Annotated in this window: 65 protein-coding genes (1 of these 65 cut by a window edge); 29 read left to right on the plus strand and 36 right to left on the minus strand. The window is 71.8% G+C overall.

Annotation, left to right across the window (positions count from 1 at the left end; translation table 11 throughout):
* The 3 genes from AC1DQF_RS06270 to AC1DQF_RS06280 form a co-directional block, all read left to right on the plus strand.
* The coding region (locus AC1DQF_RS06270; RefSeq protein WP_477524349.1) for a phenylalanine--tRNA ligase beta subunit-related protein at positions 1-304 on the plus strand (304 nt) is incomplete at its 5' end.
* The gene (locus AC1DQF_RS06275) at positions 301-582 is read left to right on the plus strand and encodes a hypothetical protein (protein ID WP_477524350.1); all 282 of its coding nucleotides are present in this window, start codon (positions 301-303) and stop codon (positions 580-582) included. The genes AC1DQF_RS06270 and AC1DQF_RS06275, both read left to right, overlap by 4 nt.
* Positions 579-1,790 (plus strand): trans-sulfuration enzyme family protein, encoded by a 1,212-nt coding sequence (locus AC1DQF_RS06280; RefSeq protein ID WP_477524351.1) that lies wholly within the window; start codon positions 579-581, stop codon positions 1,788-1,790. Before AC1DQF_RS06275 ends, AC1DQF_RS06280 begins: the two co-directional genes overlap by 4 nt.
* A 77-nt stretch (positions 1,791-1,867) precedes the next feature.
* On the opposite strand, the gene AC1DQF_RS06285 is transcribed toward AC1DQF_RS06280, so the two are convergent.
* Complete coding sequence (locus AC1DQF_RS06285) at positions 1,868-2,656, minus strand: endonuclease/exonuclease/phosphatase family protein (RefSeq protein ID WP_477524352.1); 789 nt, start codon at positions 2,654-2,656, stop codon at positions 1,868-1,870.
* Positions 2,657-2,941: 285 nt separating this feature from the next.
* On the opposite strand from AC1DQF_RS06285, the gene AC1DQF_RS06290 reads away from it, so the two are divergent.
* The gene (locus AC1DQF_RS06290) at positions 2,942-3,121 is read left to right on the plus strand and encodes a hypothetical protein (protein ID WP_477524353.1); all 180 of its coding nucleotides are present in this window, start codon (positions 2,942-2,944) and stop codon (positions 3,119-3,121) included.
* A gap of 276 nt (positions 3,122-3,397) precedes the next feature.
* Here the strand turns inward: AC1DQF_RS06290 and AC1DQF_RS06295 are convergent, their stop codons facing one another.
* A complete protein-coding gene (locus tag AC1DQF_RS06295; RefSeq protein WP_477524354.1) occupies positions 3,398-3,850 on the minus strand; it encodes a hypothetical protein in 453 nt (150 codons plus the stop codon).
* Positions 3,851-4,126: 276 nt separating this feature from the next.
* On the opposite strand from AC1DQF_RS06295, the gene AC1DQF_RS06300 reads away from it, so the two are divergent.
* Both AC1DQF_RS06300 and AC1DQF_RS06305 read left to right on the plus strand, forming a co-directional pair.
* Entirely contained in the window at positions 4,127-5,254 is a 1,128-nt protein-coding gene (locus AC1DQF_RS06300; RefSeq protein WP_477524355.1) for a DUF4062 domain-containing protein, read from the plus strand.
* Between the two features lie 293 nt (positions 5,255-5,547).
* Entirely contained in the window at positions 5,548-6,099 is a 552-nt protein-coding gene (locus tag AC1DQF_RS06305) for a hypothetical protein (RefSeq protein ID WP_477524356.1), read from the plus strand.
* A gap of 310 nt (positions 6,100-6,409) precedes the next feature.
* On the opposite strand, the gene AC1DQF_RS06310 is transcribed toward AC1DQF_RS06305, so the two are convergent.
* From AC1DQF_RS06310 to AC1DQF_RS06320, 3 genes are all read right to left on the minus strand, one after another.
* A complete protein-coding gene (locus AC1DQF_RS06310) occupies positions 6,410-7,312 on the minus strand; it encodes a hypothetical protein (RefSeq protein WP_477524357.1) in 903 nt (300 codons plus the stop codon).
* Positions 7,313-7,708: 396 nt separating this feature from the next.
* A complete protein-coding gene (locus tag AC1DQF_RS06315) occupies positions 7,709-8,524 on the minus strand; it encodes an ABC-2 transporter permease (RefSeq protein ID WP_477524358.1) in 816 nt (271 codons plus the stop codon).
* Complete coding sequence (locus tag AC1DQF_RS06320) at positions 8,521-9,420, minus strand: ABC transporter ATP-binding protein (RefSeq protein ID WP_477524359.1); 900 nt, start codon at positions 9,418-9,420, stop codon at positions 8,521-8,523. The genes AC1DQF_RS06315 and AC1DQF_RS06320 overlap by 4 nt, the downstream gene beginning before the upstream one ends.
* A gap of 133 nt (positions 9,421-9,553) precedes the next feature.
* On the opposite strand from AC1DQF_RS06320, the gene AC1DQF_RS06325 reads away from it, so the two are divergent.
* Entirely contained in the window at positions 9,554-10,699 is a 1,146-nt protein-coding gene (locus AC1DQF_RS06325) for a sensor histidine kinase (RefSeq protein WP_477524360.1), read from the plus strand.
* Positions 10,696-11,352 carry a response regulator gene (locus AC1DQF_RS06330; protein WP_477524361.1) on the plus strand — a complete coding sequence of 219 codons (657 nt, stop codon included), beginning with the start codon at positions 10,696-10,698 and terminating at the stop codon, positions 11,350-11,352. Before AC1DQF_RS06325 ends, AC1DQF_RS06330 begins: the two co-directional genes overlap by 4 nt.
* 20 nt (positions 11,353-11,372) lie before the next feature.
* Here the strand turns inward: AC1DQF_RS06330 and AC1DQF_RS06335 are convergent, their stop codons facing one another.
* The 4 genes from AC1DQF_RS06335 to AC1DQF_RS06350 all read right to left on the minus strand — a co-directional run bounded on the left by AC1DQF_RS06335 (position 11,373) and on the right by AC1DQF_RS06350 (position 14,193).
* Entirely contained in the window at positions 11,373-11,798 is a 426-nt protein-coding gene (locus AC1DQF_RS06335) for a VOC family protein (protein ID WP_477524362.1), read from the minus strand.
* A 45-nt stretch (positions 11,799-11,843) separates the two neighbouring features.
* Complete coding sequence (locus AC1DQF_RS06340; protein ID WP_477524363.1) at positions 11,844-12,311, minus strand: SRPBCC domain-containing protein; 468 nt, start codon at positions 12,309-12,311, stop codon at positions 11,844-11,846.
* 86 nt (positions 12,312-12,397) lie between these two features.
* Complete coding sequence (locus AC1DQF_RS06345) at positions 12,398-13,060, minus strand: FMN reductase (RefSeq protein WP_477524364.1); 663 nt, start codon at positions 13,058-13,060, stop codon at positions 12,398-12,400.
* A complete protein-coding gene (locus AC1DQF_RS06350) occupies positions 13,057-14,193 on the minus strand; it encodes an LLM class flavin-dependent oxidoreductase (RefSeq protein ID WP_477524365.1) in 1,137 nt (378 codons plus the stop codon). Before AC1DQF_RS06350 ends, AC1DQF_RS06345 begins: the two co-directional genes overlap by 4 nt.
* 97 nt (positions 14,194-14,290) lie before the next feature.
* Here AC1DQF_RS06350 and AC1DQF_RS06355 point away from each other — a divergent pair, with 97 nt between their 5' ends.
* On the plus strand, positions 14,291-14,860 hold the full coding sequence (locus AC1DQF_RS06355; protein WP_477524366.1) for a 4'-phosphopantetheinyl transferase family protein: 570 nt from the start codon (positions 14,291-14,293) through the stop codon (positions 14,858-14,860).
* Here the strand turns inward: AC1DQF_RS06355 and AC1DQF_RS06360 are convergent.
* Both AC1DQF_RS06360 and AC1DQF_RS06365 read right to left on the minus strand, forming a co-directional pair.
* Positions 14,787-16,067, minus strand: coding sequence for a M1 family metallopeptidase (locus AC1DQF_RS06360; RefSeq protein WP_477524367.1), 1,281 nt, complete (start codon positions 16,065-16,067; stop codon positions 14,787-14,789). The two genes, AC1DQF_RS06355 and AC1DQF_RS06360, sit on opposite strands and share 74 nt — an antisense overlap.
* Positions 16,064-19,936: a Pls/PosA family non-ribosomal peptide synthetase gene (locus AC1DQF_RS06365; RefSeq protein WP_477524368.1), complete on the minus strand. Its 3,873-nt coding sequence runs from the start codon at positions 19,934-19,936 to the stop codon at positions 16,064-16,066. The genes AC1DQF_RS06360 and AC1DQF_RS06365 overlap by 4 nt, the downstream gene beginning before the upstream one ends.
* 126 nt (positions 19,937-20,062) lie before the next feature.
* Between AC1DQF_RS06365 and AC1DQF_RS06370 the strand changes: the two genes are divergently transcribed.
* The 6 genes from AC1DQF_RS06370 (at position 20,063) to AC1DQF_RS06395 (ending at position 24,266) form a co-directional block, all read left to right on the plus strand.
* A complete protein-coding gene (locus AC1DQF_RS06370; RefSeq protein WP_056926168.1) occupies positions 20,063-20,353 on the plus strand; it encodes a metal-sensitive transcriptional regulator in 291 nt (96 codons plus the stop codon).
* Positions 20,354-20,364: 11 nt separating this feature from the next.
* Positions 20,365-20,595: a heavy-metal-associated domain-containing protein gene (locus AC1DQF_RS06375; protein WP_477524369.1), complete on the plus strand. Its 231-nt coding sequence runs from the start codon at positions 20,365-20,367 to the stop codon at positions 20,593-20,595.
* Positions 20,592-22,817 carry a heavy metal translocating P-type ATPase gene (locus AC1DQF_RS06380; protein ID WP_477524370.1) on the plus strand — a complete coding sequence of 742 codons (2,226 nt, stop codon included), beginning with the start codon at positions 20,592-20,594 and terminating at the stop codon, positions 22,815-22,817. Before AC1DQF_RS06375 ends, AC1DQF_RS06380 begins: the two co-directional genes overlap by 4 nt.
* On the plus strand, positions 22,817-23,287 hold the full coding sequence (locus AC1DQF_RS06385; protein WP_477524371.1) for a DUF4396 domain-containing protein: 471 nt from the start codon (positions 22,817-22,819) through the stop codon (positions 23,285-23,287). The genes AC1DQF_RS06380 and AC1DQF_RS06385 overlap by 1 nt, the downstream gene beginning before the upstream one ends.
* A 38-nt stretch (positions 23,288-23,325) precedes the next feature.
* Positions 23,326-23,457, plus strand: a complete 132-nt coding sequence (locus AC1DQF_RS06390) for a hypothetical protein (protein WP_477524372.1) — start codon at positions 23,326-23,328, stop codon at positions 23,455-23,457.
* 89 nt (positions 23,458-23,546) lie between these two features.
* On the plus strand, positions 23,547-24,266 hold the full coding sequence (locus tag AC1DQF_RS06395) for an EcsC family protein (RefSeq protein WP_477524373.1): 720 nt from the start codon (positions 23,547-23,549) through the stop codon (positions 24,264-24,266).
* A gap of 65 nt (positions 24,267-24,331) precedes the next feature.
* Here AC1DQF_RS06395 and AC1DQF_RS06400 read toward each other — a convergent pair whose 3' ends face one another.
* The 3 genes from AC1DQF_RS06400 to AC1DQF_RS06410 are packed head-to-tail and all read right to left on the minus strand — an operon-like array spanning position 24,332 to position 25,729.
* The gene (locus tag AC1DQF_RS06400) at positions 24,332-24,760 is read right to left on the minus strand and encodes a hypothetical protein (protein ID WP_477524374.1); all 429 of its coding nucleotides are present in this window, start codon (positions 24,758-24,760) and stop codon (positions 24,332-24,334) included.
* Positions 24,747-25,103, minus strand: coding sequence for a hypothetical protein (locus AC1DQF_RS06405; RefSeq protein WP_477524375.1), 357 nt, complete (start codon positions 25,101-25,103; stop codon positions 24,747-24,749). Before AC1DQF_RS06405 ends, AC1DQF_RS06400 begins: the two co-directional genes overlap by 14 nt.
* A gap of 29 nt (positions 25,104-25,132) precedes the next feature.
* On the minus strand, positions 25,133-25,729 hold the full coding sequence (locus AC1DQF_RS06410) for a maleylpyruvate isomerase family mycothiol-dependent enzyme (RefSeq protein ID WP_477524376.1): 597 nt from the start codon (positions 25,727-25,729) through the stop codon (positions 25,133-25,135).
* Between the two features lie 80 nt (positions 25,730-25,809).
* Between AC1DQF_RS06410 and AC1DQF_RS06415 the strand changes: the two genes are divergently transcribed.
* Together AC1DQF_RS06415 and AC1DQF_RS06420 are read left to right on the plus strand one after the other, a co-directional pair.
* Entirely contained in the window at positions 25,810-26,256 is a 447-nt protein-coding gene (locus AC1DQF_RS06415) for a MarR family winged helix-turn-helix transcriptional regulator (RefSeq protein WP_477524377.1), read from the plus strand.
* A 45-nt stretch (positions 26,257-26,301) separates the two neighbouring features.
* On the plus strand, positions 26,302-27,351 hold the full coding sequence (locus AC1DQF_RS06420; protein ID WP_477524378.1) for a DNA polymerase IV: 1,050 nt from the start codon (positions 26,302-26,304) through the stop codon (positions 27,349-27,351).
* 19 nt (positions 27,352-27,370) lie between these two features.
* Here the strand turns inward: AC1DQF_RS06420 and AC1DQF_RS06425 are convergent, their stop codons facing one another.
* A complete protein-coding gene (locus AC1DQF_RS06425) occupies positions 27,371-28,564 on the minus strand; it encodes a RimK family alpha-L-glutamate ligase (protein ID WP_477524379.1) in 1,194 nt (397 codons plus the stop codon).
* Between the two features lie 76 nt (positions 28,565-28,640).
* Between AC1DQF_RS06425 and AC1DQF_RS06430 the strand changes: the two genes are divergently transcribed.
* Positions 28,641-29,114 (plus strand): ATP-dependent zinc protease family protein, encoded by a 474-nt coding sequence (locus AC1DQF_RS06430; protein ID WP_477524380.1) that lies wholly within the window; start codon positions 28,641-28,643, stop codon positions 29,112-29,114.
* 15 nt (positions 29,115-29,129) lie between these two features.
* Here AC1DQF_RS06430 and AC1DQF_RS06435 read toward each other — a convergent pair whose 3' ends face one another.
* Positions 29,130-29,768 (minus strand): NAD(P)-dependent oxidoreductase, encoded by a 639-nt coding sequence (locus tag AC1DQF_RS06435; protein WP_477524381.1) that lies wholly within the window; start codon positions 29,766-29,768, stop codon positions 29,130-29,132.
* A gap of 134 nt (positions 29,769-29,902) precedes the next feature.
* Between AC1DQF_RS06435 and AC1DQF_RS06440 the strand changes: the two genes are divergently transcribed.
* Entirely contained in the window at positions 29,903-30,856 is a 954-nt protein-coding gene (locus AC1DQF_RS06440; RefSeq protein WP_477524382.1) for a succinylglutamate desuccinylase/aspartoacylase family protein, read from the plus strand.
* A gap of 74 nt (positions 30,857-30,930) precedes the next feature.
* Here the strand turns inward: AC1DQF_RS06440 and AC1DQF_RS06445 are convergent, their stop codons facing one another.
* Positions 30,931-31,704: a hypothetical protein gene (locus tag AC1DQF_RS06445; RefSeq protein ID WP_477524383.1), complete on the minus strand. Its 774-nt coding sequence runs from the start codon at positions 31,702-31,704 to the stop codon at positions 30,931-30,933.
* 11 nt (positions 31,705-31,715) lie between these two features.
* Entirely contained in the window at positions 31,716-32,075 is a 360-nt protein-coding gene (locus tag AC1DQF_RS06450; RefSeq protein WP_477524384.1) for a hypothetical protein, read from the minus strand.
* Between the two features lie 157 nt (positions 32,076-32,232).
* On the opposite strand from AC1DQF_RS06450, the gene AC1DQF_RS06455 reads away from it, so the two are divergent.
* On the plus strand, positions 32,233-32,553 hold the full coding sequence (locus AC1DQF_RS06455) for a GNAT family N-acetyltransferase (RefSeq protein WP_477524385.1): 321 nt from the start codon (positions 32,233-32,235) through the stop codon (positions 32,551-32,553).
* Positions 32,554-32,613: 60 nt separating this feature from the next.
* Here the strand turns inward: AC1DQF_RS06455 and AC1DQF_RS06460 are convergent, their stop codons facing one another.
* The gene (locus AC1DQF_RS06460; protein ID WP_477524386.1) at positions 32,614-33,189 is read right to left on the minus strand and encodes a mycothiol transferase; all 576 of its coding nucleotides are present in this window, start codon (positions 33,187-33,189) and stop codon (positions 32,614-32,616) included.
* 62 nt (positions 33,190-33,251) lie between these two features.
* Here AC1DQF_RS06460 and AC1DQF_RS06465 point away from each other — a divergent pair, with 62 nt between their 5' ends.
* Positions 33,252-34,196 (plus strand): helix-turn-helix transcriptional regulator, encoded by a 945-nt coding sequence (locus tag AC1DQF_RS06465; RefSeq protein WP_477524387.1) that lies wholly within the window; start codon positions 33,252-33,254, stop codon positions 34,194-34,196.
* A gap of 7 nt (positions 34,197-34,203) precedes the next feature.
* Here AC1DQF_RS06465 and AC1DQF_RS06470 read toward each other — a convergent pair whose 3' ends face one another.
* The 7 genes from AC1DQF_RS06470 to AC1DQF_RS06500 all read right to left on the minus strand — a co-directional run bounded on the left by AC1DQF_RS06470 (position 34,204) and on the right by AC1DQF_RS06500 (position 37,562).
* Positions 34,204-34,605 carry a tetratricopeptide repeat protein gene (locus AC1DQF_RS06470; RefSeq protein WP_477524388.1) on the minus strand — a complete coding sequence of 134 codons (402 nt, stop codon included), beginning with the start codon at positions 34,603-34,605 and terminating at the stop codon, positions 34,204-34,206.
* Positions 34,606-34,678: 73 nt separating this feature from the next.
* The gene (locus AC1DQF_RS06475; protein WP_477524389.1) at positions 34,679-35,059 is read right to left on the minus strand and encodes a DUF1304 domain-containing protein; all 381 of its coding nucleotides are present in this window, start codon (positions 35,057-35,059) and stop codon (positions 34,679-34,681) included.
* A gap of 42 nt (positions 35,060-35,101) precedes the next feature.
* Complete coding sequence (locus AC1DQF_RS06480) at positions 35,102-35,458, minus strand: hypothetical protein (RefSeq protein WP_477524390.1); 357 nt, start codon at positions 35,456-35,458, stop codon at positions 35,102-35,104.
* A gap of 65 nt (positions 35,459-35,523) precedes the next feature.
* Entirely contained in the window at positions 35,524-35,817 is a 294-nt protein-coding gene (locus AC1DQF_RS06485) for a hypothetical protein (protein WP_477524391.1), read from the minus strand.
* A 36-nt stretch (positions 35,818-35,853) separates the two neighbouring features.
* A complete protein-coding gene (locus AC1DQF_RS06490; RefSeq protein WP_477524392.1) occupies positions 35,854-36,147 on the minus strand; it encodes a Dabb family protein in 294 nt (97 codons plus the stop codon).
* Positions 36,148-36,162: 15 nt separating this feature from the next.
* Entirely contained in the window at positions 36,163-37,128 is a 966-nt protein-coding gene (locus AC1DQF_RS06495) for an SDR family NAD(P)-dependent oxidoreductase (RefSeq protein WP_477524393.1), read from the minus strand.
* Positions 37,125-37,562: an SRPBCC family protein gene (locus tag AC1DQF_RS06500; RefSeq protein WP_477524394.1), complete on the minus strand. Its 438-nt coding sequence runs from the start codon at positions 37,560-37,562 to the stop codon at positions 37,125-37,127. Before AC1DQF_RS06500 ends, AC1DQF_RS06495 begins: the two co-directional genes overlap by 4 nt.
* A gap of 65 nt (positions 37,563-37,627) precedes the next feature.
* On the opposite strand from AC1DQF_RS06500, the gene AC1DQF_RS06505 reads away from it, so the two are divergent.
* Both AC1DQF_RS06505 and AC1DQF_RS06510 read left to right on the plus strand, forming a co-directional pair.
* Positions 37,628-38,539 (plus strand): DNA/RNA non-specific endonuclease, encoded by a 912-nt coding sequence (locus AC1DQF_RS06505; protein WP_477524395.1) that lies wholly within the window; start codon positions 37,628-37,630, stop codon positions 38,537-38,539.
* Between the two features lie 114 nt (positions 38,540-38,653).
* A complete protein-coding gene (locus tag AC1DQF_RS06510) occupies positions 38,654-39,178 on the plus strand; it encodes a DUF2231 domain-containing protein (RefSeq protein WP_477524396.1) in 525 nt (174 codons plus the stop codon).
* Positions 39,179-39,208: 30 nt separating this feature from the next.
* Here the strand turns inward: AC1DQF_RS06510 and AC1DQF_RS06515 are convergent, their stop codons facing one another.
* Entirely contained in the window at positions 39,209-40,219 is a 1,011-nt protein-coding gene (locus tag AC1DQF_RS06515) for an aldo/keto reductase family protein (RefSeq protein ID WP_477524397.1), read from the minus strand.
* A 19-nt stretch (positions 40,220-40,238) separates the two neighbouring features.
* Between AC1DQF_RS06515 and AC1DQF_RS06520 the strand changes: the two genes are divergently transcribed.
* Positions 40,239-40,859, plus strand: coding sequence for a class I SAM-dependent methyltransferase (locus AC1DQF_RS06520; RefSeq protein ID WP_477524398.1), 621 nt, complete (start codon positions 40,239-40,241; stop codon positions 40,857-40,859).
* Positions 40,860-40,892: 33 nt separating this feature from the next.
* On the opposite strand, the gene AC1DQF_RS06525 is transcribed toward AC1DQF_RS06520, so the two are convergent.
* Positions 40,893-42,143 carry an HNH endonuclease signature motif containing protein gene (locus tag AC1DQF_RS06525; protein ID WP_477524399.1) on the minus strand — a complete coding sequence of 417 codons (1,251 nt, stop codon included), beginning with the start codon at positions 42,141-42,143 and terminating at the stop codon, positions 40,893-40,895.
* A gap of 156 nt (positions 42,144-42,299) precedes the next feature.
* On the minus strand, positions 42,300-42,707 hold the full coding sequence (locus AC1DQF_RS06530; RefSeq protein ID WP_477524400.1) for a nuclear transport factor 2 family protein: 408 nt from the start codon (positions 42,705-42,707) through the stop codon (positions 42,300-42,302).
* Between the two features lie 112 nt (positions 42,708-42,819).
* Here AC1DQF_RS06530 and AC1DQF_RS06535 point away from each other — a divergent pair, with 112 nt between their 5' ends.
* Complete coding sequence (locus AC1DQF_RS06535) at positions 42,820-43,521, plus strand: AMIN-like domain-containing (lipo)protein (protein WP_477524401.1); 702 nt, start codon at positions 42,820-42,822, stop codon at positions 43,519-43,521.
* Positions 43,522-43,615: 94 nt separating this feature from the next.
* Positions 43,616-44,152, plus strand: coding sequence for an N-acetyltransferase family protein (locus AC1DQF_RS06540; RefSeq protein WP_477524402.1), 537 nt, complete (start codon positions 43,616-43,618; stop codon positions 44,150-44,152).
* Positions 44,153-44,176: 24 nt separating this feature from the next.
* On the opposite strand, the gene AC1DQF_RS06545 is transcribed toward AC1DQF_RS06540, so the two are convergent.
* Positions 44,177-45,109: a quinone oxidoreductase family protein gene (locus AC1DQF_RS06545; protein ID WP_477524403.1), complete on the minus strand. Its 933-nt coding sequence runs from the start codon at positions 45,107-45,109 to the stop codon at positions 44,177-44,179.
* 52 nt (positions 45,110-45,161) lie between these two features.
* Between AC1DQF_RS06545 and AC1DQF_RS06550 the strand changes: the two genes are divergently transcribed.
* A complete protein-coding gene (locus tag AC1DQF_RS06550) occupies positions 45,162-45,695 on the plus strand; it encodes a GNAT family N-acetyltransferase (protein WP_477524404.1) in 534 nt (177 codons plus the stop codon).
* 33 nt (positions 45,696-45,728) lie between these two features.
* Here the strand turns inward: AC1DQF_RS06550 and AC1DQF_RS06555 are convergent, their stop codons facing one another.
* Together AC1DQF_RS06555 and AC1DQF_RS06560 are read right to left on the minus strand one after the other, a co-directional pair.
* Complete coding sequence (locus AC1DQF_RS06555) at positions 45,729-47,192, minus strand: peptide MFS transporter (protein WP_477524405.1); 1,464 nt, start codon at positions 47,190-47,192, stop codon at positions 45,729-45,731.
* Positions 47,193-47,257: 65 nt separating this feature from the next.
* Positions 47,258-47,716 carry an MOSC domain-containing protein gene (locus AC1DQF_RS06560; RefSeq protein WP_477524406.1) on the minus strand — a complete coding sequence of 153 codons (459 nt, stop codon included), beginning with the start codon at positions 47,714-47,716 and terminating at the stop codon, positions 47,258-47,260.
* Between the two features lie 39 nt (positions 47,717-47,755).
* Here AC1DQF_RS06560 and AC1DQF_RS06565 point away from each other — a divergent pair, with 39 nt between their 5' ends.
* On the plus strand, positions 47,756-48,442 hold the full coding sequence (locus AC1DQF_RS06565; protein WP_477524407.1) for an SDR family NAD(P)-dependent oxidoreductase: 687 nt from the start codon (positions 47,756-47,758) through the stop codon (positions 48,440-48,442).
* Between the two features lie 9 nt (positions 48,443-48,451).
* Here the strand turns inward: AC1DQF_RS06565 and AC1DQF_RS06570 are convergent, their stop codons facing one another.
* Both AC1DQF_RS06570 and AC1DQF_RS06575 read right to left on the minus strand, forming a co-directional pair.
* Positions 48,452-49,669 (minus strand): RNA polymerase sigma factor, encoded by a 1,218-nt coding sequence (locus tag AC1DQF_RS06570; RefSeq protein WP_477524408.1) that lies wholly within the window; start codon positions 49,667-49,669, stop codon positions 48,452-48,454.
* 7 nt (positions 49,670-49,676) lie between these two features.
* A complete protein-coding gene (locus AC1DQF_RS06575; RefSeq protein ID WP_477524409.1) occupies positions 49,677-50,030 on the minus strand; it encodes a YciI family protein in 354 nt (117 codons plus the stop codon).
* 148 nt (positions 50,031-50,178) lie between these two features.
* On the opposite strand from AC1DQF_RS06575, the gene AC1DQF_RS06580 reads away from it, so the two are divergent.
* Positions 50,179-51,273 (plus strand): WD40/YVTN/BNR-like repeat-containing protein, encoded by a 1,095-nt coding sequence (locus AC1DQF_RS06580; RefSeq protein WP_477524410.1) that lies wholly within the window; start codon positions 50,179-50,181, stop codon positions 51,271-51,273.
* 46 nt (positions 51,274-51,319) lie between these two features.
* On the opposite strand, the gene AC1DQF_RS06585 is transcribed toward AC1DQF_RS06580, so the two are convergent.
* Positions 51,320-52,756, minus strand: coding sequence for a hypothetical protein (locus AC1DQF_RS06585; protein WP_477524411.1), 1,437 nt, complete (start codon positions 52,754-52,756; stop codon positions 51,320-51,322).
* Between the two features lie 120 nt (positions 52,757-52,876).
* Positions 52,877-53,122, minus strand: the final stretch of a protein-coding gene (locus tag AC1DQF_RS06590; protein WP_477524412.1) for a serine/threonine-protein kinase. 738 nt of this gene lie beyond the right edge of the window; only the last 246 of its 984 coding nucleotides appear in the window; its start codon lies off the right edge, out of view; the stop codon is at positions 52,877-52,879.

Genomic DNA, 53,122 nt, shown 5'->3' on the forward strand with positions numbered 1-53,122 from the left:
GTTCGACACCGTCACCGACGGCCAGCCGGTCGTCGAGCACCCCGAGCCCGGCGAGGTCGTGTGGTGCGACGACGCCGGCATCACGTGCCGGCGCTGGAACTGGCGACAGGGCCGCCGCACCCAGCTCAGCGCGGACACCACGTCCGCGTTGTTCATCCTCGACGCCCTTGCGCCGATGACCGACGACACCCTCACCGCCGCAGGTGACGACCTCACTGCCCACCTGAGCCAGCTCGGCGCCGACGTACGACTCGCACGCCGCCTCATCACCCCCGCCAGCACCCGTGCACAGGAGCACCAGTGATCTGCTGCCAGTTCATCTTCAAGCCCGGCAGCTACGACGACGACTTTCACCGCCTCGACGGGGAGATCGACGACTACGCCCGCAGCCTGCCCGGGTTCGACCGCGTCGAGAAGTGGCTCTCCCCCGAGGGAGACGTCGTCAACGCGATGGACTACTTCGCCGACCGCAAGTCCGTCGCGATGCTCGGCCGGTTCCCCCAGCACCGCGCGGCCAAGGGACACACCCAGGAAGCCGGCCGCGCCGTGCTGACCGCAGCCGACAGGGAGGACCCCTCATGACTCGTCCCGACAAGCACGACTTCGCCACTCTCACCGGGAACTCCTGGTCCGTGCACGGCGGCAACCACGCAGACGAGACCACCGGCGCCATCCGCACCCCCATCGTGATGGCCAACTCCTACCGGCTACCCGAGGACCCCAGCGACATCGACGTCCCCGACTACCAAGGACTCGTCTACACCCGCGAGCACGGCGCCAACCAGCGCGGACTGGAGGAGAAACTCGCCAAGCTCGACCACGGCGAAGCCGCCGCCGTGTTCGGCACCGGCATGGCCGCCCTGCACGCCGCGTTCTTCACCATCCTCAACCCTGGCGACCACGCCATCGTGTCCAACGTCGTCTACATGCGCGTCGCCGGACTGTTCACCGACGTCTTCCCAACGAAGCTCGGCATCGACGTCGACTTCGTCGACATCACCGACCTCGACGCCGTCCGGGCCGCGGTCCGACCGACCACCAAGCTCGTCCACACCGAGGTCATCGCCAACCCCGACCTCCGCGTCGCCGACGTGCCTGCCCTCGCGGCCATCGCCCACGACGCGGGCGCGGTGCTGACCATCGACTCCACGTTCACCCCGCCGCCGATGATGCGTCCCCTCGACCACGGAGCCGACCTCGTCATCCACTCCCTCACCAAGTACTACAACGGCCACGGCGACGCCATGGGCGGCGTCGTCATCGGTACCCGCGACCTCGTCGAGGAGACCCGCACCGGAGCGATGTGGCACGCCGGCGGGGCCATCTCCCCGTTCAACGCCTGGCTCATCATGCGCGGCTCCACCACCCTTCCGCTCCGCCTCGAGCGGCAGTGCGCCAACGCCCAGGCCATCGCCGAGTTCCTCCACGGAGACCCCCGCGTGGTCCACGTCGCCTATCCCGGCCTACCCAGTCACGAGCAGCATGCCGCCGCCGTCGCGCAGCTGAACGGCGGGTTCGGTGGTGTCGTCTCGTTCGCCATCGGCGGTACCCACGCCGACCGGCTCACGTTCGTCAACGACCTGCGCGTCATCACCTCCGCGGTCTCCCTCGGGCACGACGAGACCCTCATCGCGTACGAGGAGTACCCCGAAGGCCCCGCGAAGGCCTTCGCGCAACCGTTCCGCGACCAGGGCCTCGTCCGCCTCGCCATCGGCCTCGAAGCGAGAGAAGACCTCATCGCCGACCTCGACGCCTCGCTCACGACCGCATTCGGCAGGCCGGCCGGCTAAGACAAGTACGTCCGCACTTCGGGGGATCCGGTAGCTCCGATACGCGCCGACAGGCGGCGGATAGACGCAACTGCGTCTCAGGCAGGTCGTCCGGCGACGTGAGCGTGGTGTTGACCCGATCCCGGTACATCCAAGCCCCGGAACGTCACTAGGACGCCCCCGTGATCGCTCAACTTGGCACCGTCCACGACGCTGTTCCATCCGTCAACGTCGGACGTAAAGTCTCTGCCTTGCCCCGGTCCCGCGCAAACATGATCGATGGGCGGATGCTGCAATGTCTCAGCGTCGAATCGATCGGTGGTGGTGAGGCAGACGAGATTTGCCCTCGTCAGTTCGGTGTTGAGTAGCGCTCGGCAAGCCTTGGTGCCGTAGTAGTGCTTGCCGCCGAGGTCTTGATTGAGATCGCCCGCAACAATGAGCGTCGCGTCAGGAAAGCGCTCCCGAAGAGACGCCCATTCTCGACCCTGACCCGGCACGACCCTGGGATACTCCTCCCAGCCCTTCGCAGGACTGTCCTTGTCTGGGCCGACGTCACCGTTCCACGGCAGCACAGTCCCGTAGACGATGACCTCGCCGGCGTCGCCGGCATCGAGCCGAACCACAACACACCGTCGCGGATCGGAAGTCGGAAGCCGTTCGATCAGTGGGAGCGACGTCCAGATGGTTGTCCATCTGCCGCCGGGTGCTGAGTAGCGCTGGTCCGAGTGGACARGTTCGTGGCTCGCGGAAAGGTCGAGGTCGTCGTGGGTCTCGGTGAGAACCCACACCTGCGCCTCCTTGGACGCCAATAGGTCGCGCCTGCGCTGGTTCTTCTCCATACCTCGCGCGTACTGGACGTTCCAGGTGCCAACTCGAAGCTCACTCACCGATGCTCGCTCATCACCGGAGCAGGGTAGTCACAAGCGCATACACGCACGCGGCGGAATGACTCACCGCGCCGCGGCGCTCCTCGGCTCACATTAGGAGCTCGGAGTTGAGGGCACCGCTCAWCATGAATAGCGGCCGTAGGTCGATCACAACGCCGGGGAAGTCGTCTTCACGCTTGGCGTGGCACCTGAAAGCGTACGATATGGAGCTCACGCTGATCTGCACAACTTCCTGCAGCCGCTTGGTCATAGGTAGAACTTCCGGTCGCGGGTAGCGTGCGGTGCATGAGCGAGCAGCCGGTGTGCCCAAACTGCGGTGATCCCATGCAACTGCTGGAGACGGGCCTCACGAAGCGTCCTGGGCAGCCGGACTACGTGGACTTGAAATACGTGTGCACCAACCCAGACTGCCCAAGCAAGGACGCCGACATGGCCAAGACCGTCGGTCCGGACGGGACGCAGTGATGCCCGGCTTGAGTAGCGGGGAGATCGGGGTGCCGGACGAGCCGCAGTGGGCAAGTGAGTTCGAGCAGAGCTCGAGTGGGCTGGTTTGCAAGCGCTGCCACTCGTCGGTGCCCCAACTGGGCTCCCACCCGGCGAAGCACGTCGAGTGGTGCAAGGCCGTCGAGCAAGTTGTAGGACGGGTTCGCGGCGAGCGCTGACGACGACCGCGCCGCGACCACGCCGACCTGGTCTGGCAGATTGACCGAGCAAGGCGTCGACTCTCGGCCTAGCCATACCTCACGCGCCCTTCGGCTGCAGGTGCTCGTGCACGAAAGCCGCGACCTTGTCGGCGTGCCCGTACTCTCCACCCCGCAGCGAGACGACCGTTCCGTCCAGCAACGTGACACGCCAAGTGCGAACGAGCCAGTCCAACTCTCCCCACTGCGGCATGTCCTCGATTTCAGCCGCCTCGAGCGTGTCGACAGGCGATCCGTATGCCGCCGCTTCCGCGTGCTCGCCGTCAGTGATCCGGGCATGCACCAGCCTCGTTCCCTCGCGCAGGAGGGTGTTGAAATTTCCATCCGCGTCTACCCATGAGACGCCGGGCAAATCGGCCGCTAGTTCGAGGGGCGTCGTCAGGACTGAGGCCAGCGCGATGGCTACTAGCCTGCGTGGCACCTGCTCGGCTCCGGTGTCGTTGACGCGCGAGGCGTTCATAAGGGCCCGGGCGTCGGCGTGAGTCAGTTCCATGCCGTCAGACTCTAGAGAGCAGCACCGACAACCCAAGGCAGGCGCAAAGCGGCCCCCGGACGCCACGGGAAGAGCGACCGTGGCTGCGATGGGCGTAGGGGAGCGGCGCGGCTCCTGGACTACCCTTGCGCAAGCGGCCGCTGGACGCCGACGCGGTGCCGCAAGCGCATCGCGAGCTCGCTGACTCCTTGCATCCCCGCCTAACCCTCACGCGAGACCGCGGCGATGTGACGCGCGGCGCCACCGCCTGTCGGCGCCGTCCTGCATGCTTGTGGCATGCGGGTATTCATCAGTAGCGTTCGACGCGGGCTTGAGCGAGAGCGAGACGCGCTGCCGGGCCTCATCACTGCTATCGGACACGAGGCGCTCCGGTTCGAGGACTTCGGAGCACGTGCCGAAGCATCCCGAGAAGCGTGCCTCGCCGGCGTCGCATCTGCCGATGTGTATCTGCTCATCCTCGGGCCGGTATACGGGCACCGCTTCCCGGAGACCAATCAGTCTCCTACACACGACGAGTGGGTAGCTGCCACAACGAAAGGCATGCCCCGACTCGTCTTCCGCAAGACCGGGGTTGACTTCGAGGAGGACCAGGAGGAGTTTGCGCGTCTTGTCGGGAGCTACTCGGACGGAGTCTTCTACGACCAGTTCGAGACTCCAGAAGACCTGCAAACGAAAGTCGCGGCAGCAGTCCTACGTCAGGCAAACGCCCCATCCCCGCTGGCCTTTGAACCGCTCTCGCAGGCACCCTCGATCAGTTGGCATGACGAATGGAGCGATCGTCGGGCAAGTGGGAACCACGAGCCGGCGTTCATCGAGCTCCACGTAGCTCCGATCGAGTCCAGCCGCATATCGGCCCGCCGCCTGAAGCAGGCGTCTGGCCAGATGATCAACGGTCTGAGGCAGAGCGGCGCTGTCTCGGCCGCGGCAGGACTCGACGTCTCCGAGGAACCTGAGGCGACAGTCGTTGAAGTTCCACCCCCGGACCGACAAGGCGGGGGCTGGGGTCAACCCCGGCCCGGAACCCTTTCGGGAGTTCGGCTGTCGGCGGACGGTCAAATCTCCCTGTGGGCGACTCTGCCCAGCGACGGTATGGGAGCGATGGTCGATCCGGCGCACCTGACAAGCCAAGTGAGCGAGATGCTCCGCTGCATCGGCGTCATGAACGTGCACGTGCCCGGCAGCTCCGCTATCGCGATCGGAATCGGAGGATCGACACTGCTCGTGTCGCTGGCGACGGTCAGCGGGGTGAGTCGCACAAGCGCATCGATGGGCATGGGTCGGGACGGCCCAATCCGCGTTCTGCCCGACGAGAGCGTGTCTGAGTCCGCGTTCGGTGGTGGAGCAAACGAGGTCGCCCACATGCTCGCCAGCGCTCTCGTTGACGAGTTTCGTCGTCGTCGTTGACGCTGAATCGAGTGTCGGCGGTCGAGCACGAAGCGGCATCCATGGACTGCTCTCGGCGTGCAAACGGCCGTGTCGACAGCCCTCTCGATCCAGAGTCGTGGGTTCCAGCTCGGGGTCCTCGTAGATATGGTGCACAAATCTGCGCACGCCTCGTCCGTCAGGTTCCTCAGCGGCTAGCCGTACCGGCATGCGGCTCCCCCGTTTCGTGACACCCGCGGCGGATTGACGCGGTTCGCCAGCAGCTCTGGTGTGCCTGCAGGGCACTGGAGGAGCGCACCTCAATACTGGTCTGCATGGACTCGAACACGTGGGGCGACCTCGCAACCTGGGTGACAGCCATTGTCACGCTGGGGGCGCTCGTCGCGGCCATCGCTGCCGTGCGCCGTTCTGGCAAGCTGCTACAAATCGAGCAGGACCGCGACCAGGCTCGCGACAAGCGCGACGCTGAGCTACGAGAAGCCGCGGAGCGAGCCGAACAGGCCGATCTGGTGGCGGCGTGGCCAGAAGACGTGGAGGACTTCGGGCCCCTCTCGGTGCGGTTGACCAATGGGTCCAGCCTGCCGGTCTACGACGTCGAGCTGGAGTTCGTCGGGCCGTCCGGCGTAGAGACGGAGAAGGCGGGGCTGCTTCCACCAGGGACGCAGCTGCACGACTGGCCGCAGGGGATGCACGACGGGGAGGGGACACTCGCGGACTTCCGGGTGGCGCTGAGGTTCCGCGACACGGCGGGACGGGTGTGGCGTCGCAACGAGTACCGGGGTGCTGAGGCGGACCGGTATCACCGTGTATCCGCAGTCCATAACCACGACCGCAAGAGTGGGCACACCTACGATCACCACAACTAAGCAACCCCAGCATCCGAACGACCAGCGCGGGTGACCTTCTAGAGGGCTGTCTTTGCGCTCTTCGGCGCTTACGCCGACTTGGCCTCGACCAGTTCGCACTCATCGATCCATCGCGGCGGAATGGGTCACCCTCGTGACTAGACCTGGGCCTCGATCTTCCAATCCTATGTGGCCGCCGAGTGATCGCAGCAAGAATTGGGTTCCCGGGAACGCAGACGCCGCACGATGGAAGTTCGGGCACCGCGGTTACATGCCGCACGTTCAAGCCGGAGTCAAAGACGTCGATTTAGTCCTGCATGCGAAGGCGCTTTCAGCCCGAAACCTGCGTGAAGCTTGAATTGGTTAGCGACCGCACCGGTTCTGGACCCAACTGCGCTTCAAGAAGCTCTACCAGCCTTCCTGCTTGGTGCGCACGCGAAGGGTGGCGCAACTTGCTGAAATCCTTACCCGTGACCACCTCTCCTTGACGGAGACGACTAACCAACTCGAACAGCGTCTCCATGGCTTTCGCCACAACAGGCGCGTTGCGACGCATTTGTTCTTCATCGCTCAAGAGCTGCCTGAATACGTCGATCATGTAAGAGTAGTAGTCAAGAACATCCTGACTTTCACTCGCATGCAAATGTTCTGGGGCATCGGCAGCAAAGCGCGAATCAAGGTTCACCATACGTAAGTGAATGTCCTGGACGATCTCGAGAAGGGCCGCCTCTCTTTGACCTGCTTCTCCGGTGTTGCCGAGGGCTATGCGATCGAGAGCGTTGCTCAACGGGGAATCTGGTTCCTCGTTCGATTCCGAGATCGCTTGAAGCATGGCACCCAGCGATTTCTTTGCCTCCTCCGCGCCGTCGAGCGCAAGTTCGTAGAAGATCGCTCGTTGCGGGGCTACATCGAAAGGAATCGTCTGACCCTTCTCGATCATGTGGACGACCGGCAACTTCGCCGCGTGGCGTACCGCGAGTTCATAGAACACGTTAGGGTTATGTCCCGTCATGTCGGCAACGACCATGGGCGCGGAAATCAGCAATTCTATAATTTGCTTTGAAATCGTGCCAGGATCGTGGATATCGTCCGCTCGCTTAACCACGTACCCTCTGGCCTCAAGCGCGGGCTTAACGATATAGCGCAACAATTGATCAGCCTTCTTGCGCTCAGGAGAGTCGTCGGCGCCGATCGGCGAGATGACGAAACAGACTTGCCCGGAGTCGCTAGACACTAAATCTCCTTGTGCTGGTAACGGGTCGCGAGGTTAACATCCGCGTTTGAGTTCGCCTCTGAATCGGATGGTGGCGTGTCTGGCGCCTGACTCCCGCAACGCGTCGGCCGCTACTGCGTGGGGACAGACGACTCGAACCAAGCGACTGCTTGTACGTCAATCTGGGCGAACTGCCCTACCCCCAGCCGACAACGAGGCTGTCGAGAGATCCCGAGTCGACGCGACGAGAGTGATTCACCAGACCTGTACGCCATGCGGCAGTGACGTCGCTCAGACATACCCGATCTGGGGACCTTGGCACCCGCAGGGTGACCGCTTCGCACGCTGCGCCAACCCACCACGAAACGGCGTTATCCGGAACGCACGAGTTCCGGATGCCGCCGCAAGTGTGCGCGACTACTTGACCTCGGAGCGCCGCAGGAACAGCAGCCCGACGGCGAGGGGGAAGACGATCCAGATCATCGTGGTCGAGGCGAGCATCGCCCACTCCTCACCGGTGTTCGTGGCGCCGTCGAAGAGCTCCACCTGCGTGTAGTTCCAGTCGATCCACGGCTGCAGGTCCAGGAACCACTCCCGCAGCAACGCGAGCAGCCCGAGGACGCCGGGCAGCACGAATGAGACCACGAAGTACGCGACGATCGCCGCGGCCGAGGCCCTCAGCACCACGCCGAGCGTGAAGCCGATCGCCATGCCGACCAGGTTGCCGAGCACGATCTGGGGTGCGGAGGACAGCGACACGTTCCAGACGGTGTCGACGCCGGCGAGCGCGGAGCCGGCCACGTTGCCGACGGCGCCCACCGCGAAGACGACGGCCATCGAGCCGAGGCCGACCAGGGCGGCCGCGATGGCCTTGGCGCCGATCACTCGTCCGCGGCTCGGCACGAGCGTGAACGTCGTGAGTCCGCTGCGCTGGCTCCACTCACCCGTGACGGCCAGGATCGCGATCATCGGCAGGATCACCGACATCGGGAGGCCGATCGCCCTCGCGAAGCTCTCGTAGGTGACGTCGCTGTCGGGAGCGAAGATGATGACCGCCCCGGTCGCGATGACCGACAGGACGCCGATGCTGACGAGCATCCAGAATCCCGAGCGGGTGTCGAACATCTTGCGCAGCTCGACCGTGACCAGCCGAGTGGTCGGGATGGGGCGGGCGGCACGGCGGACCGGTGCGGCCTCCGTGGTGGTGGCCGGTGGGCCGATCGTGGCGGTCATGCCGCAACTCCTTCGCGTTGGGTGTCGGCAGTGAGCGACAGGAACATGTCTTCCAGCCCGGCGCCCTCGGCGGAGCGGAGCTCGGTGAGGGCGATCCCGGCGGTCAGGGCCACGGCCCCGACCCTGGCGGGGTCGGCATCGGTGCGGACCGAGCCGTCCCCGGCGAGCGTGCTGGGGATCCCGGCCTGCTCGAGCGCGTGAGTGAGGTCGGACGGCGACGTCGAGCGGACGAGCGTCCCGGCCGCGGCGAGGAGCTCTTCCTTGGTGCCGGACGCGACGATCCTGCCGTTGCCGATGACGACCAGGTCATCGGCGATGACCTCGATCTCGTGGAGCAGGTGTGAGGACAGCAGCACCGTGCCGCCCCGGCCGGCGAAGCCCGTCAGCAGGTCGCGCATCCACCGGATCCCGGCGGGGTCGAGGCCGTTGGCGGGCTCGTCCAGGATCAGCACCTGGGGATCCCCGAGGAGTGCCGTGGCGATGCCGAGCCGCTGGCGCATGCCGAGCGAGTAGTGGCGCACCCGGCGCTTGGCCTCGGCGGGTGTCAGGCTCACCAGCTCGAGCATCTCGTCGACTCGAGAGCCGGGCAGGCCCATCGTGGCCGCTGCGACCGCGAGGATCTCGCGGCCRGTGCGACCGGCGTGCTGCGCGGAGGCGTCCAGCAGGACGCCCACCTCGAGGCCGGGGTTGGGGAGGTCGGCGAACCGTGCTCCGTTGATGGTCGCGGAGCCGGATGTCGGGACGGTCAGACCGACCATCACGCGCATCGTGGTGGACTTGCCGGCGCCGTTCGGACCGAGGAAACCGGTCACGCGGCCGGGCCGGGCGGTGAAGGAGACGCTGTCGACGGCGGTGAAGCCGGCGTACCTCCGGGTCAGGGAGTCAACTGTGATCATGGGCTCCACCGTGACGGCGGGCGGGGTAGCCGGTCATCGGCCGTGAGGCGCCGAGCCGGTCGTGCCTTCGGCCGAGGGCCGGGTCAGCCTTTCGGCCGGTCCCCCGGCGGCGCTCCATCCCTACGCTGAGGGGGTGAGCAATCCACTGCGGTCCCTCCTGGAGGAACCCCGGCCCTCGGCTCCACCGGTTCGGGTATGGCGGGACTGGGCGCTGCTGGCGGTCGTGACGCTCTCCGGCGTGCTGGAGGGCCTCCTGCGCGAGAACATGCCGCTGCCGGGGCTGTCGGTGGTGATGACGGTCGGACTGGCGCCGCTGCTGCTGTGGCGGCGTACCCACCCGCTCGCGGTGGTCGCGACCGTCTTCGGCGTGACCGCGGTCGTGGACATCGTCCTGGTCGCCTCCGACGCACCGGCGCTCGACGTGTACACGTCGCTCTACGTCCTGCTGCTGCCCTACTCGCTCTTCCGGTGGGGTTCCGGGCGAGAGGCGGTGGCGGGTCTGGTGATCATCCTGGTCCCGGCCACCATGGCGTTCGTCGTCAGCTGGACCGGGGGGGCCGACGCGATCGGCGGGGCCGCTGTCCTGTTGTCCGCCTTCGCCCTGGGCTGGGCGGTGCGTTCCCAGGAGGGCGCCCGGGAGCGAAGACTGGAGCAGGTGAAGTCGGAGGAGCGGGTCCTGCTGGCGCGCGAGCTGCACGACACCGTGGCCCACCACGTCTCTGCCATCGCCGTCCAGGCCCAGGCAGGGCGCGCTCTCGCAGCGTCCGACCCCTCGGCGCCGCTCGAGGCGCTGGAGGTGATCGAGGTGGCGGCATCGCGCACGCTCGCGGAGATGCGGGCGATGGTCCGCGTGCTGCGCAACGAGGCGCCCGTCGACTACGCCCCGCAGCCCGGCATCGCCGACCTCGAGCGGCTGTCCGGCTCCTCGCCCGCCGGGCCGCGCGTGGWGGTCAGGGTCTCGGGTGACCTCGCCGCCCTCCCGGCGGCGATCGACGCCGCTGTCTTCCGGATCGCCCAGGAGGCGGTCACCAATGCCCTGCGGCATGCCCGGAACGCCACCCTGGTCGACGTGCGCGTCGCCGGAGAGGAGTCGACGGTCAGCCTCGTCGTCCGCGACGACGGYGATCCGGGCACGGCCGACCCCGCTCCCGACGCGGGGTTCGGGCTCACCGGGATGGTGGAACGCGCGCTGCTCCTGGGTGGCGCGTGCCGGGCAGGTCCCTGCCCCGGTCGCGGCTGGGCCGTCAGCGCGACACTGCCGCGGCAGGTGTCGGCGTGAGCATCCGGGTGCTGGTCGCCGACGACCAGGATCTCGTGCGCACCGGACTGCGACTGATCCTCGGCACCCTGGACGGCATCGAGGTCGTGGGGGAGGCGCGCGACGGGCAGGAGGCGGTGCGGCTGGCCCGCGAGCTCCGTCCCGACGTGTGCCTGATGGACATCCGGATGCCCGTCCTCGACGGCGTCGAGGCGACCCGTCTGCTGGCCGGACCGGGCGTCGAGGACCCGGTCGCGGTCGTCGTGATCACCACCTTCGACCTCGACGAGTACGTGCACGGTGCGCTGTCGGCCGGCGCCACCGGGTTCCTGCTGAAGGACGCCGGACCCGAGCTGCTCGGCGAGGCGATCCGGGCGGCCACCCGAGGCGACTCGCTCATCTCGCCCAGCATCACCCGCCGGCTGCTGTCGACGTTCGCGGGCACGGGGCGGTCAGCTCCTCCCGCCCAGCCCCTCGACCCGCTCACCGAGCGCGAGGAGCAGGTGCTGCTCACCATCGCGCGGGGGCGCACCAACGCAGAGATCGCCGCCGAGCTCCACATCAGCCTCAGCACGGTGAAGACCCACATCGGCAGCCTCATGGCCAAGCTCGGCGCCCGCAACCGGGTGGAGGTCGCGATGTGGGGGTACGAGACCGGCCGGGTCCGGGAGTAGATGCCGGGAAGCTCGAGCTGTCAGCCCTGGGACTGGGCGGCGATGTTGACGAGCCAGTTGATCCCGAACTTGTCGACGAGCATGCCGAACTCGTCGCCCCAGGGGGCGGGCTCGAGCGGCTGCGGCACCTGGCCACCCTCGGCGAGCCCGGCGAACCAGCCGCGTAGCGCGTCGGCGTCCTCGTTGCCACCGGAGAGGCTGATGGAGATGTTGTTCCCCATCGTGACCTGCACCATCTCCGGCGGCGCGTCGGCGACCATCAGCGTGTAGCCGGCGGGGGTCTCGAGCTGGCCGTGCATGACCTGCGTGGCCAGCGGCCCCTCGGTGCCCATGTCACCGAAGGTCATGACGGTGAGGTCGCCGCCGAGCACCGACCGGTAGAACTCCAGGGCCTCTCGGGCCTTGCCGTCGAGGACGTTGACGTACGGATTCAGCTGACTGGCCATGGTGAGCCCCCTGGTGGGTGGACGGTGTCGTGGACACCCACCAACCTACGAGCCCGTGACCGCCTGGTCGAGGTTCGTGAGGGCGGTCTCCAGGTCGGACTGGGACACCAGCGGGAAGCTGATCTTGCTCAGCAGCTCCTGGTCGGTGACGTTGCTCCAGTCGTAGGTGTGCCGGACCTTCGTCGCCTCGGAACCCTCGGCCTCGAGCTCCCAGACCCACTGCCAGCCGGGGGGCTCCTGGCCGGCGGGGGCGGTCTGCCACGCGAGCAGCTGGTTGGGCGAGTAGCCGGTCACGGTGTTGTCGGTCTGGTAGTCACCGCCCATGTGGTCGCCGGTCATGTCCATGGTGAACACGTCGCCGACCTGCTGGATGCGGTTGGAACCCACGTCGCCCTTGACGAAGCCGGAGCCGTCGATCTGGGCGTGCCGCTCCGGGTTGCTCAGCACGTCGAAGACGGCGGAGGTCGGAGCCTGGATGGTGCGTTCCACGGTGATCCTCTTGTCGTCGCTCATCCGTCGACCATGTCTCGCCGCACCGGCCCGGACAACCGTCCGGGGTCCCTAGGGGTGGTGCGTCCCGTCACCGAGCGTCGGAGCGATCAGCCGGCGTGCCCGCGGAGCAGGTCCGCGAACTCGGTCACCGGGCCGACCGAGGTGCCCGACGTACGTCGTGCGGACGGCGTACGCCGCTCGCCCGCGTCCGGTCCGAAACCGGCGACGTGGTCCGTGGCCACGACGAGCCCGGCCAGCTCCCCCGCGGCGCGGGTGATCCGCGCCGAGAGGTCGGTGGTGCCGCCGAAGTCCTCGGTGGCGGCGAAGACGCCCGTCGGCACGACCACGGCCCGCAGGTAGGCGAACATCGGACGCATCGCATGGTCGAGGACCAGCGAGTGCCGCGCGGTGCCGGCGGTCGCGGCGATCAGCACCGGCATCCCGGTGAGCGCGTCGGGGTCCAGGGCGTCGAAGAACATCTTGAAGAGCCCGCTGTACGACGCCGTGAACACCGGCGTCACCGCGATCATCGCGTCGGCCGACGACACCAGGTCGCGGACCTCGCTGAGGCGGGCGGTCGGGAGGCCGCCGCTGGTCATGTACGCCGCCAGCTCGCCGGCCAGCTCACGCAGCTCGACGTGCTCGAAGCGGGCGGCCTCGCCGCGCGCGCCCACCTGGGCGGCGACGGCGTCGGCGAGCTGGTCGGCCAGGAGCCGGGTGGAGGAGGGGACGCTGAGGCCGGCGGTGACGACGACGACGGTGCGGGTCATGCGGAGGCTCCTTGGACGAGGGTCGCGCGGGCGGGCTCGACGAGGTGGTGCGGGGCGTCGGGCCCGGCGGCGACGAGGGAGGTGTGGGTGGGCGGGTCGCTCGGCACGTGGGCCGGGCGGCGGCGGTCGAACTCGGCCCGCAGGACCGGGACGACCTCGGTGCCGAGGATCTCGAGCTGCTCGAGCACGAGCTCGGTCGGCAGGCCGGCGTGGTCGACGAGGAACAGCTGGCGCTGGTAGTCACCGGCGTAGTCGGCGAAGCCGAGGGTGCGCTCGATGACCTGCTCGGGGGTGCCGACGGTCAGCGGGGTCATCGTGGAGAAGTCCTCCAGCGAGGGGCCGTGGCCGTAGACGGGGGCGTTGTCGAAGTAGGGCCGGAACTGGCGCTTGGCCTCCGCCTCGGTGGTGCCCATGAAGACCTGGCCGCCGAGCCCGACGATCGCCTGGTCCGCGCTGCCGTGGCCGTAGTGCTCGAAGCGCTGGCGGTACAGGCGCACCATCTGCTCGGTGTGCTCCTTGTTCCAGAAGATGTGGTTGTGGAAGAACCCGTCGCCGTAGTAGGCCGCCTGCTCGGCGATCTCGGTGCTGCGGATCGAGCCGTGCCACACGAAGGGCGGCGTGCCGTCCAGCGGCGCCGGGGTGCTGGTGTAGCCCTGCAGCGGGGTGCGGAACTCGCCCTGCCAGTTGACGACCGGCTCGCGCCAGAGGGTCCGCAGCAGGTGGTAGTTCTCGATGGCGAGCTTGATGCCGTCGCGGATGTCCTTGCCGAACCACGGGTAGACCGGGCCGGTGTTGCCGCGGCCCATCATCAGGTCGATGCGGCCACCGGAGAGGTGCTGGAGCATCGAGTAGTCCTCGGCGATCTTGACCGGGTCGTTGGTCGTGATCAGCGTCGTGGACGTGGAGAGCAGCAGCTTCTCGGTCTTGGCGGCGATGAAGCCCAGGTGTGTCGTGGGGCTGCTCGGCACGAAGGGCGGGTTGTGGTGCTCGCCGGTGGCGAAGACGTCGAGCCCGACCTCCTCGGCCTTGAGCGCGGTGCGCGTCATCGACTCGATGCGCTCGGCCTCGCTCGGGGTGCGTCCCGTCGTGGGGTCGGTGGTCACGTCGCCGACGCTGAAGATGCCGAACTGCATGATGCCTCCTGAGCTGGTGCTCCAACCGGTGTGGTTKAAGATTGTACTACCTTAACGACTCCACCCCGCCACCTATTCCGCTGCCATGCTGGGCGGCATGGACGGGGTCGGCACCGCAGCCGTCGAGGTGCGGTGGCACCGCGGACGCACCAACGACGAGGCGCTCGCCGACCACACGCGCGCCGCGACGGGCGGCGACCCGGCCATGGCGATCGAGGTCGGACGCCTGTGTCCGCAGTGCGGCAGCGCGACCCACGGCCGTCCCTGGGTCGCGGTGCCCGGCGGGAGGACCGCCCGGCCGTTCGAGGTCTCGGTGGCCCGGTCCGGACCGCACGTCCTCACGGCGCTGGCCGACCGCCCGGTGGGGGTGGACGTCGAGCACGTCGGCGACGTGGCCCGCGGGTGGGACCCCGCCCTGGTGCTGGCCCCCGGCGAGCGGGCCGACTCCGCCGAGGCGCAGGCCCGCAGCTGGGCGCGCAAGGAGGCCGTCCTCAAGGCCCGCGGCACCGGGCTCGCCGTACCGATGACCCTGGTCGTGCTCGCCGAGGCGGACTGGGTTGACCTGGCGGCCCCGCCCGGGTTCGTGGCGGCGCTCAGTCCGGCAGGTCGGGCAGGTCCGTCTGCCGCAGCCACGCGTCGAACAGCTCGCCCAGGTCGTCGCCGCTGACCGTCTCGGCGAGCCTCTGGAAGTCCTCGGTGGTGGCGTTGCCGCCGGCGTTGTCCTCGACCCACTGCTCCAGGACGTCGAAGAAGTCGTGGTCGCCGATCGTCAGCCGCAGCGCGTGCAGGGTGAGGGCACCGCGCTTGTAGACCCGGTCGTCGAACATCAGGTCCCGGCCCGGGTCGGCGAGCAGCAGGTCCTCGGGCTCGCCGGCCAGCCTGCCGAGGTGGTGACGGGCGCGGTCGTCGCAGGAGTCGCGGCCCGACTCCTCCGACCAGAGCCACTCGGCGTAGCAGGCGAAGCCCTCGTGCAGCCAGATGTCCTTCCACTCACGCAGGGTCACGGCGTTGCCGAACCACTGGTGGGCGAGCTCGTGGGCCACCAGCCGGACGTCGTCCCAGGTGTCGGTGGCGAAGTTGCGCCCGAAGGTCGACAGCGACTGCGACTCGAGCGGGATCTCCAGCGCGTCGTCGGTCACCACGACGGTGTAGCCGGCGAACGGGTAGACACCGAACCGGCTCTCGAAGAAGCGCATCATCGCCGGCTGCTGGCCGAACGACGCGTCGTACCCCTCGCCGCGGAGGTCCGGCGGGCACACCACCGTGACCCCGTCGCCGAGGTCGCGCGCCTCGTACCGGCCGATCTGGGCGGTCGCGAGGTACGGCGCCATCGGCTGGTCCATCTCGTAGGTCCACTCGACGGTCGAGCCCCGTCGCCGCTTCCCGGTCAGCTTCCCGGACATCGCGACGTAGTACTCCGAGGGCGCGGCCAGCGTCGCCGCGAAGGTGGCCTTGGCCGTCGGTCGGTCGTTGCACGGGAACCACGTGGGGGCGCCGTGGGGCTGCGCGGCGACGATCGCGCCGTCCGTCAGCTCCTCCCAGCCCGCGTCGTCCTGGCCCGGGCTGGAGATCGTCCCCGGCGAGCCGGCGTACGTGATCCGGAGCTCGAACTGCTGGCCCGCCTCCAGCGGCGCCGTGACGGTGATCCGCGAGCCGCGGTGGGAGAACCGGACCGGCCTGCCGTCCAGCAGCAACTTGCCCACCCGCAGGCCCGCGAGGTCGACCGCCACCGACGAGGTGTCCTCGGTGGCGGTGCACGAGAGCACCGCGTCGCCGTCGAGGCGGTTGCCGGCCAGCTTGTAGGAGAGCCCGAGCGAGTAGTGGCGCACGTCGTACGACGCGTCGCCGTGGCCCGGGACGTAGGGGTCGGTCATGCGGGTGCCTCCCAAGGGCCGATCGGGTTCCCGATCCAGCAGGTACGAGGAGGCACACCCTCCCCGCGCATCACGAGCGAGACCGGCCCCACGGAGGCGTGCCGACCGATCGTCGCGGCGGGAAGGATAACGCTGTTCGGGCCCAGGGTCGCTCCCGCCTCGAGCGTCACCCGGTCCATGCTCAGCACCCGGTCGTGGAACAGGTGCGTCTGCACGACACAGCCCCGGTTGACCGTGGCGCCGTCCTCGAGGGTGACCAGGTCGGTCTCGGGCAGCCAGTAGGTGTCGCACCACACGCCGCGACCGATGCGCGCGCCGAGCATCCGCAGCCAGACGTTGAGGGCGTAGGTGCCCTGGACCGGGGCCGCGAACCACGGAGCGGCCAGGACCTCGGTGAAGGTGTCCGCGAGCTCGTTGCGCCAGACGAAGGACGACCACAGCGGGTGCTCCCCGGTGCGGTGGCGCCCCACCAGCACCAGCTTGGCACCGACGGTGACGGCCGCGGCGAGGATGCCGGCGACCGCGAGCACCGGGCCCGCCAGCAGCACGGCCAGCAACGGGTGCCGGTCGAGCAGGGCCAGGAGGGTCACCCCGACCCCGAGCTGGAGCAGCACGAGCAGCAGCATCGGCACCATCCGGCAGGTCTCGACCAGGCCGCGGTAGACGTGGAGGCGGGTCGAGGGGTCGTAGGTACGACGGTCGTCCGCCTCCCCCGCCGTACGCCGGAGCCGGGTCGGCGGGCTGCCTACCCACGACGAGCCGCGCTTGGCGCCGGCCCGCCGGTCGGGGGCCGCGGACAGCACCGCGACCAGGGACTCCTTGGGGACCTTGCGGCCGGGGGCGAGCATCCCGGAGTTGCCGACGAAGGCGCGCTTGCCGACCTTGACGTTCCCCACCCGGATCCATCCGCCGCCGAGCTCGTAGCAGCCGATGAGGGTGTCGTCGGCGAGGAAGGCGTGGTCGCCCACGGTGGTGAACTTGGGGATCAGCAGCACCGTGGACGCCTCGACGCCCGTGCCGACCCGGGCACCGAGCAGGCGCAGCCAGATCGGGGTCAGGGCGCTGGCGTAGAGGGGGAACAGCCACGTGCGCGCCTCGTCGAGGAGGCGCAGGGTGCTCCAGATCCGCACCCCGGTGCCGGAGCGGACGGGGTRTGCGCCGGCCTCCATGCCGAGGGCGAGCAGGCGCACGATCGCCCACACCAGGAAGATCAGCACGGCGTAGCCCACGAAGCCCGCCACCGGCACCCACGGCAGGGCGGACCGCACGGCCTCGCCCAGGGAGTCGGCGTCCCGGGCGGCCCACACCAGCACCAGCCCGCCGACCGCCCCCGAGATCCCGGGCAGCGCGGCGACCACGAAGGCCATCAGGCCGTACAGACCGAGCCAGGCCGACTCGCGCGGCGCCGACGAGGTCGCCCACGGACCGCGCGCCTCCGGGGCGCGCACCTCGGCGGGCGAGCCGGACCAGAACTCTCCGGTCGGCACCTCCCCCTCGACCAGTGACCCGGGCGCGACCTCGGCGTCCTTGCCCACGACCGCTCCGGGGCTGAGCGTGCACCGGGCGCCGATCCTGGCGCGGGCGCCGATCCGGATCTCTCCGACGTGCAGGACGTCGCCGTCGATCCAGTGGCCGGCGAGGTCGACCTCGGGCTCGACCGCCGCCCCCCGACCGACCGTGAGCATCCCGGTCACCGGCGGGATGGTGTGCAGGTCGACCCCCGTTCCGATGTCGTTGCCGAGCAGCCGGGCGTAGTAGGGGAACCACGGTGCCCCGCCGAGCGAGGTGGCCGCCAGCTCGTCCTGGATCCGCTCGGCCAGCCAGATCCGCAGGTGCGTCTTGCCGCCGCGGGGGTGCGCGCCCGGCGTCACCGGCCGCAGCACGACGCGCGCCAGCAGCCCGGCGAGGGTCATCCGCCCGGGTGGCACGAGGAAGAACCACGTCGTGAGGACCAGCACCCACAACGGGTACGACGGCAGCCAGGCGACGTCCAGCACCCGGTGGCCCACCGTGGAGGCCAGCACCAGCCAGCTCAGCCAGCGCATCCCGGCCAGCGCCCGCAGCGGGAGCAGCGCGACCAGCTGGCCGCCCTGGCTCTTGGGCGGCAGCGGACGGACCTCGCGCTTGGTCGCCGTCGAGGTGCTCGTGAAGGAGGCAAGCACGTCGGCGAGGCCCGCGACGCTGGGGTGCGCGTAGACGTCACCCACCACGGTCTCGGGGTAGCGCTCGCGGATCCGGCTGACCACCTGCGCCGCGGTCAGCGACCCGCCCCCGAAGTCGAAGAAGTCGTCGCCCGGACCCGTGACCTCGGCACCGAGCACGTCGGCCCAGATCTCCGCGATCCAGGCCTGGGTCTCGTCGAGGCCGGCCGGCGTCGACGACGCGGTCGTGGACGCGGGCAGCGGCCACGGCAGGGCGTCCCGGTCGACCTTGCCCGACGTCCGGGTCGGCAGGGTGTCGAGCACGGCGAGGCGAGGGACCAGCGCGGCGGGCAGGCGACGGCGGAGCAGCTCGAGGGCCGTCGCCCCGTCGTACGACGGGTCCACCGCGAGGTAGCCGACCAGCAGCCGGTTGCCGGACCTGGTCGACCGGACCGCGGCCGCGGCGCCGTTGACGCCGGGGAGCCGGAGCAGCTGCTCGTCGATCTCGCCGAGCTCGATGCGCCGCCCGCCGAGCTTGACCTGGTCGTCGGCCCGGCCGGCGAAGACCAGGCCGGCGGGGTCGTTGCGCACCACGTCACCGGAGCGGTAGGCGCGGTCCCACCCGAGACCGGGCATCGGGGCGTACTTCTCGGCGTCCTTGGCGGAGTCGAGGTAGCGCGCCAGGCCGACCCCGCCGATGATCAGCTCCCCCGACTCGCCCTCGGCGACCGGGACGCCCTCGGCGTCGACCACCGCCAGGTCCCAGCCGTCGAGCGGCAGCCCGATCCGGACCGGGTCCGAGCCGTCGAGCAGGGCGCCGCACGCGACCACGGTCGCCTCGGTGGGGCCGTAGGTGTTCCAGACCTCGCGCCCCTCGCGCTGCAGCCGGGCCGCCAGCTCGGGCGGGCACGCCTCGCCGCCCATGATCAGCAGCCGCACCCGGTCCAGGGAGCTCGCGGGCCACAGCGCGACCAGGGTCGGCACCGTGGAGACGACGCTGACGTCGTTGGCCACCAACCACGGACCCACGTCGACACCGCTGCGCACCAGCGACCGCGGCGCGGGCACCAGGCACGCGCCGTACGCCCAGGCCAGCCACATCTCCTCGCAGCTGGCGTCGAACGCGACGCTCAGCCCCGCCATGACGCGGTCGCCGGGACCGATCGGCCGCTCCTGGAGGAAGAGGCGGGCCTCGGCGTCGACGAAGGCAGCCGCGTTGCGGTGGGTGACGGCGACGCCCTTGGGGGCGCCGGTCGAGCCGGAGGTGAAGATGACCCACGCGTCGTCGTCGGGGGTGGGGACCGCGGGGACGTCGTCCAGGTCCCCCCGACGGTCCCCGCGCGGTGCGATCACCAGGTCGTTGCCGACCACCGCTGCGGCCCCCGACTCGGCGAAGACCACCCGCGCCCGCTCGTCGGGGTCGTCGGCGTCCACGGGCACGTAGGCGGCGCCGGCACAGAGGATGCCCAGGATGGCCACGTAGAGGTCCGTGGTGCCGGACTTGATGCGGATCCCGACCTTGTCGCCGCGGCGTACGCCGAGCGCCGCGAGCTCCTCGGCGACCGTCTCCGCCGCCTCGACCAGGTCGGCGTAGGTGAGCACCGCGACACCGCTGTCGACCGCCGGCGCCTCGGGGAACCGGCCCGCCGTCCCGCGCAGGATGTCGACCAGCGTGCGAGGTGCCGGCGCGCGGTCGGCCGCGAGCAGGGCGGGCAGCGGCGACGTCACCCTCCGAGTGTCGTGCATCCGGACGTCCAGTGGGTGACATGACGACGACCAAGACGGGGGAGGCCCGGTCCGACCGGTGGCGCATTCCCTTGCACACCCATACCCCCTAGGGGTACCGTCGACGTCATGGAGCACAGCTACGTCGCACACGGCACCAAGGACAAGCACCTGCAGCGCCTCAAGCGCATCGAAGGCCAGGTGCGTGGACTGCACCGGATGGTCGACGAGGAGCAGTACTGCATCGACATCCTCACCCAGGTCTCCGCGGTCACCCGCGCCCTGCAGTCGCTCTCCCTGGCCCTGCTCGACGAGCACATGGAGCACTGCGTCGTCGAGGCCGTCCGGCAGGGCGGCGACGAGCAGGAGGCCAAGCTCAAGGAAGCCAGCGCGGCCATCGCGCGGCTCGTGAAGTCCTGAGGAGGACCCCGATGACCAGTCAGACCCAGCCCCCCGGGCACATCGAGACCTACACCGTGACCGGCATGACGTGCGGCCACTGCGTCAGCAGCGTCACCGAGGAGATCAGCGAGATCTCCGGCGTGGAGTCCGTCGACGTCGTCCTCGACTCGGGCGCCGTCACCGTCACCAGCAGCCAGCCCCTCGATCAGCGGGCCGTCCGCGCCGCCGTCGAGGAAGCCGGCTACCAGCTGGCGTCATGAGCACCGACGTCGAGCTCGCCATTACCGGCATGACCTGTGCGTCGTGCGCCAACCGCATCGAGCGCAAGCTCAACAAGCTCGACGGCGTCACCGCCACGGTCAACTACTCGACCGAGAAGGCGAAGGTCACCTACCCGACGACCGTCAGCACCGATGACCTGCTCGCCACCGTCGAGCAGGCCGGGTACGCCGCCACCCTGCCCGCACCGACCGGCACCCCGCCCGCCGGGGACGACGTGCCCGACCGGGACCCGTTGCGCGACCGGCTCGTCATCAGCGCGGTGCTGAGCGTGCCCGTCGTGGCCCTGGCCATGGTGCCGGCGTGGCAGTTCGACTACTGGCAGTGGCTCTCGCTCACCCTCGCCGCACCGGTCGTGGTCTGGGGCGCGCTGCCCTTCCACCGGGCCGCCTGGACCAACCTGCGCCACGGCGCGACCACCATGGACACCCTCGTGTCGGTCGGCGTGCTCGCCGCCTTCGGCTGGTCGCTCTACGCGCTCTTCCTCGGCACGGCCGGCATGCCCGGCATGACCCACCCCTTCGAGCTCACGGTCGAGCGGAGCGACGGAGCGGGCAACATCTACCTCGAGGCCGCGGCCGGGGTGACCACCTTCATCCTGGCCGGGCGGTGGCTCGAGTCGCGGGCCAAGCGCCGGTCGGGGGCGGCCCTCCGTGCCCTGATGGAGCTCGGGGCCAAGGACGTGGCCGTGCTCCGGGACGACGCGTCCGGTGGGCGAAGTGAGACCCGCATCCCTATCGAGCAGCTCGCCGTCGGCGACACCTTCGTCGTCCGACCGGGCGAGTCCGTCGCCACCGACGGCGAGGTCTTCGAGGGCAGCTCCGCGGTCGACCGCAGCATGCTCACGGGAGAGTCCGTGCCCGTCGAGGTGGGACCCGGCGACCAGGTCGTCGGCGCGACCGTCAATGCCGGCGGCCGGCTGGTCGTGCGTGCCACCCGGGTCGGCGCCGACACCCAGCTGGCCCAGATGGCGCGCCTGGTGGAGGACGCCCAGAACGGCAAGGCCCAGGTGCAGCGCCTCGCGGACCGCATCTCGGGGGTCTTCGTCCCCGTCGTGATCGGGCTCGCCGTCGCCACGCTGGGCTTCTGGCTCGGCGTCGGCGCGGGCGCCTCGGCGGCGTTCACCGCCGCAGTGGCCGTGCTCATCATCGCCTGCCCGTGCGCCCTGGGCCTGGCCACGCCGACCGCCCTCATGGTCGGCACCGGCCGCGGCGCCCAGCTCGGCATCCTCATCAAGGGCCCCGAGGTCCTCGAGTCCACCCACCGCGTCGACACCGTCGTGCTCGACAAGACCGGCACCGTCACCACCGGCGCCATGACCGTCCACACGGTCGTGGCCGCCGAGGGCGAGGACACCGCCGAGGTGCTGCGGCTGGCCGGCTCCCTCGAGGACGCCTCCGAGCACCCCATCGCCCGGGCCGTGGCCGCCGCGGCCGGCGACCTGCTGCCGGTCGAGGGCTTCACCAACCGCGCCGGCCTCGGGGTCGAGGGCGTCGTCGGGGGCCACGCCGTGGTCGTCGGTCGCCCCAGCCTGCTGGCCGACTGGAGCCAGCACCTCTCCCCCGGGCTGGAGCGCGCGGTCGAGGACGCCCAGGCGTCCGGTCGTACGCCGATCGCGGTCGGCTGGGACGGCCGGGCCCGCGGCGTCGTGGTCGTCGGCGACACGGTCAAGGAGACGTCCGCGGAGGCGGTGCGGATGCTCCGCGACCTCGGCCTCACGCCGTACCTGCTCACCGGCGACAACGAGGCGGCCGCCCGCTCGGTCGCCGACGCGGTCGGCATCGAGCACGTCATCGCCGACGTGCTGCCGGCCGACAAGGTCGACGTCGTCACGCGCCTCCAGGAGGAGGGCCGGGTCGTGGCCATGGTCGGCGACGGCGTCAACGACGCGGCCGCGCTCGCGCAGGCCGACCTCGGCCTGGCCATGGGTACCGGTACCGACGTGGCCATCGAGGCCAGCGACCTCACGCTCGTGCACGGCGACCTGCGGGTGGCCGCCGACGCGATCCGGCTGTCGCGGCGCACGCTGGGCACGATCAAGGGCAACCTGTTCTGGGCGTTCGCCTACAACATCGCCGCGATCCCCCTCGCCGCGGCGGGGCTGCTCAACCCCATGCTCGCCGGCGCGGCGATGGCCTTCTCCAGCGTCTTCGTGGTCACCAACAGCCTGCGGCTGCGCGGCTTCCGGTCGGCGGTGCGCTGATGGACTCCCGCAGCTCCATGGGCACCCGGAATGCGATGGCCGCGAGCGCGACCCTGCACTGCCTCACCGGGTGTGCGATCGGCGAGATCCTCGGCCTGATGATCGGCACCGTGGCCGGGCTGGAGGCCGGGGTCACCGTCGGACTGTCGGTGGTGCTGGCCTTCGTCTTCGGCTACCTGCTGTCCACGCTGCCACTGGTGCAGTCGGGCATCGCCTTCGGCGCGGCGCTCAAGGTCGTGCTCGCGGCCGACACCCTGTCGATCCTGACCATGGAGGTCGTCGACAACGCCGTGATGGTGCTGGTCCCCGGCGCCATGACGGCCGGGCTCGTGGACCCGATCTTCTGGCTGTCGATGATGCTCGCCCTCGCCGCGGCGTTCGTCGTCGCATTCCCGGTCAACCGGGCGCTGATCGACCGCGGTCGGGGCCACGCGCTGACCCACGACCTCCACGACGCCGACCACCACTGAACCCGACCACCCCTGACCCGACCACTGAGGAGGACGCGATGCAGACCTCGACCCTCGCCGCGGCGATCGCCGGCTTCCTGCTCGGCGGGCTGACCGTGTCGGTCGCGGCCACCCTGGAGGACGAGCCCGCCCCGGCGTACGGACCCGTGGAGCAGCAGCAGCGTCCCTGAGGGTGATTCGGGTCCGGGTGCCGCGTGACAGGATCGCGGCCGGATCGATGTGAGACACCGACACCACCCAGAGCGCACCAGGAGCAACGATGGGCCTGTTCGACCTCTTCACCCCGAAGCGTGAGCAGGTCGAGGAGACCCGCTCGGCCCTCGAGGCCGCCCAGGACCCCTCCAAGGACGCCGGACCCATCCACCGCGTCATCGACATGCTGCTCGACATCGGCCTCGACGGCCGTGGCCCGGTCCGCTCGGCGTCCCAGATCGCCGACAAGGCCCTGGCCAAGGAGGGGTCGACGGAGAAGGCGCTCAAGGCTGTCGGCCGTGGCGCCACCCTCGGCGGTGGCGTCGGCGGCTTCGTCACCGGCGTCGGCGGCTTCGTCACCCTGCCCGTCGCCCTGCCGGCCAACGTCCTGGAGTTCTACGTCCAGGCGACCCGGATGGTGGGTGCCATTGCCCAGCTCCGCGGCTACGACCTGACCGACGAGCGCATCCGGTCCGCGGTCCTGCTCACCCTGGTCGGCTCCCGGGCCGACGACGTGCTCAAGAAGGCCGGCATGAGCACCGGCGGCGGCCGCCTCGCCACGCTGGCCACCCGCGGGATGCCGCCGGCGGCCATGATGATGGTCAACAAGGCCGTCGGCTTCAACCTCATGCGCAGCGTCGGCGTCAGGACCGTCGGCCGTTTCGGTCGCGGGGTCCCGGTCATCGGGGGCTTCATCGGCGGCGGCATGGACGCCTGGATGATGAAGAAGATCGCCGACCACGCGATGACCGAGTTCCCCGCCGTCACCGGCGACCCCTCGGCCTGACCCGGCCGCGGGTTGGTTCGGCGCCTCCCGTCGAGAGCGACCGGGTGCCGGGCCGTGGGCCCCCGTCAGGGCCGGCCGCGGGGCCGCGTGCGCAGCAGCCAGGCGATGCCGAGGAACGGCAGCACCAGCGGCAGGTAGCCGTAGCCCTGACCGTACGCCGACCAGACCGTCGCGTCTGGGAACAGCTCGGGGTCCAGGACGGTCAGCGTCCCGACCGTGAGGACACCGACGAGCTCGAAGCCGACGGCCCCCCACGCCATGGCGCGGGGCCGGGGACCCACCTCGGCGAGCCCGAGGGTGGCCAGCACGTAGACCACCGCGGCCACCGCCGAGAGGGCGTAGGCCAGTGGGGCGTCGGAGGCCTTGGTGAGGAGCTGGACGGCGCTGCGGGCGGTCGCGGCGAGCGCGAAGACGGCGTACGTGGCGACCAGGGCACGCCCGAGGCCGCTCGAGGTGGAGCGCCGGTGCGCGGTCCCCGGATCAGGCTGCGGCATGGATCTGCTCCAGTCGGACGACCAGGAAGGCGACGGTGAGCAGCGCGACGATCAGCACCGCGGTGGCGCCGCGGCTGCGCTCCCCGAGCGACCAGAGCAGGCCGATGGGCAGCACCACGAGCGCGGCCAGCAGGTAGCCGACGAAGGTGATCGTGGGATCGCCACTGCCCCCGACCAGCTGGGCGATGCCGACGACGRCCTGCACCACGAGGCCGATCTCGAGGAGGGCGAGCAGCGCGACGAGCACCCGGTCGGGGCTGCGGTCGAGGGCGACGTAGCCACCCGTGACGAGCGCGAGGACGAGCGCGGCCACGATGAGGACCGTCTGGAGYGGATCGATCACGGCGCCAGTGTGTCAGGACGGCGGGTGCGTCAGCGCGCCCCGTCCCCCGGTCCGGGACGGCCCGCGCCCATCATCAGCAGGTCCAGCATCGGCGCCCGCACCTCGCGGCCGGAGCCGCGCGCCCAGTCGGTGTCGGTGGCGACCATCCGCACCCCGGAGAGGAGGCGACGGGTGCCGAAGAGGAGGGCCAGCGCGCACACGCGATCGGCGGCGACGGCCGCCGCCTCGGGGGGCACCGCGATCGTGCGACCAAGCGGGCGCACGATGTCCTGGCCGTGCACGATCGCGTCGATCAGCGGCTCCACGTGGGTGACGGTGAGCGGCCCCCTGGGGACCTCGGCCCACGCGTCGTACTGCGCGAGGATCTCCGCCACGTGTGCGCGGCCCCGCCTCTGCCCGTCGTGGAGGATCGCGCCGTTGTAGCCGCGCCACACGCCGGTCATGGCACGCAGCGTGTTGGCCGCTCGCATCTGCGGTCCGGAGATCAGGTGGGCCGCGGTGTCGCGCACCCGCCAGCCGGCGCACAGCGACGGTTGCTCCCACTCCGCGGGCGACAGGTCGCGGAGCACCGCGCGCAGGGCCACCCGGGCCTCCGTCGTGTGCCGCCAGACCTCGTCGCGCTCCATGTGACCCCTCCGCACCGGTCCACCCCGCCGATCACCTATATAGTCAGAGAGACTGACCATTTCTGTCAAGGAGGACCGCGATGGCCGAGCCGGGCACCGGGGCGTTGATGTTCATCTCCCAACGGCACGTGGAGACACGGGTCATGGAGCACCTGTCCGAGCGTGGGTACGACGACCTCACGCTCGCCCAGGCCCGTCTCGCCGCCCGCATCGGCGAGCACGGCACCCGGTCGACCGACCTCGCCGCGGCCGGCCAGGTCACCAAGCAGACGGCGGGCTACCTCGTCGACCAGCTGGAGCGCGCCGGCTACGTCGGGCGACGCCCGGACCCGACCGACGCGCGGGCCCGGCTCGTCCACTTCACCGAGCGGGGCCGTGCCGTCCAACGGGAGGCCCGCACGGTCGAGCGCCGGGTCGAGCGCGAGTGGGCGCGCCACCTCGGACCCGAACGCCTCGCCGAGCTGCGGACGCTGCTCGCCGAGCTGCGGGAGATCACCGACCCGTGGTGGGAGGGTCCGACGGGCTGACCCGGCCACCTCGCCCGCCGCGCCCGACCTGGCCATGATGGGGCGGTGACCACGAGCGCGCCGCCCTGGGTGCTGCACGTCGACATGGACCAGTTCCTCGTCGCCGTGGAGCTGCTGCGGCGACCCGAGCTGGTGGGCCTCCCGGTGATCGTCGGCGGACGCGGGGACCCCACCGAGCGCGCGGTCGTCTCCACGGCGTCGTACGAGGCGCGCGAGCACGGCGTGCGGTCGGGGATGCCGCTGCGCGTCGCGGCGCGCCGGTCCCCTGAGGCGGTGCTGCTGCCGGTCGACCGGCCGGTCTACGAGGCGGCGTCGAAACGCGTGATGCAGACGCTCAGGCACCTCCCGGATGCCGTCGTCGAGGTGCTCGGCTGGGACGAGGCCTTCGTCGGAGTCCACACCGACGACCCGGAGGCGACCGCCCGGGAGGTCCAGCGGGCCGTCCTGGACGCGTCCGACCTGTGGTGCTCGGTCGGCATCGGCGACACCCTGGTCCGGGCCAAGACCGCGACCGACTTCGGCAAGCCCCGGGGCACCTTCCGAATCACGCGCGACACCTGGCTCGAGGTGATGGGCGAGCGCCCGACGACCGCGCTGTGGGGCGTCGGTCCCCGGATCTCCGCACGGCTGGCGGGCCTCGGCATCCACACTGTCGCCGAGCTGGCGCGTGCCCCCGAGGACGCGCTGGTCGCCGAGCTGGGCCCGGTCAGCGGCGGTCATGTGGGTCGCCTCGGTCGCGGCGGCGGTCGCGCCTGGCCCGACGACACCCCGTGGGTGGCCCGCGCGCACGGCCACGAGACGACGTACCAGCGCGACCTCGACCCGGCCGAGGTCCCGGACGCGCTGCGGGTGCTCGCCGAGCAGGTGGTCGCCGACCTGCGCCGCGAGGAGCGGGCGGCGATGCGGGTCCACCTCAAGGTGCGGGTGAAGCCCTTCTTCACCTTCACCAAGGTGCGCAAGCTGGCCACGCCGACGTACGACCCCGACGTCCTCGCGCGCACCGGGCACGAGCTCTACCTCGCCCTCGACGACGACCGGCCGGTACGCCTGCTCGGCATCCGCGGCGAGATGGTCCCGCCCGAGGGTGGCTACTGACCCGAGGGCAGCCCGGTCCTCACTCCTGCTCGTGGATCGGGTTCTTGGGGAGCTTCTTGACCTTCTGCCGGCGCTTGCGACGCTCGGGGATCATCGAGCGCATCTCCTCGAGCCGGCCGAAGCACAACAGCCGGTCCTCAGGCTCGAGGACGTGGCCGGCCTTCGGGTTGGGGAACACGGTCGTGCCCCGGTGCAGGGTCAGCACCGAGATGTCCTTCTCGCTCAGGCCCGACTCCCCCAGTGGCTTGCCGACGATGTCGGCGTCCCCGTGGACGAGCAGCTCGGCCACGCCGTACCCGGTCGAGACGCTGAGCCGCTGGCGCACGTCGATCTGCGGGAAGGCCACCTGGTTGGCGATGTGGTCGATGATCGCGCCGGCCACGTCGAGCTTGGTCGCGGTCTCGATGCCCTCGAGGCCGGGCGAGGAGTTGACCTCCATCACCTGGGGGCCGTCGTTGGCCTCGAGCATGTCGACGCCGGCGACCTTGAGGCCCATGATCTGCGCGGAGCGGACCGCCGCCTCCTCGAAGGCCGGGTCGAGCTCGACCGGCTCGACAGAACCGCCGCGGTGCACGTTGGAGCGGAACTCGTCGCCCTGCGCCACCCGCCGCATCGCCGCGACGACGCGGTCGCCCACGACGAGCGCGCGGATGTCGCGGCCCTTGCTCTCCTTGACGAAGCGCTGGATGAGGACGTTCTGCTTGGTGCTCTGCAGGGTCTCGATGATCGCCTCGGCGACCTTGATGTCGGGGGCCAGGATGACGCCGATGCCCTGGGTGCCCTCGAGGAGCTTGATGACGACCGGCGCCCCGCCGACGCGCTCGATGGCCGGGATCACGTCGGCGCGGTCGCGGACGAAGGTCGTCGCGGGCATCCCGATGCCGTGCTTGGAGAGGATCTGGGTCGCGCGGAGCTTGTCGCGCGAGTTCGAGATGCCGTACGCCGTGTTGGGCGTGTAGACGTCCATCTGCTCGAACTGGCGCACCACCGCGGTGCCGAAGTAGGTGATCGAGTTGCCGATGCGCGGCAGCACCGCGTCGTAGTCGGACAGCTGCTTGCCGCGGAACTGCAGGTCCGGCTCGTCGCCCGACAGGTCGATGCCGAAGCGCAGGGTGTTGAGCACCTTGACCTCGTGGCCGCGGTCGAGGGCGGCCGTGCGCAGGCGCTGGGTGCTGTACGCCCGGGGGGCGCGGGACAGGATCGCGAGCTTCACTCTTCCACCTGACTGGGATGGGGGCCTGACTGGGATGGGGGCCTGACGGGGATGGGGGCCTGATTGGATGGGGGGCGTGGCCGTTCCCCATCCAACCATCGTCGCCGGCTGGCGCGAGTGGGTCACCCTCCCCGACGCCGGAGTGGAGTGGATCAAGGCCAAGCTGGACACCGGAGCACGCTCGTCGTCGGTGCACGCCTTCGACGTCGAGGAGTTCTCGCGCGACGAGCAACCGTGGGTGCGGTTCTCGCTGCGGCCCTGGCAGCGGTCGGAGGAGGACACCGTCGCGCACGAGTGCCCGGTGCACGACAGGCGCGCGGTGCGAAGCTCGTCGGGACACTCCGAGGAGCGGTACGTCGTGCTGATGGACGTGCGCCTGCTCGACCGGACCGTCACCGCCGAGGTGACGCTCAGCAGTCGTGACGAGATGGGCTTCCGGATGCTGATCGGTCGTGAGGCGCTGCGCCAGGGGTTCCTCGTCGACTCCCGGCGCTCYTACGTGGGCGGTCGTCCGCAGCGCGCCGTACGCCGGCGCAACCGCGGCGTGTAGCCCCGGCGCAGCGGGTCAGCTGACGACGCCGATGTGCGCCCGGTGGTGGGCCGGCTTCTCGATCTCGTCGACGATGGCGGCCGCGAAGTCCTCGCCGGAGACGCGGGACTTGCCCTCATCGTCGAACAGCGCGACCTCGCCCCCGACCCGGTAGGCGTCGGTCCGCTCGCCCGGGACCCAGGCGCCGTACTCCCCGGCCGGGCTGACGAAGACCCAGTCCAGGTCGGCGGGCGCCTGCTCGACCAGCATGACGCGCGTGGCCTCGCCCTCCAGCGCCTCGTCGAGGTACTCGGCGGCGATCTCGCCCTCGACGAAGCGTGGGGCCTCGGGCGCGGGGCGGAGCGAGCTGAACCCTCCCACCTGGAGGTAGCGGGCACCGGCCTCGGCTGCCTGGCGCGCGAGGTCGCCGTACACCTCGACGAGGCGGCCGGCCATGTCGCCGCGCGGTGAGAGGGCGGCCACCACCGCGTCCGCGCCGGGGACGACACGGCGCGCGACCTCCTCGGCCGGGCCGGCCTCGTAGCGCACCCCCGGCACGGGGTCCCGGGGCTCGGATCGGCTGACTGCGACGACCTCGAACCCGCGGGCGACGGCCTCGCGCACGACGTTCGCGCCGGTGTAGCCGGTGCCTCCGAACACGACGACGGTGGCCATGGGGACTCCTCGAGGATGGGGACGACGGTCACCTGCACCAACACCCGGGGGAGGCCTCGTCTTCCTCGGGCCTGTCCGGACTGGACCACCTCCACCGGATAGCGTCTGCGCATGCGACGACGAGGGGACGACTGATGGCCCGCGAGTCGTTCGCGATCGGCACGGTGCGGGTGCGGGCCGGGACGATCCGCAACCTCGAGCTGCCGATCACCCGGCTCGTGACCGGGGCCGACGTGAGCCTGCCGGTGCGCGTCGTGCACGGTCGCGAGGACGGCCCCACCATGTGGATCAGCGCCGCGATCCACGGCGACGAGGTCGTCGGCGTCGAGGTCGTCCGCCAGGTCCTCGCCGGGCTCGACCCCAAGCAGGTGCGCGGCACCGTCGTCGCGCTCCCCATGGTCAACGTGCTCGGCTTCATGAACGGTGACCGCTACCTGCCCGACCGACGTGACCTCAACCGGTCCTTCCCGGGATCGGCCCGGGGGTCCCTGGCCAGCCGGATCGCCCACCTGGTGATGACCGAGGTCGTCGACAAGTGCTCGGTCGGGCTGGACCTGCACACCGGCTCGGACCGCCGCTCCAACCTGCCGCAGATCCGAGCCGACCTCGACGACGGCTTCACCCGCGACCTCGCCGCCGCCTTCGGGGCGCCGGTCATGCTGCACGCCCGGATCCGGGACGGCTCGCTGCGGCACGCCGCCCGCGAGCACGGGGCGACGGTGCTGCTCTACGAGGCGGGCGAGAGCCTGCGGATGGACGGCTACGCGATCGACGCGGGCGTCGTCGGCGTACGCCGCGTGCTCGCCGCCCTCGGGATGGTGGACGGTGTCGACGTGGCCCCGCCCTCCGCGAGCGTGGAGTGCCGGGCCAGCGGCTGGGTCCGCGCCCGGCGCACCGGCATCCTCGACCTGGACGCGACCCTCGGCCAGGAGGTCACCGACGGCGAGCGGCTCGGCGCCCTGGTCGACGCGTTCGGCAAGACCCTGCGTCTGGTGCACGCCAACCGCACCGGGGTCGTCATCGGTCGCACCGAGCAGGCGCTGGTGAACTCCGGTGACGCCCTCGTGCACATCGCTTCCGCCGACTGAGCCCCTGCCACGTCCGCCCCTGGCGGGTGAGCCCGGGCCGGTGGGCCCGCGCGGGGCGGCGCGCGGCTGGAAGGTCACGTGGCCGGCAACGGCCGCTCGCGCGACCGGGCCGCCGCGAGCGCCTCCAGGGGATCGCGGACCTGCCCGTCCATCCCAGTGGCCTCCGAGGTCGCGCCTCGCAGCGGCTTCTTCACCACCGTGTCGACCACCTGCTTCTCGACGCGCTCCAGGGCCTTGCGCCGGACGGTCGAGAGACCTTCCACCCACGCTCGATGCGCGTCGATGCGGGCCCGGATGCGCTGCAGCACCGCGGCCAGGCGTCGCACCAGGGTGGCGATCCGGGAGCCGGTCACGGCAGCCCGGGTCGCGGCCGTCGCGGCGCCGGCCAGCGTCGATGCTCCCAGGGTCACCAGCCCCGTCACGGCCGACACCGCCAGGCTGAGGGCCGCCCACTCGAGGAGCTCGTGCACCAGCGCGCGGACCAGCAGCTCGGTCTCGTGCACGGCCACCGACGCCTCGTCCAGGCAGGCCCCGATGTCGGCGCACCGCCCGGCCAGCGCCTCGACGTCGACAGCGACCTCCCGACCCGCCCCCACCCAGCTGCACTGGGCGTGGCCGACCCAGCGGCCCTCCGTGTCGGCCACRGTCCRGTGCTGGCGGCGGGCGAGGTCGTGGAGGTGGCGGCCCGTCCCGCGCCACCGCTCCGCGGCCTGCCGGACCACCTCGTGGTCACCGACGAGTGAGTCCCACTGCTCGAGCAGCGGCTGGACCAGGGGTCGCATGACGGTCTGCACCTCGGCGGGAAGACTGCCGAGGAGGGCGATCGACTCCATCCGGGTGGACCTCATTGCGATCCCACTCATGCGACATCACCGCCCAGGGACCGGACCTGCGCCTCGAAGCGGCCCGCCACGTCCTCGTCGACGAGCCGCACGTCGTCGCTGAACTCCTGCAGGGTCTCGTGGAGGTCCTGGCACCGGTGGGCCCCGTCCCAGAGCCGTCGGCGGACGGCGTCGTCGGCGCGACGCACCGCCGCGAGGAGCTCCTCGCCGGGCAGGATGCGACCCAGTGCGGCCGGCGGCAGGGTGGCGCCACGGCGCTCCTTCTGCACCCGGACCAGTGCGTTGCGCACCGCCCGCTCCTCGACGGCGGCGCGCGTGAGGGCGTCGTACTCCACCCGCATCACGCCGCCCGACGCCTGCTCACCGCTGGGCCACATCTCGTGCTCCTCACTCGTGTCGGTGGGTCCACGGTGCCCTCGTGGACCGACACAGGCGGCGGTGCTGTCGCGGCCTGTGGACACGACTCGCAGGTCTCATCGCTGTGGACGATCCGCGGCGCGGGTCCCACGACCCGGCGGCTCCTAGGCTGGTCCCATGACCACTGACGTGACCCTCGCCGGCGACCGCTTCGAGATCTCCGTGGACGGCACCCGTGCCGGCCTGACGCAGTTCGTCGACAGCGGCGCCCAGCGGATCTTCTTCCACACCGAGGTCGGCGACGAGTACGCCGGGCAGGGCCTGGCCGTCGAGCTGGTCACCCACGCCCTCGACGCCACCCGCGAGGCCGGGCTGCGCGTCGTGCCGGTGTGCCCCTACGTCAAGCGCTTCGTGGGCAAGCACGAGGAGTACGCCGACCTCGTGGACCCGGTGACGCCCGCCGCGCTCGCCACGGTCCAGGCCGCCCAGGGCGCGTGAGGCTGGCCGGGCTGCCCGCCGGTGTCGGAGCCGGAGACCGCACGTCGGGGTAGCGAGCCTTCAGCGGGTCCAGTCGTCCGGCGGATCCTCGCCGGTGACCCCGTCGACCGACTCGCGCAGCAGGTCGGCGTGGCCGGTGTGCCGGCCGTACTCCTCGAGGTGGTCGAAGAGCAGCCGTCGCAGCGACGCGTGGTGGCCGTTGCCGTCGTCGACGTGGCACTCGAAGTCGAGCCCGCCCTCCTCGAGCGCCGCCGCGATCCGCCCGTCGGCGCGCTCGACCGCGTCGTCGTAGAGCCGGTAGAGCTCCTCGGGAGCGAAGCCGCCGGCACCGGTGAAGTCCCAGTCGTCGCTCCCGTCGTGGCCCAGCGAGCGCCACGGCTCGCCGAGCTCCTCGCCGCGCAGCTTGGTGGTGAACATGTAGTCCTCGACCATGGCGAGGTGCAGCACGAGTCCGCCGAGAGTGAGGGCCGAGGGACCCAGCGTGGCCGAGAGCCCGGCCGCGTCGAGGTGCCCGGCCTTCCAGCGGAAGGTCGCCCGCATCCGGTTGATCGCACCCAGCAGGTGCTCGGTCTCGGTGCCGGCGACGGGGGGCTCCCACGGCGGCGGGGTCCAGCCTGAGGTGTACGACGTGGTCATGCCGTCCACCGTAGGACCGTTTCCGGACGGATCGCGTCCGCTGTCCGTGCGATCCTGCCGGTGTGGACGACACCAACCCCACGGCGCGGGCACTGCTCGCGCTCGACCTGATCCAGTCCAGCCCCGGCATCGGCGCCGTCGAGCTCGGCGAGCGCCTCGGCGTCTCGGACCGGGCCGCGCGACGCTACGTGGCGGTGCTCCGCTCCGCAGGCATCGACATCGACAGCAGCCGCGGGCAGTACGGCGGCTACCGGGTCGCGCGTGCCCTGCGGCTGCCCCCGCTGCGGTTCAGCGCCGCCGAGGCGCTCGGCCTGGTGATGGCCGCGCTCGACGGGCACCACCCGGCCAGCGACCCGACCGACCTGGTCGGCTCCGCGCTGGGCAAGCTCATCGCGGCGCTCCCCGACACCGTGGCCGCCCAGGCCGAGGCCGTACGCCGCACGGCCGCCGCGGTTCCCGACCGGTCCGCCGCCCGCCCCGACCCCGCCGTCATCACGACCCTGGTCCGGGCGACCTCGACGAGCCGCCGGGTGTCGCTGGGCTACCGCTCCGAGGCCGGTCGCGAGTGGGAGAGCGTCGTCGACCCGTGGGCCATCGTGGTCCGGCACGGCCGGTGGTACCTGCTCTGCTGGTCCCACCACTCCGAGGCCACCCGCGCCTACCGGATCGACCGGGTCACGGGCGTCCGGGTCCTCGACGCGGGGTTCCGCCCGCCGGCCGGCCTGGACCCGGTCGCCGCCCTCGAGGAGCACCTCGCAGTCGGGTGGGACCACCCCGTCGAGGTCGTCATCGACGCCCCGCTCGACCGCATCGCCTGGCTCCCCCGCCGCCTCGGGCGGCTCGAGGAGATCGACGAGCAGACCACCCGGCTCACGGGCAGCACCAGCAATCCGGCGTCGTACGCCGAGGGGCTGGCGCTGCTGCCCGTGTCCTTCCGCGTGGTGGCCGGCGACGAGGTGCGCGAGGCCGTGCGCGAGCTCGGGCGCCGGCTGCTCGCCGCCGGGTGAGGACGGCTCAGGCGGCCGGCCGCTCGGCGTCCGCGGTCATGGCGTCGGCCAGCCGGCGCATGGCCACGGCCTCGGCCCGACGCGCCTCGTCACGCCCGGTGCTGCGCTCCAGCGAGCGGGACAGCAGCAGGGCGGCGTACGCGTTGCCGGGGTCCCGCTCGAGCAGGTCGCGAGCCACCTTGGCGGCCCGGCGCGCCTGCGCCGAGTGGTAGTAGCTGCGCGCGAGGAGCTCGCGGGCGCCCCCGAGGTCGCGCTCGTCGGGGTGGGTGTCGACGAGGTGCTGGAGCACCTTCGCAGCGGTGTAGTAGTCGCGCTGCTCGAAGAGGGCCTCGGCCCGGCGGAAGGCGTCGTACGGCGCGAGGGCGCTGAGAGCGCTGAGGGCCTGGAGGTCCTTCTGGATGCGGATCATGGGAGCTCCCCTCCTGTGGGTGAGGCTGTGGGTGCGGACACCCGCCTCAACCGCATACCCCTTGGGGGTATTCCTAGCGAGAGACCAGCAGCGCGAGCAGGCCCAGCGCCGGGAAGAGCCCCTGGGTCAGCGCGGCCCGCGCCTTGCTGCGGTCACTGAGGACCAGGACCAGCGCAGCCGCGAGCATCGAGCCGGCCGACATCACGGCCAGGGCCAGCCCGACGTCGTCGTGGTCGGCGGCGAGGAACCCCACCGAGACGAAGGCCCCGATCGCCAGGAAGAGGTTGTAGAAGCCCTGGTTGTAGGCCAGCGGCCGGGTGACCTCGGCCTGCTCCGCGGTCGTCCCGAACGTGCGCCGGGTGCTGTCCGCGGTCCACGCGAAGGACTCCAGCCAGAAGATGTAGACGTGGAGGGCTCCGGCGAGCGCGAGCAGCACCCAGGCGACGTAGGTCATGGCCGGTGAGCATAGGCCCGGCACACGGGTCAGGGGCGCGACTCAGGGTTCGAGGTGAAGGGCGCCCGCCTCGGGCCCCTCCTCGCTGCCCGGGTCGATGACGCCACCGCCACCGACCACGTCCTCGTCCGCGGGTACGGCGTCCGGGTCGTCACCGCCGACCATGTCGATGTCGTCGGGGTCGTGGTAGCCGGCGTCCGCGTCGGGGTCCTCCTGGCGCAACCGCTGGGAGATCGTCTCGTCACCCTCGATGAACTCGGCCCCGCGAGGCTGGCGGTCCGGCGGGCTCCACGGCTCGTCGTCACCCGCGCTGGGGTCCTCCAGGTTGATCTCTGCATCGGCCTGCTCGGCCTGGTCCAGCTGGGTCTCGCCCCAGTCACCTTCGCTCTCGTGGCTCATGCCTCCACTGTGTCCGGTGGCACCCCCGCGGACAAGGGTGGGCCACCCGCAGGGTGACCCGAGGGTCAGTCGTCGTCCTCGACGGACTCCTCGGACGGCTGCTCGACGGCGTCGGCCACCTCGTCGGAGCCGGGCCCGTCCTCGTGCGCGCGGGAGTCGACGGCGTCGGTGTCGACCATGTCGCCGACGGTCGCGTTGCCCTCGGGCTGGGCCTCGAGGGCGTCCTGGCGGTCGGCCTCACCGACGCGCTCACCGGCGCCCGGGAACGACGAGGCGGGACTGGTGCCCGCACCCGCGTCGGGATCCTCGAAGCCGCTGCCGGCGCTGTCCGGGCCCGTGCTGTCGTGGGGGGTGTCCATGCCGGCGACCCTACGCGCGGGACACGGGCGGCAGGCTCACCCCAGCGGCTGGTAGTCGAGCTCGAGGAAGTCCTCGACCTCGGGCACCCAGCGCTGCGCGACGAACGCCGCGTGCACCGGGTGGGTGTTGTAGGCGTCGTACGCGGCCTGGTCGGCGAACTCCATCGAGAAGCCGAACGAGAAGTCGTTCTTGCTGCCCGTCTGACGCAGCTGCTCGAAGCGCTGCACGCCGGGGATGGCGGCCAGGGCCGCACCGGCGTCCAGGAACTCCTGCTCCGCGGGCGAGCCGGACGGGTGGACGAGGCGGAAGGCGACGGTGTGGCGGATCACGCGTCGACCCTAGCCTCAGTCCGACAGCTCGGCGGCCCGCCGGAGCCACGCCCACGCCTGCGCCCGGTCGGCCTCGTCGGTGTGCGTGGTGGGCAGGAGGTGGGTCGCCCGCTCCACCCGGTCGTGCCAGAAGCGGCCGGTGGCCGGCGCCGGCTCGGTGCCGACCAGCCAGACGCTGGTGTCGGCACCCTGGGCGTCGTTGCGCAGCACCGGCCGGGTGATCGAGCGGAAGCGCGGCAGCGACTCCTGCACCCCGGGGGTGTCGGCCCAGCCCGGATGCATCACCGCGGCGCTGATCCCGTCCAGCGACCACCGGTCGGCGAGCAGGGGCAGCATCTCGACCTGCATCCGCTTGGAGCGGGCGTACGCCGTCGTCGGCGAGTAGGCCCCGCGACGGAACTCCGGGTCGTCGGCGCGCAGGGCCTGTCCGTACATCCCGCCGCTGCTCACCAGGACGACCCGGCCACCGGCCAGCCGCGGGCGCAGCGCCTCGGTCATCACGACGGGGCCGACCACGTGCACGGCCATGCTGAGCTCGTGGCCCTGGGCCGACTCCGCGCGCTCGGGCGGCATCACCCCGGCGTTGTGCACGATGGCGTGGATCGCGGGCAGCTCGGCCGCGACCTCGCCGGCGAAGCGGCGTACGTCGTCGACGTCGCCCACGTCGCAGCGCCACAGCCGCAGCGACGCACCGGGCCGACGGCCGGCGATCTCGTCGAGCACCCGGCCGCCCTTGGCCTCGTCGCGCACCACCAGGTGCACCCGCGCACCCAGGCCCGCCAGTCCCTCAGCGGTGGCGATCCCCAGCCCCGAGCTGGCGCCGGTCACCAGGACGTCGCGTCCGGCCAGCGCGTCGGGGGCCGGGTCGGCCGGCCAGCCCGGCAGCGCCTGGCGCACCCGCAGCCCGATGGTCGTGTAGCCGAGCACCAGGGTCCGGTCCAGCACGGTGTCGAGTGCCCGCACGGGCAGCGACCGGCTCATGCGAGGCCGTCCAGGGTGGTGCGGAGGTGCTCGACGGTCTTCTTCGCGAGCACCGGGAGGTACGCCGCGACGACCGGCACCGCGAACCGTGCCGGGCCCTTGAACGCGAACTCCGCGGTGTAGGTCACCTCCGAGCCGGTGCCGCTCGCCCGGATGCCGAGCACGTCGTGTCCGTCGAACTGCTCGTTGGTCCCGGTGAGGTGGATGCGCGTGGGGCGCTCGGCCTCCACGGTGGTGTAGGTGATCTCGCTCGTGCGGCCCAGGAAGGAGGAGACGTTGCGGTAGACCGTGCCCACGCCGCCGTCGCCGGAGACGCGCTCGCAGGACACCGTGCCCGGGTCCCACTCCTCGGCGTTGCTGAAGTCGGAGAGGTAGTCGTAGACGACCTCCGGCGGCGCGGTGGTGGCGAAGGTGCGGGTCACGGTGGGCTTCATCGGGCATCACTCCTGGGGTCGTCCACCACGCTACGGGCGGGCCCCACACGTCGTACCGTCGTGACATGTCCACCACGACACCGGACGGCACGACCCCGGACGCCACGACACCGGACGCCACGACACCGGACGCCACGACACCGGACGCCACGACACCGGACGCCACGACACCGGACGCCACGCCCACGGGCTACGACACGGGCTTCCTCGCCACCCCCGTCGCCGTCCCCACGCTGACCGCCGACCTGCGCRACGACGCGGTCGAGCTCGACGGCACTCCGGTCGTGCCGTACACGCACTTCTCGCTGACCATGAGCGCCTCGCGCCGCCTCGCGCGCTGGGTGGCGTGGAACGTCGACGGCACCGCGATGCGCCGCCTCCCGCGCACCGACGACTTCCGGCTGGACCCGCGGCTGCCGGCCGACGTGCAGACCGGCGAGGAGCTGTACGCCGACAACCGGCTCGACCGCGGGCACCTCGCCCGTCGAGCCGACCTCACCTGGGGCGGCGCGACCGAGGCAGCGCAGGCCAACACCGACTCGTTCTACTTCACCAACATCACCCCGCAGATGGACTCGTTCAACCAGGCGGCCCGCTGGGGCCTGTGGGGGAGGCTCGAGGACGCGCTCTACGAGGCGGTCACCATCGACCTGCTGCGGATCAGCGTCTTCGGTGGTCCGGTGCTGCGCGACGACGACCTCGTGTACCGCGGCGTCCTCGTCCCCCGGGAGTTCTGGAAGGTCATCACGTGGGAGGAGGACGGCGTCCTCACCGCGCGGGCCTTCCTGCTCACCCAGGACCTCGACCCGCTGGAGATCATCGACCTCGGCGAGTTCGAGACCTACCAGGTGCCGGTGGCCTCGATCACCGAGCGCACCGGCGTGGTGTTCGACCCCGTGCTGCTCGTCTCCGAGCCGGCCGGTGCCGAGGCGGTCGCGGCCCGGCTCGTCGCCACCGAGGACGACATCGTCTGGTGACGCGTGGGGCCGGCCACGTCGCACCCCTTCGGCCCTGTCCATCCGGGCCGGGTCGTGGTCGACTGGCGGGACCCACTCGGACACACGCTGACCCACTCGGACTCCGGAGGACGCATGAGCCTGCTCGAGACAGTCGCCCGTCGCATCGAGGACGCGGACGTCCTGGACGCGGCGGCGGACCTCGCCCGGTCCGCCGCCCACGACACGCTCGTGGCGCCGCCCGTTCCGGACGCCCTGCTGGGCGGGGCGTGGCTCGGCCACCGCGTCCACCCCGTCGCCGCGCAGCTGCCGCTGGGGGCGTGGGGGATGGCGGTGCTGCTCGACCTGGTCGACGGCGAGCGGCACGCCGCGGCGGTCGACACGCTGCTGGCCACCGGCTGCCTGGCCGCGCTGCCCACGGCCCTCACCGGGGCCCACGACCTCGGCACGACGTCGGGGACCGACACCCGGGTCGCGCTCGTGCACGCCGGCACGATGGATGCCTCGCTCGGCCTCTTCGCGTTCGCCTGGATCAGGCACCGGCGCGGAGACCGCCGTGCGGCCCGCCGACTGGCGCTCGCCGGGACGGTCGTGGCCGGGGCGGGTGCCTGGCTGGGCGGACACCTCGTCTACCGCCTCGGGGTCGGCGTCGAGGACTGACCCCGACGCCGACCCGGCGGCGTACTCCGCTCAGACCACGCGCGAGCGCGGGGAGTTCTCGATCGTCTTGCCCGCGTCCCGCTCGACGAGGTCGCCGAGGGCCGTGTCAATCGCGGCCATCGCGTCGGCGTCCAGCTTCACGCCGGCCGCCTTGACGTTCTCGCCGACCTGCTCGGGACGCGAGGCGCCGACGAGGGCGGAGGCGACATTGTCGTTCTGGAGCACCCAGGCGACGGCGAGCTGGGCCATGGTCAGGCCGGCCTCGTCGGCGACGGGCTTGAGTGCCTGCACGCGGGTGAGGACGTCGTCGTTCATGAACCGCTTGATCATGTCGGCGCCGCCCTTCTCGTCGGCGGCGCGCGAGCCCTCGGGCAGCGGCTGGCCGGGGACGTACTTGCCGGTCAGCACGCCCTGCGCGATCGGGCTCCACACGATCTGCGAGACGCCGAGCTCCTCGCACGCGGGGACGACCTCGTCCTCGATGACGCGCCAGAGCATGGAGTACTGCGGCTGGCTCGAGATGAGCTGGAAGCCGAGGTCGCGGCTCATCTCCACGCCCGCCCGGATCTGGTCGGCGGTCCACTCGCTGACGCCGATGTAGAGCGCCTTGCCCTGGCGCACGATGTCGGCGAAGGCCTGCATCGTCTCCTCGAGCGGCGTCTCGGTGTCGAAGCGGTGCGCCTGGTAGAGGTCGACGTAGTCGGTCTGGAGCCGCTGCAGGGAGCCGTTGATGGACTCCATGACGTGCTTGCGGGACAGACCGGTGTCGTTCTTGCCCTTGGGCCCGGTGGGCCAGTAGACCTTGGTGAAGATCTCCAGCGACTCGCGCCGCTCGCCCTTGAGCGCCTCGCCGAGCACGGACTCGGCCGCCGTGTTGGCGTAGGCGTCCGCGGTGTCGAAGGTCGAGATGCCGGCGTCGAGCGCGGCCTGCACGCACTGGGTCGCGATGTCGTTCTCCACCTGCGAGCCGTGGGTGAGCCAGTTGCCGTAGGTGATCTCAGAGATCTTGAGGCCGCTGTGTCCGAGGTATCGATATTCCATGCCTGCCAAACTAACGGGCGTGGACGAACACGCGCACGGGCCCGGTCACGGTGTCGACTGGGACGAGCGGTACGGCGACGAGCCGATGTGGAGCGGTCGGCCCAACGAGGCGCTCGTCCGGGAGGTCACCGACCTGGCGCCGGGCACGGCCCTGGACGTCGGCTGCGGTGAAGGCGCCGACGCGGTGTGGCTCGCCCGAGCGGGGTGGCGGGTCACCGGGATCGACGTCTCGGGCAGGGCGCTGGAGCGGGCCGGCCGGGCGGCCGACACCCTCGGCGTGGAGGTCGAGTGGCAGCACCTGGGGCTGGAGGACCTCCCGGCGGACGCGACGTACGACCTGGTGAGCGTGTTCTACCCGGCGCTGCTGCGCGGCGACGGATCGGTCGTCGCGACGCTGCTGGGGTCGGTCGCACCGGGCGGCACGCTGCTCGTGGTGCACCACGCCTTCGTCGACCGCGCCCGGGCGCTGGAGCACGGCTTCGACCCAGACGACTACGTCGGGCACGAGGACCTGCTGGCCGCCGTCACCGCGGCGGGCTGGACCGTCGAGGTGGCCGCGCTGGTCGAGCGTGGAGAGGTCGAGGGGCCGGGTGCTCATCACACGACCGACCAGGTGCTGCGGGCGCGACGGACCGCCTGACGTCCCGGGTCCTCTCGTCGATCCGTCCGCGTCCTATCTGCGGCGATGGAACCTCAGGTCGCCGCTCGGGAGTCGGTCGTGGAGGTAGCTGTCGTCGTGGGCCCGGTGGTGGTGATGGGAGCAGAGCAGGAGCCCGTCGGCGAGGTCGGTCCTGCCGCCCTTGCTCCAAGGGATGAGGTGGTGTGCTTCGCACCAGGCGGCGGGGATGTCGCATCCCTCGGCACGGCAGTGCAAGTCGCGGAGGTCCATCGCCCGCCGTGGGCCGTTCTCGTAGAGCCGCTTCGACCGGCCCAGGTCAAGGACCTCGGACTTACCACCCAGGACGGCGGGGATGAGGCCGGCGTTGCAGACCAGGCGCCGGGCTTCGGAGGCGCTGATGCGGTGGCCGGTGTCGGTGGTCGCGACCCCGAGCCCGCTGACGAGGGTGTCGAAGTCCATCGTGATGACCACCGAGGTGGCGGTCCCACCGTGGCGGGGGAGCTTCGTCGGGTCGAGGTGCTCCAGCAGCGCACAGAACGCATGCCCGAGACGGGTGGAGTACGGGACCGAGGAGCTCGCGTCAGCGCTGCTGTCGCTGGCGCTGCCGGGATCGCCGTCGCTCTTGCGGGGGTTGGTCCAGGCGTGCAGGTAGGTCAGCAACCGGCCCGCGGTGGCGTCGGGGACCCGGATCCCGATCGTCGTGGTCCCGTCACCGTGCGACCGCGTCGTCAGCGACGTCGTCTTGCGAGCCTTGTGTTCCTCGTCCTCAAGGCGCTTGCGCTCCTGCTCGTCGCCGACCTCGGGGGCGACGACGTCGAGGATCCGGCCGCCCAGGACCCGCAGCTCGCTCGGGGTGAACGCGGCGGCGTGCTCGACCAGCACCCGCTCCGCATCTCTCACGACGTCCGCCGGGGTGTCGTCGGGGAGGTCATCAAGGGCCCGGCCGATGACATCGGCCTGCGCGGTCGACACCTCCCCGGACCCATGGCCCTCGGCGAGGACAGCCCATCGCTGCTCCAGGGACCGGGCCAGGGCCAGGTCCCGACGCGCCCGGCCACGATCGGCCCTCACGGTCCGCTGGAACCACGCCGCGACGTCGCGGTCACCGGACTCCTCGGCCACGTCGTCGGCCACGGCCATCAGCCGAAGGCGGACCGACGCCACCCGCGACTCGAGCCGAGCCAGCTCCACCAGCGCAGCGGCCTTCTCGGTCGGCGCGAGGTAGAGGAGCTCGACCTGGCCGACCTTGTCCAGCGCGGCCGAGATCGCCTCGGCTGCCTCCTGAACCAGGTGTCCGGTCGTCATCCCATCCCCCGCTGATCGGCCGCTGGGTGGTCCCACGGGCGGGACCGGCGGCATACACCCAGTCTAGTCGAACATGCGTTCGATTCCATCCCCAGAAAAGGGGCTGTGGACGGTGGCCCGTCGAGACAGGGAGGGCGTCGTGTGCGGGCCCGTCGCCTACTCCGGAGGGGGTTTGTACAGCTCCTGGACAGCGGCCTCGATGTCTCCGCCATCGCTCTCGACGGGCTCCATGTACAAGCGCCCCGCGACGATGAGCTCGTCGCGCACGACGAAGAGCGTGACACCACGCATGGCAAAGAGCGAGCCGTCCGCGTGGTGACCGTGCCAGCTCCACTCACCCCACTCGGTGTCCTGGTCGACGGCTGCGGTGACCAGCTCCGCGACGAGGTCGGGCACACCGTCGAAGACCGACGACCAGTTCTTGAAGACCTGAGCACTCCCGGTGAAGCTCCGACCCGGGTGCAGCGGCTGCACGCTCCGGTACTCGGGGGCGAACAACGACGCCATGCGCCGGGCGTCGTGCGCGTTCACCGCGTCCTGCAGACGTTCCAGGATGGTCGCCATGCCACGACGATAGTCCTGATCCGGAGGCCGGTGCTGTCCTCGCGGGCCCGATGATCGCCCTGGAGCGGACCCGGCTCCACTAGCATCCCCGGCACCGGCTCGAGGGGGGACGATGCGACGAGTCACGACCGCCGTGGTGAGCGCGGCCTTCATCGTGCCGCTGCTGACCGCCTGCGGTTCCGGCGTCGAGCGCGGGGACGGCGGCGACGCGAGCAGCGGTCCCGCGACCAGCCGGGCCACCGCCTCGCCGGAGCCCACCACCGAGGCCACCTCCACCGAGGCCACCTCCACCGACGCCACCGAAGCCGTCACCCCCGACACCTCTTCCACCGACTCCCCCGCGGGCGACCACACCGACGAGCCCGCGGCGTTCCCCGCGAACACCGCGCGCCAGACGGCGGACAACTCAGGGGACTGGGACCTGGTGCTCAGGGACGTCCGCGTGGGTGAGCACGAGGGCTTCGACCGGATCGTGCTGGAGTTCTCGGGCACGGGCACCCCCGGCTGGACCGTCAACTACGTCGACGAGGCCGTGCTCGACGGGAGCGGCGACGCCGTGCCGCTGGGCGGTGACGCGATCCTGGACATCTACGCGTCCGGCACCACCTGGCCGGCGTCCGGCTACTACAGCGGCCCTGGGCAGTTCGAGCCCGAGGACGGCGGTGACGTCGCTGACGTGCACGTCGGCGGGACGTTCGAGGGCTACACGCAGGTGCTGGCCGGCATCGAGGGCGACCGCGTCCCGTTCCGGGTCCTGGCCCTCTCCGGGCCGCCGCGCCTGGTGGTCGACGTCGTCGACGAGAGCACCGGCTGACCGCCGCCCGTCACCGTCGGTCGGGCGTCGGCCGGGACGTGCGACGACGGTCGCCGCTGCCCGCGGTCGTCGTACCGCTCCCTAGACTCGCCGGATGCCCGACGTGGTCCGTCTCGCCGTCCCGTCCGACGCCGCCGCGCTGCACCGGGTCGCGGCCCTCACCTTCCCGCTCGCGTGCACGCCGCAGACCCCGGTGGAGGAGACGGAGGCGTTCATCGCCGACCAGCTCTCCGAGTCTGCCTTCGCGCGCCACCTCCTCGACCCGGCGCGCATCCTGCACGTGGCGGTCACGGGCGACAGCGACGAGGTGGTCGGCTACTCGATGCTCGTCGCGGGCACGCCGGCGGATCCCGACGTCGCGGAGGTGCTCCGCCACCACCCGACCATCGAGCTCTCCAAGATGTACGTCGACCCGGCGCACCACGGGGACGGAACCGCCGCCCACCTCATGACGGCGACCCTGGACGCGGCCAGGAGCACCGGGGCCGCCGGCGCCTGGCTCGGCGTCAGCGAGGAGAACGCCCGGGCGAACGGCTTCTACGCCCGGCACGGCTTCGAGCGCGTGGGCCGCAAGCGCTTCCGGATCGGCGACCGCTGGGAGGACGACCACGTGCGCGAGCGGGCGCTCTGAGGTCCGCGCGCACCGGCCCGGGCCTCAGGGCTCCAGGACCAGCTTCCCGCCCGGGTGCTGGCCCATCAGCAGCTCCGTGGCCTCGACGGCGTCGGCGAGCGGGAAGGCCCGCGCGAGCGGGACGACGAGTCGTCCCTCGCCGGCGAGCCGCACGAGGTCGGCGCGCACGGAGTCGCGGTAGGCCTGGCTGGCGGGCATCGCGCCGGCGATCGCGGTGAGGCCGTCCTGCTTCGCACGCTCGGCGGCGGCGATCGTCACGATCCGTCCGCGGTCGGCCACCAGCGCGAGGGACACGTCGATCGCCTCGTCGGTGCCCACGCAGTCCAGGGCGGCCACCACGCCCTCGGGTGCCGCCTCGCGCACGCGCTGCTCGAGGCCGTCGCCGTAGGTGACCGGCACGCCGCCGTACCGGGTGACGACGTCGAAGCTGCCCTCGCTCGCCGTCCCGACGACCCGCGCTCCGAGCAGCGCGGCCTGCTGGAGCACGCTGACGCCGACCGCGCCGGACGCCCCGTGGACCAGGATCGTGTCGCCCGCGCCGACGCCGGTCACGTGCAGCATCTCGGAGGCCGTGGACCCCGCGAGCAGCAGGTTGGCGGCCTCGCCGAAGGACAGTGACGACGGCTTGGCGAAGACGTCGCGCGCCGCGACCGTCACCTCGGTGGCCCACCCACCACTGATGCGGAAGGCGAGGACCTCGTCGCCCACGGCCACCTGGCCCGACGCGATCTCGGTGCCGGCCCCGACGGCGCTCACCACGCCGGCGACCTCGTAGCCGATCGGCTTGGGGAAGTCGGCCGCGGTGCCGCGGGCCACGTGCTTGGCGTCGGCCGGGTTCATCCCGGCGGCCCGCACCGCGATGGTGACCTCGCCCGGCTGCGGCGGCGGGACGTCGTACTCCTCGAGGCTGAAGACGCCGAGGTCACCCGGCCGGGTCGCGATCCAGTGCTGTGCCATCCCTCGAACCTAGTCCCCGGACCCAGCCTCCGCGACGCCGTAGGTTGGCCGCATGGAGCTCGTCGTCGTGGAGTCCGACCGCATCGACGCGGCCATGCGGGCCGACCTCCGGGCGCTCTGGGACCGGGCCTTCGGCGACCGCTTCAGCGACGAGGACGCGGAGCACGCGTACGGCGGGGTGCACGTGCTGGCTCGCCACGGCGACCACCTTCTCGCGCACGCGAGTGCCGTGCCCCGACCCATCCGGTTCGGGGACGGTGCGTGGCTCACCGTCGGGTACGTCGAGGCCGTGGCCACCGACCCCGGGCGCCAGGGCACCGGAGTGGGGCGACGGACCATGGAGCGGCTCCAGGAGGAGATCCGCACCCGGTGGCCGGTGGCGATGCTCTCGACCGGGCGCGCGACGGGCTTCTACGAGCAGCTCGGCTGGGAGCGGTGGCGCGGCCTCTCCTACACCCGGAGCTCCACGGGCACCGTCCCCGACGACGAGCACGGCGGACTCATGATCCTGCGCCTCGACGCCTCCGTCGTCCCCGACCTGTCGGTCAGCGTGACCTGCGAGGACCGGTCCGGCGACGCGTGGTGACCCGCCTGGGCGAGCCCACACCGGGGACAGGCCTCAGCGCACGCCCGACATCAGCCCCCGGATGGGCTTGGCCAGCGCCAGCACCACGACCCCGGTGACGACCGAGGCCATCCCGATCCACAGGAAGAACGGCTGCTCGTCGTCGACCGAGTAGTAGCCGGCGAGCTGGCCGGCCATGGCGGTGCCGAGGGCGACGGAGAGGAAGAACAGCGCCACCATCTGGGTGAGGTACTTGCGCGGCGCCAGCTTGGTCGCCACCGACAGCCCCACCGGGGAGATCAGCAGCTCGGCGAGGGTGAAGACCAGCAGGATCAGCGCCAGGCCGAGGAGCGGCACGGTGCCGGCGCCCGAGGGCATCGCCAGGAACAGGAAGAACGCGACGCCCATCAGGATCGTGGACAGCCCGAACTTCACCGGCGTCCACGGGGCCCGGTCACCGAGGCGGGTCCACATCGTCGCGAAGACGCCGGYCAGCACGATGATGAAGACCGGGTTGATCGACTGCACCCACGAGATGGGCATCTCCCAGCCGAAGAGGTTGCGGTCCAGCCGCTCGTCGGCGTAGATCGTCACCACGGTGAACTGCTGCTGGTAGAGCGACCAGAAGACGGCGCTGCACGCGAACAGCGGGATCATCGCCAGCACCCGGCGCCGCTCGGCGCCCTGCACCTCACGGTCGACGAGCATCATCGTGAAGAGCCCGATCGCGGCGACGACGCTGACACCGATCACGATGTTGGCCAGGCGCTCGACGGTGATGACGCCGACGACGCACAGCACCACCACGAGGGCGACGACGGCGGCCAGCCCCGCGGCGTACCGCACCCGCCGGTCGGCGGGGAGCGGGTCGGGGACGTGGTGGGTCTCCTCGGGCAGCTTGCTGCGCCCGAGGGTGTACTGCACGAGGCCGGCGGCCATGCCGATCGCGGCCAGCGCGAAGCCGGCGTGGAAGCCCCACTGCTTCTGGAGCACCCCGGTGAGGAGCGGTCCGACGAGCGCGCCGATGTTGATGCCCATGTAGAACAGCGAGAAACCCGCGTCGCGGCGCTCGTCGTGCTCGTCGTACAGCGACCCGACCAGCGAGGTCGCGTTGGCCTTGACGCCACCGCTGCCCAGCGCGATCAGCACCAGGCCGACCCCGACACCCGTGAGCCCGGGGACCAGCGCCAGCGCGATGTGGCCGACCATCACCGTGACGGCGGCGTAGAAGAGCGTGCGCTCGGCGCCGATCAGCCGGTCGGCCAGCCAGGCGCCGAGGATGGTGGAGAGGTAGACGGCCCCGCCGTACGCGCCGACGATGCCGGTCGCGGTGGACTGGTCGATGCCGAGTCCGCCGTCGGCGACGGAGAAGTACAGGTAGATGAGCAGGATCCCCTGCATGCCGTAGAAGCTGAACCGCTCCCACAGCTCGACGCCGAAGAGGTTGGCCAGCACGGAGGGCTGGCCGAGGAATCCGGCGTCGGAGGTCTGCTGACGTGTCGTCTCGTGCGTGGTCACGTCGCTCGACGCTACGACGCGACGCGCCCGGACGCATATCCGGGGGCGATCGCCCGTGGCCCGGGTCACACGACCGGGGGGACCTCGAGGTCGACCTCGTCGCCCACCCGCACCGTGCCCGACTCCAGCACCCGGCAGACCGATCCGGCCCGACGCCGCAGCGCCTCCTGGGCGCCCGCGCCGATGGTGTCGTCGAGGAGCTTGCACGGGGCCGCGACCCGGACCACCTCGAGCAGCACGTCCCCGATCCGGATCCGGGCACCGGGGTCCCGGGGCACCACGCCGTCGGTGATGGTGAGGTTGCGGCGCGTCAGCGCGGCCGGGATCTCGCGGCCGAACACCTGAGCCGACTCCGCCAGGGCGGTCGCGCTCTGCACGGTCACGTGCCGGTGCCGCGTGCCGTGGTAGCGGTCGCCGACGATCCCCCTGCCCGCCTCGACATCCACCCGGTCGACGGACCGCATCGGGAGCCGGGTGGCCTTGGCGACGTGGATGTCGGCGACGCGGGGGGTGAGGGTCGGCACGAGGGGCACGGTAGTCAGGGGGCGGTTAATGTCGCCCGCATGAGCGCACGTGAGCTGGACGGTGCCCGGATCGCTGTCGTGGGGGCCAGTGGTGCGTTGGGCTCGCTGGTCGCCCACGAGCTGGTACGCCGCGGCGCCCGGCTGCTGCTGGTGGGCCGGGACCGCGAACGCATCGCAGCCCTCGGCATCGACGCTCCCGTCGTGGTCGCCGAGGTCGGGGACGCCACGGCCGGCGAGGCGGTCCTCGAGGCCGCCACGTCGGCGTACGGCGGGCTCGACGGGCTCGTCAACGCGGCCGGCGTCGTCGCCTTCGGGCCGCTCGCCGACACCCCCGACGAGGTCATCGAGGAGCTGTTCCTCACCAACGTCGTCGGCCCGCTCTTCCTCGTCCGGCGCCTCCTGCCGGCGCTGGCGGAGTCGCAGGGCTTCGTCCTCCAGATCTCCGCGGTGGTCGCCGAGCGCCCGCTGCCGGGCATGGCGGCGTACTCGGCCAGCAAGGCGGCGCTCAGCGCCGTCGCCACCGCCCTGCGCACGGAGCTGCGCCGGTCCCGCGTCACCGTCCTCGACGTCCGGCCGCCGCACACCGAGACCGGCCTCGCCACCCGTCCGCTCTGCGGGGAGGCGCCCCGGCTGCCGCAGGGCCTGGACCCCGAGGACGTCGCCCGGCGGATCGTGGACGCCCTCGCGGCCGGCGAGCAGGACCTCGGCTCCGACGCCTTCGCCTGAGCCGGTCGGTCAGGACCCGTCCCGCTCCGAGCGCAGCCGGGCGAGGTGGTCGCGCTCCAGCGGCGTGGGGTCCAGCGCGAGCGCGGCGTCCAGCGCCGCGCGCGCCTCCGCCTCGCGTCCGAGCTCGCCGAGCAGGTGGGCCCGCGCCACGTGCCACGAGTGGTACGACGCGAGGTCGAGGTCGTCGACGAGGATCAGCGCCGCTGCCGGTCCCTCCACCCTCCCGACCGCGAGGGCCCGGTTGAGCCGCACCACCGGGCTCGGCACCAGGGTGAGCAGCAGGTCGTAGAGCCCGACCACCTCGACCCACGGCACCCGCTCGTCGGTGTGCGCGGCCCCGATCGCCGCCTGCACCTGGTAGGGCCCGGGGCGACCGAGCGCGAGCAGCGCCCGCACGAGCGTCCGTCCCTCGGCGAGGAGCTCGACGTCCCACCGGGAGCGGTCCTGGTCCTCGAGCAGCACCAGCCGGCCGTCGACGACGCGGGCGTCGTCGCGGGCACGTGTGATGAGCATCAGCGCCAGCAGGCCCTGCACCTCGGGCTCGGCCGGCAACATGGCCACCAGCTGGCGGGTCAGCCGGATCGCCTCGTCGGCCAGGTCGGGACGGTGCCCGCTCTCGGCGCCGACCGAGAGGTAGCCCTCGTTGAAGACCAGGTAGAGCGCGGCCAGCACGCCCCCGAGCCGCCCGGGCAGGTCCTCGCGCGCGGGCACCCGGAACGGGATCCGGGCGTCACGGATCTTGCGCTTGGCGCGGGTGATCCGCTGGGCCATCGCCCGCTCCTCGGTGAGGAAGCCGGCGGCGATCTCCGCCACGGTGAGCCCGGCCACCAGCCGCAGGGTGAGGGCGACCCGGGTCTCGAGGGCGAGCGAGGGGTGGCAGCACATGAAGAACAGCCGGAGCCGGTCGTCGTCGACGACGCCCAGCGGATCGGTGGGGGTGTCCAGCATCGCCGTCGCCTCCTTCTCGCGGTGCAGGCGTGAGGACTCGCGACGGAGTCGGTCGAGCGCCTTGCGGTGTGCCGTCGTGGTGAGCCAGGCGGCCGGGTTGGGCGGCACGCCGTCGACCGGCCACTTCTGCCACGCCACCTCGAGGGCCTCCGCGACGGCGTCCTCGGCCAGGTCGACGTCGCCGTAGCGCCGCACCAGCGCGCCGACGATCCGGCCGTGCTCCTCGTGGACGACCCGGCCCAGTGCCTCCCGGGCGTCCGTCCCCGCCCCCGTGCTCACCCGGTCCTCACTCGGACTGGAACGGGCGCACCTCGACCGGTCCGTGGCACGCGGCCGAGGCCTCGGTGCCCCAGCGCATCGCCTCGTCGAGGTCGGCTGCCTCGATGACCCAGAAGCCGCCGAGGTACTCCTTGGACTCGACGTACGGACCGTCGGTGACGACCGGCTCACCGCCACTGGCGTCGACGACCGTCGCGGACGACGCCGGCTGCAGGCCGCCGGCGAACACCCACCGGCCCTCCTCCCGCAGCCGGGCGTTGAAGGCGTCGACGTCGGCCATCACGCGGTCCGCGGTGACTCCCTCGGGCCAGGTGACCTCGTCGCCGTGGTGGACTCCGAGCAGGTACTGGGTGGTGGTCATGATGCGTCCTCTCGTCGGTGGCACCCTACTGATCGGGCGCCCGTCACCCTCTCCACGAACGGTCCGGCCCGGATGCGACACCACCTCCCGTCGCCTTGCGACCCGGGGGGTGCTGGACACCGGCCGGACGCTGCGGGAGTGTGCCGACATGCGCTCACGTCTCGGGCTGCTCGCCCTCCCCGTCCTGCTGTCCCTCCCCCTCCTCGCCGCGCCGGCGTCGGTCGCCACGACCGGCACCGCCCGCTCCGACGGATCAACCCGCCTCGCCTGGCGGACGACCGTGGTGGACGCCGACCAGAGCTTCCGCGGCCTCGACGCCGTCGACGCCCGTACGGCGTGGGTCACCGGCGCCAGCCTCACCGACGGTGGGGACGCCAAGGTCTACCGCACCACCGACCGCGGCCGCTCCTGGCAGGACGTCAGCCCCCCGCGCACGGCCGGGCTCAACTTCCGCGACGTCGAGGCGACCGACGCCCGGACGGCGTCRATCCTCGCCATCGGCGAGGGCAAGGCGTCCCGCATCTACCGCACCACCGACGGTGGGCGCACCTGGACCGAGACCTTCCGCAACACCGAGAAGGCCGCGTTCTACAACTGCATGGACTTCTACCCCGGTGGCAGGCGCGGCCTGGCCGTGAGCGACCCCGTGGACGGGAAGTTCCGCATCGCCTCCACCCGGGACGGCGGGCGCTCCTGGTCGGTGCTCTCGGACGCCGGCATGCCCGACTCCACCGGTGAGTTCAACTTCTCCGCCAGCGGCGACTGCCTCGTGATCTCCGGGCAGCGTGCGTACTTCGGCAGCGGTGGCGCCGCCTCCCGCGTCTTCCGCTCCGCCGACGGCGGTCGGCACTGGACCGCGCACGAGACCACCATCCCGGCGGGCGACGCCGCCGGGGTCTTCGGCCTCGCCTTCCGCGACCGTGACCACGGCGTGGCCGTCGGCGGCGACTTCGAGGCGCCCGACGACGGTGTCGACGCCACCGCCCGGACCCGCGACGGCCGCACCTGGACGGGCGCCGGCGACCTGACCCACCTCGGCGAGGACGCCTCCTTCTCGCGCGGGCGACTGGTCGTCGTCGGCGAGTCCGGCGACGTCGGCGGCAGCAGCGTCTCGACGGACGGTGGCCGCACCTTCGAGCGCTTCAGCACCGTCCGCTTCCACACCCTGGACTGCACCCGCGACGGCTCCTGCTGGGCCGCCGGTGGCGACGGCCGCGTCGGTCGCCTCCGCCACCGCGCCTGACGGGTCCGGCCCTCAGGCTCCAGCCGTGGAGGTTGCGGGCGGCGGCTCAGTCCGACCGCCTGGCCAGCACCTCGTAGTCGCCGGACGTGAAGACGGTCTCGTAGTGGCGGCCGATGATCTCGTCCGCCCGGTGGGCGTCGATGCCCCACGACGTGAGCGTCGTACCGTGCCGCACGATCCAGGTCGGCGCGGCCCCGCCGCGCAGCACGCGGTCCAGGTCGAGGAGCCGCGGGTCCCGCACGCGCACCGGGAGGCTCCACAGGTAGGGGTAGGGGCTGCTGAGGCCGGAGGCCTCGAGCAGCGAGGCGTCCCCGAAGGCCACCACCCCCGTCCGCGGTCCGTCCCGGTGGGCGCGCAGGAAGTCGATCACCGCCTGCTCGTCGGCCGGGCGTGGCGTGGGCCGCCACGACACGACCGTCAGCCCGATCACCGTCGAGGCCACCACGGCGACGAGGGCGACCGTCACGAGGGTGCCGCCCTGCTGTGGCCCACCCGTCGTGTCGGGTAGCGCCTGTCGTCGCAGCCCAAGGGCCAGCACCAGGACCAGGCCCGGAACCATCCCGACGAGGTAGTGCAGCCAGTAGCTGCCGCCGGCCGCGACCGAGACGGCCTCCCAGACGACGAGACCGGCCGCGACCCAGGTCAGGTACGCCGCCGCCGGGTCCCGGGCGCCGCTCGGTCGCCACGGCAGCCGGACCAGCAGGAGCAGGACGACGGGTGCCCCACTGGCCACGAACGCCTCGACCAGCCAGCCGCGCCGGATGCCCGTCGCGGTGGACGCCTCCGAGGCGATCACCTCGCTGGCGTGCACCCGGAACAGCACGACGGCCTCCCACAGCCCGCCGGGCGACGTACCGCGCGTGGCGGCGAGCGCGAGGAGCACCGCGCTGAGCACGGCGGCACCCGCGGCGCACCAGGCCACCAGCCACACGGCGCGACGCCGCCGGTGCGCGACGACGAGGGCCACCGCCAGGAGGACGGCGAGCACGAGGACGTCGCCGAGGTTCTGCTTGACCGACGCGGCGACCGCCCCCGCCGCCCCGGCCCCGAGGGCCCAGGTGCGGGAGCGCCATTGGAGGGCGGTGAAGAGCATCCAGGCTCCGGCAAGGAGGAACGGGAGCGCGAGCACCTCGCCCCCCACCTCGCGCACCGACAGCAGCGGGTTGGACACCAGCGCCGCCGCCAGGAGCGCGCAGGCCGGACCCGACCACCGGTGGGCCGGCGCTAGCCGTCGCCCGAGCAGCGCGGCCATCGCGACAGCGGCGGCGGCCGCCGCGGCCCCGATCAGGCGCAGCGCGACACCTCCGCCGAGGAGGTGGGCCAGCCCCGACAGGGCGACGAGGCCGGGCGGCCGGTCGACCCAGTAGTCGCCGTACAGGCTGCTGCCCGGCGCCCACTGGGCGCCGACCATCAAGAAGCCCGCCTCGTCCGGTGCGAGCGGTCCCGCCAGGAACGGCAGCCGCACCAGCACGGCCGTCAGCACGACGGCGGCGGTCAGGACGACGGGCGCGCCGCGTCCGGTGGGGTCATCCGGACCGGGGCGATCGGCCTCGGAGGAGCTGCTCCCGGGCCGCACCCGTCACCGCCGCGTCCCGGACCCGGATCAGGCCAGCAGGTCCGTGACCGGCGTGGCGACCGTGTGGACGTCCTCCGCCGGGGTGGCATCGACGACCTCGCGCGCGGGGGTGACGGAGTGCGCCGGGGTCGCGGTGTCGTCCGCGTGGTCGCCGTCCACGAGGGACGCGAGACCGTCGGCGAGTCCGGCGAGCTCCGTCGTGGCGATGCCCATCATCTCGGCCACCGCGCGGGCGTTGGCGGGACGATCGCCCGGCTTCTTCTCCAGCAGGGC

Source organism: Nocardioides sp. P4_G4, assembly GCF_056401085.1.

Bases quoted from the DNA above. Each gene is read 5' to 3' on its own strand.
- AC1DQF_RS06280 (WP_477524351.1), top strand. From the start codon at position 579: ATGACTCGTCCCGACAAGCACGACTTCGCCACTCTCACCGGGAACTCC.
- AC1DQF_RS06290 (WP_477524353.1), top strand. From the start codon at position 2,942: ATGAGCGAGCAGCCGGTGTGCCCAAACTGCGGTGATCCCATGCAACTG.
- AC1DQF_RS06295 (WP_477524354.1), bottom strand. From the start codon at position 3,850: ATGGAACTGACTCACGCCGACGCCCGGGCCCTTATGAACGCCTCGCGC.
- AC1DQF_RS06300 (WP_477524355.1), top strand. From the start codon at position 4,127: ATGCGGGTATTCATCAGTAGCGTTCGACGCGGGCTTGAGCGAGAGCGA.
- AC1DQF_RS06305 (WP_477524356.1), top strand. From the start codon at position 5,548: ATGGACTCGAACACGTGGGGCGACCTCGCAACCTGGGTGACAGCCATT.
- AC1DQF_RS06315 (WP_477524358.1), bottom strand. From the start codon at position 8,524: ATGACCGCCACGATCGGCCCACCGGCCACCACCACGGAGGCCGCACCG.
- AC1DQF_RS06335 (WP_477524362.1), bottom strand. From the start codon at position 11,798: ATGGCCAGTCAGCTGAATCCGTACGTCAACGTCCTCGACGGCAAGGCC.
- AC1DQF_RS06340 (WP_477524363.1), bottom strand. From the start codon at position 12,311: ATGAGCGACGACAAGAGGATCACCGTGGAACGCACCATCCAGGCTCCG.
- AC1DQF_RS06345 (WP_477524364.1), bottom strand. From the start codon at position 13,060: ATGACCCGCACCGTCGTCGTCGTCACCGCCGGCCTCAGCGTCCCCTCC.
- AC1DQF_RS06350 (WP_477524365.1), bottom strand. From the start codon at position 14,193: ATGCAGTTCGGCATCTTCAGCGTCGGCGACGTGACCACCGACCCCACG.
- AC1DQF_RS06355 (WP_477524366.1), top strand. From the start codon at position 14,291: ATGGACGGGGTCGGCACCGCAGCCGTCGAGGTGCGGTGGCACCGCGGA.
- AC1DQF_RS06360 (WP_477524367.1), bottom strand. From the start codon at position 16,067: ATGACCGACCCCTACGTCCCGGGCCACGGCGACGCGTCGTACGACGTG.
- AC1DQF_RS06370 (WP_056926168.1), top strand. From the start codon at position 20,063: ATGGAGCACAGCTACGTCGCACACGGCACCAAGGACAAGCACCTGCAG.
- AC1DQF_RS06375 (WP_477524369.1), top strand. From the start codon at position 20,365: ATGACCAGTCAGACCCAGCCCCCCGGGCACATCGAGACCTACACCGTG.
- AC1DQF_RS06380 (WP_477524370.1), top strand. From the start codon at position 20,592: ATGAGCACCGACGTCGAGCTCGCCATTACCGGCATGACCTGTGCGTCG.
- AC1DQF_RS06385 (WP_477524371.1), top strand. From the start codon at position 22,817: ATGGACTCCCGCAGCTCCATGGGCACCCGGAATGCGATGGCCGCGAGC.
- AC1DQF_RS06390 (WP_477524372.1), top strand. From the start codon at position 23,326: ATGCAGACCTCGACCCTCGCCGCGGCGATCGCCGGCTTCCTGCTCGGC.
- AC1DQF_RS06395 (WP_477524373.1), top strand. From the start codon at position 23,547: ATGGGCCTGTTCGACCTCTTCACCCCGAAGCGTGAGCAGGTCGAGGAG.
- AC1DQF_RS06400 (WP_477524374.1), bottom strand. From the start codon at position 24,760: ATGCCGCAGCCTGATCCGGGGACCGCGCACCGGCGCTCCACCTCGAGC.
- AC1DQF_RS06410 (WP_477524376.1), bottom strand. From the start codon at position 25,729: ATGGAGCGCGACGAGGTCTGGCGGCACACGACGGAGGCCCGGGTGGCC.
- AC1DQF_RS06415 (WP_477524377.1), top strand. From the start codon at position 25,810: ATGGCCGAGCCGGGCACCGGGGCGTTGATGTTCATCTCCCAACGGCAC.
- AC1DQF_RS06435 (WP_477524381.1), bottom strand. From the start codon at position 29,768: ATGGCCACCGTCGTCGTGTTCGGAGGCACCGGCTACACCGGCGCGAAC.
- AC1DQF_RS06440 (WP_477524382.1), top strand. From the start codon at position 29,903: ATGGCCCGCGAGTCGTTCGCGATCGGCACGGTGCGGGTGCGGGCCGGG.
- AC1DQF_RS06450 (WP_477524384.1), bottom strand. From the start codon at position 32,075: ATGTGGCCCAGCGGTGAGCAGGCGTCGGGCGGCGTGATGCGGGTGGAG.
- AC1DQF_RS06455 (WP_477524385.1), top strand. From the start codon at position 32,233: ATGACCACTGACGTGACCCTCGCCGGCGACCGCTTCGAGATCTCCGTG.
- AC1DQF_RS06460 (WP_477524386.1), bottom strand. From the start codon at position 33,189: ATGACCACGTCGTACACCTCAGGCTGGACCCCGCCGCCGTGGGAGCCC.
- AC1DQF_RS06470 (WP_477524388.1), bottom strand. From the start codon at position 34,605: ATGATCCGCATCCAGAAGGACCTCCAGGCCCTCAGCGCTCTCAGCGCC.
- AC1DQF_RS06475 (WP_477524389.1), bottom strand. From the start codon at position 35,059: ATGACCTACGTCGCCTGGGTGCTGCTCGCGCTCGCCGGAGCCCTCCAC.
- AC1DQF_RS06480 (WP_477524390.1), bottom strand. From the start codon at position 35,458: ATGAGCCACGAGAGCGAAGGTGACTGGGGCGAGACCCAGCTGGACCAG.
- AC1DQF_RS06485 (WP_477524391.1), bottom strand. From the start codon at position 35,817: ATGGACACCCCCCACGACAGCACGGGCCCGGACAGCGCCGGCAGCGGC.
- AC1DQF_RS06495 (WP_477524393.1), bottom strand. From the start codon at position 37,128: ATGAGCCGGTCGCTGCCCGTGCGGGCACTCGACACCGTGCTGGACCGG.
- AC1DQF_RS06500 (WP_477524394.1), bottom strand. From the start codon at position 37,562: ATGAAGCCCACCGTGACCCGCACCTTCGCCACCACCGCGCCGCCGGAG.
- AC1DQF_RS06510 (WP_477524396.1), top strand. From the start codon at position 38,654: ATGAGCCTGCTCGAGACAGTCGCCCGTCGCATCGAGGACGCGGACGTC.
- AC1DQF_RS06515 (WP_477524397.1), bottom strand. From the start codon at position 40,219: ATGGAATATCGATACCTCGGACACAGCGGCCTCAAGATCTCTGAGATC.
- AC1DQF_RS06525 (WP_477524399.1), bottom strand. From the start codon at position 42,143: ATGACGACCGGACACCTGGTTCAGGAGGCAGCCGAGGCGATCTCGGCC.
- AC1DQF_RS06530 (WP_477524400.1), bottom strand. From the start codon at position 42,707: ATGGCGACCATCCTGGAACGTCTGCAGGACGCGGTGAACGCGCACGAC.
- AC1DQF_RS06535 (WP_477524401.1), top strand. From the start codon at position 42,820: ATGCGACGAGTCACGACCGCCGTGGTGAGCGCGGCCTTCATCGTGCCG.
- AC1DQF_RS06540 (WP_477524402.1), top strand. From the start codon at position 43,616: ATGCCCGACGTGGTCCGTCTCGCCGTCCCGTCCGACGCCGCCGCGCTG.
- AC1DQF_RS06545 (WP_477524403.1), bottom strand. From the start codon at position 45,109: ATGGCACAGCACTGGATCGCGACCCGGCCGGGTGACCTCGGCGTCTTC.
- AC1DQF_RS06550 (WP_477524404.1), top strand. From the start codon at position 45,162: ATGGAGCTCGTCGTCGTGGAGTCCGACCGCATCGACGCGGCCATGCGG.
- AC1DQF_RS06565 (WP_477524407.1), top strand. From the start codon at position 47,756: ATGAGCGCACGTGAGCTGGACGGTGCCCGGATCGCTGTCGTGGGGGCC.
- AC1DQF_RS06575 (WP_477524409.1), bottom strand. From the start codon at position 50,030: ATGACCACCACCCAGTACCTGCTCGGAGTCCACCACGGCGACGAGGTC.